Annotated in this window: 46 protein-coding genes and 2 tRNA genes (2 of these 48 only partly in view); 22 read left to right on the top strand and 26 right to left on the bottom strand. The window is 67.2% G+C overall.

Annotated features, from left to right (window positions below; all coding sequences use genetic code 11):
- Together OKW76_RS08130 and OKW76_RS08125 are read right to left on the bottom strand one after the other, a co-directional pair.
- Positions 1 to 2,042 carry the 5' portion of an EAL and GGDEF domain-containing protein gene (locus OKW76_RS08130; protein ID WP_265548431.1) on the bottom strand. 403 nt of this gene lie to the left of the window's left edge, so only the first 2,042 of its 2,445 coding nucleotides appear in the window; its start codon is at positions 2,040 to 2,042; its stop codon lies beyond the left edge, outside the window.
- A 374-nt stretch (positions 2,043 to 2,416) separates the two neighbouring features.
- The gene (locus OKW76_RS08125; protein WP_265548430.1) at positions 2,417 to 5,536 is read right to left on the bottom strand and encodes an arabinofuranosidase catalytic domain-containing protein; all 3,120 of its coding nucleotides are present in this window, start codon (positions 5,534 to 5,536) and stop codon (positions 2,417 to 2,419) included.
- Positions 5,537 to 6,000: 464 nt separating this feature from the next.
- Here OKW76_RS08125 and OKW76_RS08120 point away from each other — a divergent pair, with 464 nt between their 5' ends.
- From OKW76_RS08120 to OKW76_RS08095, 6 genes are read left to right on the top strand one after another with little or no spacing between them, the layout of a single operon-like run.
- Entirely contained in the window at positions 6,001 to 7,413 is a 1,413-nt protein-coding gene (locus OKW76_RS08120; protein WP_265548429.1) for a hypothetical protein, read from the top strand.
- A gap of 25 nt (positions 7,414 to 7,438) precedes the next feature.
- A complete protein-coding gene (locus tag OKW76_RS08115; RefSeq protein WP_265548428.1) occupies positions 7,439 to 8,725 on the top strand; it encodes a hypothetical protein in 1,287 nt (428 codons plus the stop codon).
- Between the two features lie 43 nt (positions 8,726 to 8,768).
- Complete coding sequence (locus OKW76_RS08110; RefSeq protein WP_265548427.1) at positions 8,769 to 9,815, top strand: hypothetical protein; 1,047 nt, start codon at positions 8,769 to 8,771, stop codon at positions 9,813 to 9,815.
- A gap of 10 nt (positions 9,816 to 9,825) precedes the next feature.
- Positions 9,826 to 13,863: a hypothetical protein gene (locus OKW76_RS08105; protein ID WP_265548426.1), complete on the top strand. Its 4,038-nt coding sequence runs from the start codon at positions 9,826 to 9,828 to the stop codon at positions 13,861 to 13,863.
- On the top strand, positions 13,860 to 14,912 hold the full coding sequence (locus OKW76_RS08100; protein WP_265548425.1) for a polyprenyl synthetase family protein: 1,053 nt from the start codon (positions 13,860 to 13,862) through the stop codon (positions 14,910 to 14,912). Before OKW76_RS08105 ends, OKW76_RS08100 begins: the two co-directional genes overlap by 4 nt.
- 16 nt (positions 14,913 to 14,928) lie before the next feature.
- Positions 14,929 to 15,780: a hypothetical protein gene (locus OKW76_RS08095; RefSeq protein WP_265548424.1), complete on the top strand. Its 852-nt coding sequence runs from the start codon at positions 14,929 to 14,931 to the stop codon at positions 15,778 to 15,780.
- Positions 15,781 to 15,897: 117 nt separating this feature from the next.
- Here OKW76_RS08095 and OKW76_RS08090 read toward each other — a convergent pair.
- Together OKW76_RS08090 and folK are read right to left on the bottom strand one after the other, a co-directional pair.
- Positions 15,898 to 15,973, bottom strand: a tRNA-Lys gene (locus OKW76_RS08090).
- Positions 15,974 to 15,989: 16 nt separating this feature from the next.
- Positions 15,990 to 16,484, bottom strand: coding sequence for a 2-amino-4-hydroxy-6-hydroxymethyldihydropteridine diphosphokinase (gene folK / locus OKW76_RS08085; RefSeq protein WP_265548423.1), 495 nt, complete (start codon positions 16,482 to 16,484; stop codon positions 15,990 to 15,992).
- Positions 16,485 to 16,507: 23 nt separating this feature from the next.
- Between folK and OKW76_RS08080 the strand changes: the two genes are divergently transcribed.
- Complete coding sequence (locus OKW76_RS08080) at positions 16,508 to 17,173, top strand: uracil-DNA glycosylase (RefSeq protein ID WP_265548422.1); 666 nt, start codon at positions 16,508 to 16,510, stop codon at positions 17,171 to 17,173.
- 15 nt (positions 17,174 to 17,188) lie between these two features.
- Here the strand turns inward: OKW76_RS08080 and OKW76_RS08075 are convergent, their stop codons facing one another.
- The 4 genes from OKW76_RS08075 to OKW76_RS08060 all read right to left on the bottom strand — a co-directional run bounded on the left by OKW76_RS08075 (position 17,189) and on the right by OKW76_RS08060 (position 21,214).
- On the bottom strand, positions 17,189 to 19,036 hold the full coding sequence (locus OKW76_RS08075; RefSeq protein ID WP_265548421.1) for a putative bifunctional diguanylate cyclase/phosphodiesterase: 1,848 nt from the start codon (positions 19,034 to 19,036) through the stop codon (positions 17,189 to 17,191).
- A 353-nt stretch (positions 19,037 to 19,389) separates the two neighbouring features.
- A tRNA-Pro gene (locus OKW76_RS08070) sits at positions 19,390 to 19,466 on the bottom strand.
- A gap of 426 nt (positions 19,467 to 19,892) precedes the next feature.
- A complete protein-coding gene (locus OKW76_RS08065; RefSeq protein WP_265548420.1) occupies positions 19,893 to 20,288 on the bottom strand; it encodes a hypothetical protein in 396 nt (131 codons plus the stop codon).
- Positions 20,273 to 21,214, bottom strand: a complete 942-nt coding sequence (locus OKW76_RS08060) for a CBS domain-containing protein (protein ID WP_265548419.1) — start codon at positions 21,212 to 21,214, stop codon at positions 20,273 to 20,275. Before OKW76_RS08060 ends, OKW76_RS08065 begins: the two co-directional genes overlap by 16 nt.
- A gap of 527 nt (positions 21,215 to 21,741) precedes the next feature.
- On the opposite strand from OKW76_RS08060, the gene yajC reads away from it, so the two are divergent.
- From yajC to OKW76_RS08040, 4 genes are all read left to right on the top strand, one after another.
- The gene (yajC, locus tag OKW76_RS08055; protein WP_265548418.1) at positions 21,742 to 22,071 is read left to right on the top strand and encodes a preprotein translocase subunit YajC; all 330 of its coding nucleotides are present in this window, start codon (positions 21,742 to 21,744) and stop codon (positions 22,069 to 22,071) included.
- Positions 22,071 to 23,669 (top strand): protein translocase subunit SecD, encoded by a 1,599-nt coding sequence (gene secD / locus OKW76_RS08050; protein WP_265548417.1) that lies wholly within the window; start codon positions 22,071 to 22,073, stop codon positions 23,667 to 23,669. Before yajC ends, secD begins: the two co-directional genes overlap by 1 nt.
- A 133-nt stretch (positions 23,670 to 23,802) precedes the next feature.
- On the top strand, positions 23,803 to 24,765 hold the full coding sequence (gene secF / locus OKW76_RS08045) for a protein translocase subunit SecF (RefSeq protein WP_265548416.1): 963 nt from the start codon (positions 23,803 to 23,805) through the stop codon (positions 24,763 to 24,765).
- Positions 24,766 to 24,768: 3 nt separating this feature from the next.
- Complete coding sequence (locus tag OKW76_RS08040; protein ID WP_265548415.1) at positions 24,769 to 25,143, top strand: Mth938-like domain-containing protein; 375 nt, start codon at positions 24,769 to 24,771, stop codon at positions 25,141 to 25,143.
- Between the two features lie 147 nt (positions 25,144 to 25,290).
- Here the strand turns inward: OKW76_RS08040 and OKW76_RS08035 are convergent, their stop codons facing one another.
- Positions 25,291 to 26,190: a DMT family transporter gene (locus tag OKW76_RS08035; RefSeq protein ID WP_265548414.1), complete on the bottom strand. Its 900-nt coding sequence runs from the start codon at positions 26,188 to 26,190 to the stop codon at positions 25,291 to 25,293.
- A gap of 199 nt (positions 26,191 to 26,389) precedes the next feature.
- Here OKW76_RS08035 and proS point away from each other — a divergent pair, with 199 nt between their 5' ends.
- Positions 26,390 to 27,922 (top strand): proline--tRNA ligase, encoded by a 1,533-nt coding sequence (gene proS, locus OKW76_RS08030; RefSeq protein WP_265548413.1) that lies wholly within the window; start codon positions 26,390 to 26,392, stop codon positions 27,920 to 27,922.
- Between the two features lie 138 nt (positions 27,923 to 28,060).
- Here proS and OKW76_RS08025 read toward each other — a convergent pair whose 3' ends face one another.
- Together OKW76_RS08025 and OKW76_RS08020 are read right to left on the bottom strand one after the other, a co-directional pair.
- Entirely contained in the window at positions 28,061 to 28,327 is a 267-nt protein-coding gene (locus OKW76_RS08025; RefSeq protein ID WP_265548412.1) for a hypothetical protein, read from the bottom strand.
- Between the two features lie 294 nt (positions 28,328 to 28,621).
- Positions 28,622 to 29,689 (bottom strand): NAD(P)-dependent alcohol dehydrogenase, encoded by a 1,068-nt coding sequence (locus tag OKW76_RS08020; protein WP_265548411.1) that lies wholly within the window; start codon positions 29,687 to 29,689, stop codon positions 28,622 to 28,624.
- 158 nt (positions 29,690 to 29,847) lie between these two features.
- On the opposite strand from OKW76_RS08020, the gene OKW76_RS08015 reads away from it, so the two are divergent.
- Both OKW76_RS08015 and OKW76_RS08010 read left to right on the top strand, forming a co-directional pair.
- Positions 29,848 to 32,253, top strand: coding sequence for a ribonuclease R family protein (locus OKW76_RS08015; protein WP_265548410.1), 2,406 nt, complete (start codon positions 29,848 to 29,850; stop codon positions 32,251 to 32,253).
- Positions 32,250 to 32,585, top strand: a complete 336-nt coding sequence (locus tag OKW76_RS08010; RefSeq protein ID WP_265548409.1) for a hypothetical protein — start codon at positions 32,250 to 32,252, stop codon at positions 32,583 to 32,585. The genes OKW76_RS08015 and OKW76_RS08010 overlap by 4 nt, the downstream gene beginning before the upstream one ends.
- Before the next feature lie 201 nt (positions 32,586 to 32,786).
- On the opposite strand, the gene OKW76_RS08005 is transcribed toward OKW76_RS08010, so the two are convergent.
- Positions 32,787 to 33,941, bottom strand: a complete 1,155-nt coding sequence (locus OKW76_RS08005) for a saccharopine dehydrogenase family protein (protein ID WP_265548408.1) — start codon at positions 33,939 to 33,941, stop codon at positions 32,787 to 32,789.
- Between the two features lie 116 nt (positions 33,942 to 34,057).
- Complete coding sequence (locus OKW76_RS08000) at positions 34,058 to 35,851, bottom strand: ABC transporter transmembrane domain-containing protein (RefSeq protein WP_265548407.1); 1,794 nt, start codon at positions 35,849 to 35,851, stop codon at positions 34,058 to 34,060.
- A 263-nt stretch (positions 35,852 to 36,114) separates the two neighbouring features.
- Between OKW76_RS08000 and OKW76_RS07995 the strand changes: the two genes are divergently transcribed.
- Positions 36,115 to 37,347, top strand: coding sequence for a polyhydroxyalkanoate depolymerase (locus OKW76_RS07995; protein ID WP_265552693.1), 1,233 nt, complete (start codon positions 36,115 to 36,117; stop codon positions 37,345 to 37,347).
- 156 nt (positions 37,348 to 37,503) lie between these two features.
- Here OKW76_RS07995 and OKW76_RS07990 read toward each other — a convergent pair whose 3' ends face one another.
- From OKW76_RS07990 to OKW76_RS07970, 5 genes are all read right to left on the bottom strand, one after another.
- A complete protein-coding gene (locus OKW76_RS07990; protein WP_265552691.1) occupies positions 37,504 to 37,986 on the bottom strand; it encodes a pyridoxamine 5'-phosphate oxidase family protein in 483 nt (160 codons plus the stop codon).
- A gap of 58 nt (positions 37,987 to 38,044) precedes the next feature.
- Entirely contained in the window at positions 38,045 to 39,430 is a 1,386-nt protein-coding gene (locus OKW76_RS07985) for an MFS transporter (RefSeq protein WP_322740119.1), read from the bottom strand.
- A gap of 24 nt (positions 39,431 to 39,454) precedes the next feature.
- Positions 39,455 to 40,627 (bottom strand): ATP-binding protein, encoded by a 1,173-nt coding sequence (locus OKW76_RS07980; RefSeq protein ID WP_265552689.1) that lies wholly within the window; start codon positions 40,625 to 40,627, stop codon positions 39,455 to 39,457.
- A gap of 62 nt (positions 40,628 to 40,689) precedes the next feature.
- On the bottom strand, positions 40,690 to 41,865 hold the full coding sequence (locus OKW76_RS07975) for an acetyl-CoA C-acyltransferase (protein ID WP_265552687.1): 1,176 nt from the start codon (positions 41,863 to 41,865) through the stop codon (positions 40,690 to 40,692).
- Between the two features lie 52 nt (positions 41,866 to 41,917).
- The gene (locus OKW76_RS07970; protein WP_265552685.1) at positions 41,918 to 42,370 is read right to left on the bottom strand and encodes a MaoC family dehydratase; all 453 of its coding nucleotides are present in this window, start codon (positions 42,368 to 42,370) and stop codon (positions 41,918 to 41,920) included.
- A 161-nt stretch (positions 42,371 to 42,531) separates the two neighbouring features.
- Here OKW76_RS07970 and putA point away from each other — a divergent pair, with 161 nt between their 5' ends.
- Complete coding sequence (gene putA / locus OKW76_RS07965; RefSeq protein WP_416221852.1) at positions 42,532 to 45,513, top strand: bifunctional proline dehydrogenase/L-glutamate gamma-semialdehyde dehydrogenase PutA; 2,982 nt, start codon at positions 42,532 to 42,534, stop codon at positions 45,511 to 45,513.
- A gap of 103 nt (positions 45,514 to 45,616) precedes the next feature.
- Here the strand turns inward: putA and OKW76_RS07960 are convergent, their stop codons facing one another.
- The 3 genes from OKW76_RS07960 to OKW76_RS07950 form a co-directional block, all read right to left on the bottom strand.
- The gene (locus OKW76_RS07960; protein ID WP_265552840.1) at positions 45,617 to 46,378 is read right to left on the bottom strand and encodes a transporter; all 762 of its coding nucleotides are present in this window, start codon (positions 46,376 to 46,378) and stop codon (positions 45,617 to 45,619) included.
- An 88-nt stretch (positions 46,379 to 46,466) separates the two neighbouring features.
- On the bottom strand, positions 46,467 to 47,669 hold the full coding sequence (locus OKW76_RS07955) for a mechanosensitive ion channel family protein (RefSeq protein WP_265552681.1): 1,203 nt from the start codon (positions 47,667 to 47,669) through the stop codon (positions 46,467 to 46,469).
- Between the two features lie 10 nt (positions 47,670 to 47,679).
- Positions 47,680 to 48,702, bottom strand: coding sequence for a DNA topoisomerase IB (locus tag OKW76_RS07950; protein ID WP_265552679.1), 1,023 nt, complete (start codon positions 48,700 to 48,702; stop codon positions 47,680 to 47,682).
- Between the two features lie 133 nt (positions 48,703 to 48,835).
- On the opposite strand from OKW76_RS07950, the gene OKW76_RS07945 reads away from it, so the two are divergent.
- The gene (locus tag OKW76_RS07945) at positions 48,836 to 49,396 is read left to right on the top strand and encodes a type 1 glutamine amidotransferase domain-containing protein (protein ID WP_265552677.1); all 561 of its coding nucleotides are present in this window, start codon (positions 48,836 to 48,838) and stop codon (positions 49,394 to 49,396) included.
- 57 nt (positions 49,397 to 49,453) lie between these two features.
- Here the strand turns inward: OKW76_RS07945 and OKW76_RS07940 are convergent, their stop codons facing one another.
- Both OKW76_RS07940 and OKW76_RS07935 read right to left on the bottom strand, forming a co-directional pair.
- Positions 49,454 to 50,560: an acyltransferase family protein gene (locus tag OKW76_RS07940; RefSeq protein WP_265552675.1), complete on the bottom strand. Its 1,107-nt coding sequence runs from the start codon at positions 50,558 to 50,560 to the stop codon at positions 49,454 to 49,456.
- The gene (locus tag OKW76_RS07935) at positions 50,553 to 50,708 is read right to left on the bottom strand and encodes a hypothetical protein (protein WP_256505140.1); all 156 of its coding nucleotides are present in this window, start codon (positions 50,706 to 50,708) and stop codon (positions 50,553 to 50,555) included. Before OKW76_RS07935 ends, OKW76_RS07940 begins: the two co-directional genes overlap by 8 nt.
- An 85-nt stretch (positions 50,709 to 50,793) precedes the next feature.
- Here OKW76_RS07935 and OKW76_RS07930 point away from each other — a divergent pair, with 85 nt between their 5' ends.
- Entirely contained in the window at positions 50,794 to 52,035 is a 1,242-nt protein-coding gene (locus OKW76_RS07930) for a TIGR04063 family PEP-CTERM/XrtA system glycosyltransferase (protein ID WP_265552672.1), read from the top strand.
- Complete coding sequence (locus OKW76_RS07925; RefSeq protein ID WP_265552670.1) at positions 52,032 to 52,808, top strand: hypothetical protein; 777 nt, start codon at positions 52,032 to 52,034, stop codon at positions 52,806 to 52,808. Before OKW76_RS07930 ends, OKW76_RS07925 begins: the two co-directional genes overlap by 4 nt.
- A 2-nt stretch (positions 52,809 to 52,810) precedes the next feature.
- Here the strand turns inward: OKW76_RS07925 and OKW76_RS07920 are convergent, their stop codons facing one another.
- Positions 52,811 to 53,119 carry a hypothetical protein gene (locus tag OKW76_RS07920; RefSeq protein ID WP_265552668.1) on the bottom strand — a complete coding sequence of 103 codons (309 nt, stop codon included), beginning with the start codon at positions 53,117 to 53,119 and terminating at the stop codon, positions 52,811 to 52,813.
- A complete protein-coding gene (locus tag OKW76_RS07915; RefSeq protein WP_265552667.1) occupies positions 53,119 to 53,298 on the bottom strand; it encodes a hypothetical protein in 180 nt (59 codons plus the stop codon). The genes OKW76_RS07920 and OKW76_RS07915 overlap by 1 nt, the downstream gene beginning before the upstream one ends.
- 91 nt (positions 53,299 to 53,389) lie before the next feature.
- On the opposite strand from OKW76_RS07915, the gene OKW76_RS07910 reads away from it, so the two are divergent.
- Positions 53,390 to 54,007: a S24 family peptidase gene (locus OKW76_RS07910; protein WP_265552665.1), complete on the top strand. Its 618-nt coding sequence runs from the start codon at positions 53,390 to 53,392 to the stop codon at positions 54,005 to 54,007.
- A gap of 18 nt (positions 54,008 to 54,025) precedes the next feature.
- On the opposite strand, the gene OKW76_RS07905 is transcribed toward OKW76_RS07910, so the two are convergent.
- Positions 54,026 to 54,223, bottom strand: a complete 198-nt coding sequence (locus tag OKW76_RS07905; protein WP_265552663.1) for a hypothetical protein — start codon at positions 54,221 to 54,223, stop codon at positions 54,026 to 54,028.
- 136 nt (positions 54,224 to 54,359) lie between these two features.
- Between OKW76_RS07905 and OKW76_RS07900 the strand changes: the two genes are divergently transcribed.
- Both OKW76_RS07900 and OKW76_RS07895 read left to right on the top strand, forming a co-directional pair.
- Positions 54,360 to 56,336 carry an autotransporter assembly complex protein TamA gene (locus OKW76_RS07900; protein ID WP_265552661.1) on the top strand — a complete coding sequence of 659 codons (1,977 nt, stop codon included), beginning with the start codon at positions 54,360 to 54,362 and terminating at the stop codon, positions 56,334 to 56,336.
- A protein-coding gene (locus tag OKW76_RS07895; RefSeq protein WP_322740118.1) for a translocation/assembly module TamB domain-containing protein crosses the window boundary here: on the top strand, positions 56,333 to 57,671 show its 5' end (the start). The gene runs 2,828 nt beyond the window's last position; only the first 1,339 of its 4,167 coding nucleotides appear in the window; the start codon lies at positions 56,333 to 56,335; its stop codon lies off the right edge, out of view. The genes OKW76_RS07900 and OKW76_RS07895 overlap by 4 nt, the downstream gene beginning before the upstream one ends.

Below are 57,671 nucleotides of genomic sequence, written 5' to 3'. Positions count from 1 at the left end.
GGAACGCCAAGCCGGTTGAACGGGCCGATCACGCGATCGACCAGTTTATCGTCGCGGAATTCTGCGGGCGCCAGGTTGATCGCCACGTGCCCGGGGCACAGCCCGCGATCGATCCAGCCGCGCAAATCATGCGCTACCCGATCGATCATCCGGTCGCTCAGCGCCGCGGCCAGCCGCAGGTCTTCAAAGGCGGCGGAAACCGTGTCGGGGCCCTGGACGCCCAGGGTATCGTGATGCCACCGCATCAACGCCTCGAACCCCGTGATCCGCCGCGTATCGAGCGCGACCTTGGGCTGGTAAAAGGGCACCGCGCGCGCTTCCTTGACGACCATCCGCGCGACGTGGAGCATCGAGGTGCGGCGCTGGATTCCCGCCCGCATCGCGGGTTCGAACACCGAAACCTCGCCGCGCCGGTTACTCTTGCCGACATACAGCGCGATATCGGCCGATTTGAGCAGTTCATCGGCGCAGGCGCCGTCCCTGGGATAGACCGAGACCCCCGCGGTCGCATGGATATCCCAGGCATGCCCGTCATATTCGATGGGGTGCCGAAGCGCTTCGAGCGCCGCCTCGATCAAGCCGGTCAGGTCGGATTGGGGAACCCCCGTCAAGAGCGCCGCGAACTCGTCGCCCCCCAGGCGGCCGACGACGGTCCCGCTGCCAAACGCTGCGTCGAGCCGCGCGGCGAACGCGCGGAGCAGCGCGTCGCCGGCGTCGTGCCCGATCGTGTCGTTGATTTCCTTCAAACGGTCGATGTCGAGCAGCACCAGCGCCACCTCCCGTCCCGGCTTCGACCGCGCGATCGCTTGCTCCAGCCGTTCGGTGAAGCGGAAACGGTTTGCAATGCCGGTCAGTGCGTCGTGGTTGGCGGCCCAGCGAATGCGGTCTTCGGCAGTGCGTTCGTCGGTAACGTCGCGGATCGTCACCACGATACGGGCGAGCTGACCCGATGCCGTCTGCATTCGCCAGCCTGCCGTGCGCATCCATCGCATCGCGTTGTCATCGGCACGCCGCACGCGAACGATGATTTCGGAACGCGCGTCGTTGTCGCCTGCCCACGCAGCATCGACCAGCGCGTCGAGCAGATGGCGATCTTCCGGCACCACCAGCGTCATCGCGGCGGCGACGCTGGGTTCGGTCTCGGGGGGCAAGCCAAGCATCGCCTTGAACTCGCTCGACCATTCGCGGCGGCCCGAGGCTACGTCATGATCCCAAATGCCCAGGTTCGCCGCCTGCGCCGCCAACCTGAAGCGTTCTTCGCTGTGGCGCAGTTCGTCCTGCGCCAGCCGGCGGTCGTGCACGTCCTCGAGCGTGCCATACCATTTCACTACCGCGCCCGCGGCGTCGACCCGCGCCGCAGCGCGTCCGCGAAACCAACGATAGGCGCCGCTGCTCGTTCGCAGGCGATATTCGATGTCGAGCGGCCGTGCATTGGCCACCGAAGCTGCCCATTGCGTTCGCGTCCGGGGAACGTCGTCGGGGTGGAGCGCCGCGATCCAGCTTTCGCCCATCGCATCGGTTTTCGCGATGCCGGTAATCCTGTGCCAGCGCGAACTGACGTCGAGCACCGCGCCGTCGGCGCCGGCGGTCCAGCTGATCTGCGGGTTCAGCTCGACGGTATGCCGGTAATGCTCCTCGTTCTCGCGCAGCTCTTCCTCGGCGTTGCGGCGTGCGGTGATGTCCGACGCGACCACGATGGTCGATTGCGGCTTGCCCGCGGCATCGGCCACGAACGAGACGTGGACGCTGCACCAAATCGCGGTCCCATCGGGCCGGATATAGCGTTTTTCGATTTCGAACGGCGTTACCCGCTCGAAATTCTCGGCGAATATCCGGCTGGATCGCGCGACGTCGTCGGGATGGGTGAACGCCGCGAATTCCAACCCGTCGAGCTGCTGCGCCGAACGCCCGACCAATTTGCAATAGGCTTCGTTCACGATCAATACGCGCCGATCGAGATCGCGGTGCAGGATGCCGACGCGGGCCCGGCTCAGCACCGCCTTCAAATCGGCGTGGGCGATCTGTTCGGCAAGCGGGGTCAACGCGGCGGCAAGCGCTTCACGGTGACGATCGGACAGCGCCTCGTCGGACTCGGCCGGGACATCTTGAGATGCCTTTCGGTTGGGAAGATACTGCACTTCGAAGTCCCAACAGCGGATGGTAAGCTTCGTACGTTCGATCCACCAGATAGCCCCCCAAAGCTTAAGGTCCGGTGAAGTGGGCATCGCTGCGGTTAGCCGCGCGAGCGACTCGGGGCGGCGGTTCGGCTAGCGCCGGTGCCTGCGTCGAGCTCGCGTGCTTCGAGGCGGCGCCTCCCCTCCCTGACAAGGGAGAGGAGGAGCGACCCGGTTGAGCCAGCCGGTTTGCGCTATTGCCGTGCGACTGCCCCCCGCGAGCATGCAAAGGCAGCTTCGCTTTACCGTCGAGCCGTCACCGGCCCCGCGCGCGTGTAGGCGTTTGCCGTACCGGGCGTGGGAAGCTCGGCGCGCACCGCGGCGCCGGCAGCGTGCGCGCGCTGCAGCGGGGTGCGCAAGGTGATGCCGCTGCCCGACACCTTGGTGCCAACGGCATAGGCGCGCGCGAGCGGGGCGGTGAGGGTGATGCGGCTGCCGTCGCGGCCATTCTGCCGCGCCTTCACCACCGCCTCCTCGGCATCGGCACCCTGGCTGAGCGTGATCGCCTGTCCCGCGCCGAACCCGGCGCCGTCGGCGATGTCGATCGCCGTGCCGCCCTGTTCGACCGCGGTGCGCACGACGGTCGCGCCCGAGGTGCCGACATTGGCGATGATGCCGGCTTCCTGCGTGCCTTCGGCTCCGATCGTGATGGCCTGGCCGGGCACGAACCCGGCAACGCTGGCGACGCCGATCGCTTTGGCCCCCGACGCCGCGCCCTGCGGCGCGGTCGTCGCGGGTTGCACGACGAAGTCGTTGCACAGGCTGTCGGTGTCGGCGCCGTCGGGGAAGCGGCCGACGCTGCGATCGGGCGCGCCGGGGGCCGACGCGGCGAGCGCGGTGGCCGGCGCGCTCGGGCCCGATCCCGCGCCGGGGATGACCGCGATGCAGCCGCCTTGGTGCTGGTCGCCCTCGAGCGTCGCGATTTCGGGCATCGTGACCGCGCCGCTCGCGCTAGAATTGCTCTGCTGCGATCCATAGACGATCGCATCGACCAGAATCTTGCCGCTCGGATCGGTCAGGCTGATCGCGCCGCCGCGGATCGAGAGGTCGCCGCCGAACCATTGCTGCGGCGCCGGACCGCGATAGCCCGCGGTCTGGACCTGCGGGTTGGCGACAGGAGCGCCGCGCGGGTGCGCCCGACCGAGCGGGCGATCGAGCGCGATCCCGCTGCCCAGCGCCTGCACCGCATCGCCGCTCTTGTGCGGATGCCGCGTCGCCGGGGAGAAGCTGATCCCGGTCCCTGGGCCGGCGACATCGACGCCCTCCATATTGTCGAACTTGAGCGGCGCGGTGAGCGTCACCCCGGTTCCGTCGGCACCGGGCGACCCGATCGCTGCGACCTTGACCCATTCGAGCCGCTGGCCGGTGCTGAGCGACAGCGTGTCGCCGACCGAGAGGTTCGATACGTCGGCTAGCTTGAGCGTGGTCGCGCCCTGCTTGACAGCGACCGCCAGCGTCGTCTGCGTCGCGGCGGTGCCGACGCGGGTGACCGTGACGACCTCGGGATTGCCGCCGGCGTCGATGCTCATCTTGTCGCCCACCGCGAATCCGGTCGCATCGGCGACGGGCAGGGTGGTCGAGCCGGCGGGAACGGTAAGCCAGGGGCCGGTCGATACCGGGATGAAGATCGTCGTCGGCACCGTTGCTGCGGTTCCGACGCTGGCGATCCGGCGGGTTTCGCCGGCGATCGCGATCTGCTGCCCGGTCGCGAAGCCTTCGGTGCTGCGCACGTTGATCGACCGCGCGCCCGCCGCGGCTGGCACCGCCAAGCCAGAAGGCGCCAGCCCCAGCAGATAATGCTTGCCCGCTGCCAGTTTGGTCCCCGCCGGGATGGTCGCCAGCGGTTCGGAGGCGAAGAAGGTGCGCGTGTTGGTGAGCTGCCAGTTCGAGATGTCGACCGCGCGATCCGACGCGTTGTAGAGCTCGACGAACTGGTCGGTCGCGTTGCCGCCGGTGGCGAAGCGCACCTCGTTCAGCTTGACGGGCTGCGCGCTTCGCACGCGTTGCAGATTGGTGTCGGCCTGGCGTCCGCCGGCGCCGCGCCAATCGGCCTTGGCGGTGAGGAAGCCCGCGCTGGCCGCTGCGGGCGAGGTTATTTCGAAGGTGGTTTGCACGCTGGCGCCGGGGGCGACGCGCGCGAAGCTGGCGGGGGTCGTCGGCGTCGCGGTCCAGCCGCTCGGCAGCGCGACGCTCAGCGCGACGTCGGCGGCGGGCGCGGGCGCGGTGTTGCGGAAGGTGGCGGTGAGCGTGGCACCGACGCCGGGGCGCAAGCTGGTCAGCCGCGTCTGGGTGAGCCGGGGCAGATCGTAGCGCGCGGCGACGACATTCGCCTGCACTGCGTCGGTGACCGCGTCGCTCGGATGGCCCGCGGTCATCACGCCTTCATAGAAGGTGCCCGCAGAGCCATTCCCGTTGTCGCCGCCATTTCCCATCTGGATCGCGCCCTTCTTGCGCATCGGGAAATAGGCGTTGTTCTCGCGCGAGCCCGGACGGACGCCTTCGTAGAAGGTGCTGAGCGCGCCGCTCTGGGCATCGCCGCCGCGCAGCTTCCAGAAGTTGCGTCCACCGCCGCCGAACACCCCGGTGACGAAGCGCCAATCGATCGACGGGTTGGCGGTGTTGACGCCGGCGTCATAGCCCGAGAACAGCCCCGCCTCCATGTCGGACATGATCCAGGGGCCCTTGCCCGATCCGCTGCCCCAGCCGCTCGAGGTGCCGAAATAGACGCTCTCCATCGTGCCGGTGCCGACCGCGAGCCCGTTGGTCGATGCGTTGCCATAGTTGAAGCAGCAGCCGTTGCTGTAATGGTCGCCCGCCACCACGACGTGGATTCCCGCGGCCTCGTCGTCGATCGGCAGGTCGCGCGCATTGTTGTTGCGAAAGCCCATGCCCGGCATGACGTAGACGCCATACGCCTTGCGGCCGCCGCCGATGGCGATCGGTGCCATGTCGGCGATCGGCAGCGCGTTGAAAGCACCCTTGGCGGGCCCCGGATATTTCGGCCCGGGCGGCGCCTGGTACAGGTCGTTGCCCTTGCCCGACTGGTCGTAGAGCTTGGTGATCACGCACAAGGTGCCGGCGCAGAACCGGTCCTGCGCGGCGGCATCGGCATAGCCATCGGGCAACACGCCGATGTCGAGCAGCGTGTCGTCCGACCGTCGCATGATCTGATAGAGCGGGCCGGCGTAGCGCGACAGCAGCACGCGCGTGGTGCTGTGCGCCGAGACGCACGGCGTGCCCGCGGCATTGTACAGGTCGCAGGGGCCCTGGGGGAGGTCGGCAACGGGGCGCGCCGGGGCGGTGGTCGCGGGGCCGCTGCTTGCGAGCGCCAAGGCGATCGCGAGCGCTGAGGTTTCGAGCATCTGTTCCCCTTCGGACGTGTAGAACATGGGGGCCTCGCCTATCGGTGCGGCCCGACCGCGACCGTATCGCCCGCCGCGCGGCTTGGCGACCGCCCAGCACATGGCGCTGCCAAGCCGGGACGGTCGCAAAGACTTTCCGACCCGGGCGACAGATCGACAATCGCTCAGGGTTCTGTTCCGCCTTCGAGGCGTCATTCTATAGTGCGCCAAAAACCAACAACTAGTTCAAAATGGCGACATATGATACTTGCCAAGACGAAGACCAATGGGAGCCCGCCGTCTTTCCACAACGGTTAATCAGGCATTATCACAACTATATGGCTTCAAATCTCTATTCACATAAGGGGTTGCGATTGGTATCCATTAACGTGCGACATTTGAATGCGCGCGTATCTAGTGGATAGGCGCGCTTCCATTAGTCTGGAGCGTTCTGGCAAGCGGCGGTGAATAGATAGGGGGCGGTGATGGCTGGAGGGGTTGCGGCGTTTTTGCTCAAGCAGGCGTGGAATCTTTTGTGGAAGCAAGGCACGCCTTATTATCTGCCCACGGTGCTGGTCGACGGTGCTTCGGGCGACGGGCATTTGGTTCCGCCGCTGGGTAATCGCCCGGTCCCCGATCTCGGCCCCTTCGGCCTGTTCGGCGATTCGACGTTCGGCGAGGTCAATCTGGGCCTGAGCGGTGCCAGCATCGGCGGGCTCGGCACCGCCGCGAACGGCGGGTTCACCTATGACGAAACCAGCCAGATCTTCACCGCGACCATCCGGTGGCAGGGGCTGTCGTACGCGGGCAGATACGCGGTGACGGGCAACGGGCTGCTCGGCTGTGCGGCGGCGGGCGCGAGCGGGCTGATGAAGATCATCCCCGGTCTGCAGGTTGGGGCGTCGGCGGTGGGCGACGGCGACGGCGACGCGCGGCTCCAGCAAGCGCGCGAGTATCGCGACCAGCTGGTCCAGACCCCTGCGGGCCTCGAGATGGTCGGCCAATATTACGACAACAACTGGGCGATGAACGAGGTCGTCCGCGGCCAGAACGTCTTCACCAGCTATATGAGCCAGAACCGCCCGATCTCGGCGGGGCTGGCCGACCAGACCGCGGCGGCGGCGGCGGCGCCCGACGATCCCACCAAGACCGTCGGCGACACCGCTTATTATGCGAGCTCGATGATCCGCCAGGTGATCTTCGAGCGCGCCTGCCAGAATGCGGGGGGCAATGGCGCGGACGATCCCTTCGCCGATGCCGCCAAGGCGACGCTGTCGTTCAAGGGCGTGGTGAACGCCAGCTACACCGGGCCGGTGACGGTGGGCAAGGTGATGACCGAGGTGTCGTCCGCCCCCGCCGGCGCGCTGCGCAGCCATTTGCTGGCGGCGTCGCGGCAGGAATCGACCGACATCGCCCCCGTCGGCGCCTTCCGCAACGAAGCGGCGCGACAAGTATATATCCAGGCGCACGAAGAGGCTCAGGCCTTCATCCGCGACTATGAGCAAAGCGACGGGCCCAACCGGCTCTTTTCCGAGCTGGCGGCGCTGGGCGGCGACATGCCGATCGGATCGGGAACCTTCTCCGATACCTTTCCGGTGCCCGACGTGGTGATCACCGGCACCGTCGCGGTCACCGGCGACCCGAACAACCCGCAGCTCACGGTGACGCTCACCAAGCTGACCGCGACCCTGCCGGACATCGCCATTGCGCTCAGCAGCGGTGGTAGCTGGCCCTATCCCAACCTCTACGACAAGGTCACCCAGGCGCTCGCCAATGCGGGCTTCGTCCACGATCTCATCCGCAGCAAGCTGGGCGACAAGCTCGGCGATCCCACCGTCCTGACCTATCTCAGCAATCGCATCAACGATGCGATCAACAAGGCCTTGGGAGACTTCTGACCGCATATTCTTTGGGGGTACCGTTATGAACGATGTTTGCCTGGGCATCAGCCAGGACCAGCTGAATCAGATACTTGCCAGCGTTTACGACAAGACCCACGCGCAACTCTTCAAGGGCAATGCCTCGCTCGATTTCCAGGGCACGACGGTAAACCTCACCTACGACATCGGCGCGCCGCCGCTGGTAAATCTGTCGGCCGGACTGCACCTCGAATCGGCCGCCCAAGCGGTGCTGACGGCGGCGGCAAGCCATCCCGAATTCGCCAACGCCAATGCCGAGTTCGTCCCCCAGGACCATGTAGAAACCGTCGCGGCGCTGCTCGTCGACGCCCCCGGCCTCACGATCACGCTCAACCCGATCGTGATCACCTTCAGTTCGGGGCCCGAAAGCGCGCCGATGACGGTGTCGTCGGTGACGCAGGCGACGCTCACCTCGTCGGGCGGCAAGATCGGCTTCAACGTGATTTCCACCGCGGTCACCTCGGGGGGAACGCCGTTCCAGCAATGGCTCACCACCAAGTTCATCCAGCCCAAGATGAACCAGATCATCCAGCAGGCGCTGGGCGGCGTATCGTTCGCGATCCCGTCGATCCCGGGCGTACCGGTCAGCCCGTTCAGCGTGGGTATCGTCGGCGGCAACCTGCTTGCGGTCGCCAACGTCAACGGCGGCCAACCGCCGGTGCCGACCCAGCCGGTGCCGGGGCTCGGCCAGCCCTTCTTCGTGTCGCTCGACAACGCCGCATTGCAGGCCGCCGCGCAGGCGGCGATCGGCAACGGCGTAGCGCTTAACGGCGGCGATTCGAGCGGCGGCAGCGGCTTCAGTGTCCACTACAACTACTCGTTCCGCGCGGTGAACCCGCAGGTCCAGGCGCAGGGCAACCAGATCGCGGCGACCTTTTCGGTGGCCGGGTCGGCCGGCGCGGGTGCCGAGGTGTTCTGGGTCGATATCGGGATCGGCGTCGACGTCGGCACCAGCCCCAATCCCACGCTGATCGCCAATGTCGTCCCGCGCGGCAACAGCGTGTCGATCGTCAGCGATCATGCGCAGGACTTCAACATCGACGTCAACCTGAGCGGGTCGGTGGGCAAGCTGGTCGGCTGGATGGTCAATTGGCTGCTCTCGTCGATCGCCAACGCGCTCAAGCCGCAGATCCTGGGCTATCTCGGCGGGATTAACTTCGCGACGCTCGACATTCCGGCGATCACCCAGCCGATCGGCGACACCTCGATCACGATCACGCCATGGCTGACCAACACCACCGGCGGCGGTGGCGGGGTCATCATCCTCGGCGGCAACCTGGCGGCATCATAGCGCGCGCGCAGGCGCGGTTTGCGGGCGACGGTCTTGGGGGGGCGTGCATGGCGACGATCCGATTTTTATCCTGGACATCCAGGTCTATGGGCCGAAGAAATACGGCCTGTCGGCCAACAATGCGAACCTCGCCTATCTGGTCGGCGCGATGATCGCGCACACCGGGGCGCAGGTGGTGCTGCTCCAGGAACTGATGACGTCGATCGCCGAAGCGGTGGCGTTCACCGCCGCCGAAACCTGTGCGGTCGCGACGGGCAAGCAATGGCGCTACATCGTCCTGCAGGCGCGGCCCGAGAAGGATCGCGAATCCTACGCGATCCTGTTCCAGAGCCAGGACGCGCAGTTCGCGCCGGTCGCCAACGGCTTTGGCATCGCCTCGGGCGATTTTCCGACCAAGGACCTTACCAAGGGCGGGCGGCGCCCCGCTTATGTCTATTTCCGCACCACCGACACCAACACCGTGTTCGTCGCGACCAGCTATCATGCGCCGCCCAGCGGCAACACCTCGCTGGGGGTCAAGCGGCTCGGCCAGATGCCCGAAATCTACAGCATCAATCCCGGTGGCACGGGGGTGCTCAACACCAATTCGCGGGTGATGGGCGGCGATTACAACATGCCGCTACCCCTCAACGCCGACCTCTATACCTGGCTCACCGATCCGGTGCCGGTGCCGCCGCCCCCTACCACGGCAGGGCAGGGCGCCGGCTCGGCCGCCGCGGTGGGTGACCCGACCATCCTCGCCACGTGGGCCGAAGTGACCAAGGCATGGGGCGACGATCCGCGCAATTGGCACAGCGATCCCGCCTGGTACGTCCAGAAGGACAATTGCCTCGACAACCTCTTCTGCCGCCCCGCGGCGACGCGGGGCGGGGTGGTCGATGCGCTGGGCATCCTGATGGATACCGGATCGGGCCCGAGCCGCTTCGCCCAGAAATTCATCACCCAGAAGGACGGTTCGGAGCAATTCCCGCACGCTTCGATGCTCGGCTATCCGATGAACAAATGGCTCCAAAGCGCGCCCTATGCCTACATCTTCTACCGCAACGCTGTCAGCGATCATCTGCCCGTCTGGGCGGACGTAACGATCTAGGAGGTCGACCGTGAGCCCGCAGGACATCGAAGCCATCCTTCAGCCGCACCTCGACGGCGGCACGCTCAAGCTGCCGGTCGATGCCTTCGGCGCGGGCGTCATCGCCAAAACGCTTGGGGCCTATCTACCGAGCGGCGCGACGCTCGACATCGTCGATGCCGAGCTCACGCCCGGCACCCAGGACGTCACCGTTCGGGGCAAGGGCAGCGTCGCGCCGTTCGCCGGCACCACCGTCACCGCGGTGTTCGACGGATCGGGGAGCGAGGTCCAGCTGCTGTTGACCGCCACCGCGCCGTCGGCCTGGCGGTTCGACACCGCCTTCGATCAGCTCGGCGGCTCGGTGCTCACCGAACTCGACTATTCGGACGTCACGCTGGTGCTATCGACCAGCGCGCCGGCGGCCAGCGCGCTCACGCTCGCGACCACCGCCAAATTCAACGGCGATATCGGCGTGATCGGCTGGCTGCTCGGCAATATTTTCAGCTTCGCGCTGAAGGGGCCGATCGCGATGAGCGGCAACGTGCCGGTGTTCACGCTGCAGGCCGACATCGCGCAGGTCAGTCTCGAACCGCTCGGCACGTTGGCCCCGGCGTTCCAGATCGCTTCATCGGCGATGACCTGGTACGATCATCAGGGCGCGGCGCAAACCGCGGCCAAGGTGACGCTCGGGCTGGCCGCCAATATGACGGTCAAGCGCAAGAAGGTTCCGATCTTCATCGATCTGTCGACACCCAAATCGGTGGTGGCGATCGAGGCCGATCTGAGCGCCGCCGCCAATCTCGCGCTTGCCGATCTGGGCAGCCTGGCGGGCGGTGCCGATCTCGCCTCCTATGTGCCGAGCGATAGCGGTTTTCCGGGAATCAACGCGGTCGCGGGCTTGAGCTTCCAGCTCAATCCCGCGCAGCAGAAGATCGTCTCGATCGCGGTGCAGGCGGCGGTATCGGGCGATTGGCCGATCATCCGCGGGGTGACGTTGACCGGCGGGCGGATGTCGTTCGCGGTGCTCGATCCGCTCGGCGCGCTCCAGGTCCTGGCATCGGTCGAGGCGACGGCCAGTTGGCCGGGCGGCACGCTGGGCGTGGGGGTGGCGATCGCCAAGACATCGTCGGGGCTCACCGGTACGCTGTATGCGGCGCTGCGCGAGGGCTCGGTCGTCCATATCAACGACGTGATCGACTATTTCCTGAGCGTCGACATCCCCGCGACGCTCGACCTCGATGGGCTCGATCTGGGGATCACCGTTCCCTCGCTCGACTGGTATTTCGATACGTCGCTGTCGGGCAACTGGACCCTGCCGCTCGGCTTCACCTCGGTCGCGCTCACCGGCGCATCGGCGCAGCTCGAGCATAATGGCGGCGCGACGACAGGGACGATATCGGCGACCGCTACCGTTGCCGACATCGATTTCGACGCGACCTGGAACCTCCACGAGCAATTCACGCTCACCGGCAAGTTCCCCGACATCAACCTGACCGAGCTCGGCAGCAAGCTGACCGGCACCAGCACGCCGAGTGGGCTGCCGGTGGTGACGATCACCCACGCGCAGGCCAGTTTGACGATCGCCAACGAGCAGCGCGCGCCGGTGACGCGCGCGGCGCAGTGGCTCGTGGCGAGCGACGGCGGCAAGATGTATGATTTCATGCTGTCCGCTACCGCGACGGCGAACGGCCATGACCTGGGCTCGGGCTTTTTCGAGGTTCGCCGCACCGCCAAGTCGACCGGCTTTGTCGTCGGTTTCGCGGTTCCCGAGGCGTGGTCGCCGGGCGACCTGTTCCCGCCGCTGGCCGACTTGTTCAGCGGGCTGAGCTTCCGCAACACAGGGTTGATCGTTTCGACGATCGCGGCTGACAAGCTGACGCTGCCCAACCTCACGATGCCGGTGCCGACGCCGCTCCCCGCCGGCGTCACCGCGTTCACGACGCTGCAGCTCAAGGGCGATGGGCTCGATCTGCTCAAGAAGCTCTTCACCGCCGACGTGACGCTCAACCTCGTCGCGCAGATCGACTCGACCACGCCGGCCAAGTCGCTGATCAAGGCCTCGCTGCCCTCGTTCGAGGTGAACAAGGATTTCACCTTCAAGGAACTGGCGGTGGTGCTCAAGCCCGGCGCGGCCGAGTTCGACCTCGTCGCCGCCGCCGCGCTCAAGATCGGCGGCGAAACGCTCGTCATCGCGGGGCAGGGCAGCATCAAGCTCGAGCCGCCCGCGGTCGCATTCGACCTGGCGGTGGAGAATTGGCCCAATCCGTTCGGCATCGCGGGGCTGACGGTCGCCAACGCCGGCGTGGCGGTCGTCATCGGCGGCACCGGCGTGACGATCGGCATGCTCGGCAGCTTCGTGATCGGCACCGCGCCGCGCCAGTTCACCTTCACGATCGGCGCGTCGATCATCGATTTCGAGGTGCCCGGCGCGCTGCTGTTCGGGCTCGACGCCAGCGATCAGGCGCTCAAGCTCACCGACCTCATCACCGAATTCACGACGCTCGACCTTTCGAGCGTGCCGGTCCTCAACGGGATCGCGTTCAAGACGATCGATCTCTACATCGTCGACGATCCCAACGGCTTCAAGATCGGCAATCAAAGCTTCCAGCCGGGCATCCAGGTGAAGGCCGACGTGCTGTTCTACGACTGGGAAGTGATCGTCGACGTCGCGGTCAATCAGGATCGCGGCGTATATGCGATGGGCAATGTGAATTTGCCGATTAAGCTGGGCGATGACCTGCTCGTGATCTCTGACTTCCAGGGGACCAAGGGGCCGTCGTTCCTGATCGATACCGCGGCATTTACCAGCGGCGTGGCGCTGGTGGCGCGCGATGCGCCGCGTTTCAGCACGCTCCACCGCGACTCATCCATCTCGACGCTCGCGCTGGCGCACGACCTGGCGACGCTTCCCGCCGTCGATCGGCGACCGTTGCTGGCGGGCGAGGCTGCGACCTATCTCGAACTGTCGGGCAATGTGAAGCTGCTGGGCGGTGCGATCCAGGACAAGGTCTATCTGAAGGCGAGCCGCGATACGCTCGACTTCGAATATGACTTTACCTTCCTGGGGATGACCGAGCAGCTGAGCTGCCACCTGAGCATGGCCAAGATGAGCCTTGCCGCATCGGCGAAGTTCGGCTTCTCGCTGAAGATCGACCTGCCGGCCTACAAGATCAACGGCCTTACGGTGATCCCCCCGATCCATATTCCGGGGGTTGCGGCGGGGCTGACGCTGGGGGCGGGGCTCGCGCTGAGCCCGGTTGGCGGTTCCTTCTCGATCGGGCTGTCGTTCAGCTATGCCGGGCAGAACTTCACCCCCAACTTCACCCTCACCCTAACCGACATAACCCACGCGATCGGCAATCTGTGGGATGCGATCGCGACCTGGCTGAAGAACAACGTCAAATTGCTATACGCCAACATCCTGTCGTCGCTGGAAAATTTCGCTGCCGCGATCGCTTCGGGTTTGATCGCGTTCGGCAACGATCTAGTCGCTGCGGCCAAGGCGATGATGGCCGCGTTCGACGCCTCGATCGAGCAAATCGGGCAGGTGTTCAAGCAGCTCGGCAAGACGTTCGAGGATGCGTGCAACGCGATCGCCGAAGCGTTCGGCAAGACCGCAGCCGCGGTTGCGAAGGCGCTCGATGACATATGGGCCGCTGCGAAGGGCTGCGCGATGCAAGGCGCCGCGCCGCTGATGCACGCGACGTCGCTCGGCGAAGAGGGAGACCGTCAGCGCGACGATGGTTTGCGGCTCGCCGTGGCGTATGAGCTGCGCTGGCGCCAGGCGCTGTTCGACATGGCGGCGTTGCCTGGCGGACGCGAATTATTGTTCCACTATTATCTCCACCAGCACGAGATCGTCCGGCTGATCACGATCGAAGGCCGCAACCGCGTTTTGCCTGCCACCAAGGACGCCGATCACCCGCTCCGCGAGCTCGGTGATCGGCTTGCGGCGATTCGGCCCAACGCGTCGCCGGAGTTGGCCAAGTCGATCGAGACGATGCTCGCCATTGCCGAGCCATATGTCGATCGCGACTATGCGCTCGCGCTCGAACTGCTCGCAGCGTGAGCGCGAGCGATCCGCTGAGCGACGCTTGGTCGCTGCTGGGGGGCGAGCGCGCGCGCTTCGACGCGGGGCTGCTCGACGCGCTGTACCCCCAGCGCCGCTACCTGACCGAGATCGAGCGCGCGACCTATTGCGGGGGCAAGAAGCTGCGCCCGTTGCTGTTGCTGCTGTCGGCGCGCATGTGCAGCGCACAGGAAGATGGGCCGTTGCCCGCCAAGGCGATCCAGGCCGCGGTCTCGCTCGAGATGCTGCACACCGCCACGCTGATCCACGACGACATCATCGACGAGGCGGCGCAGCGCCGCGGGGCGCCGTCGACGGCTGCCGCGCGCGGGACCAAGACCGCGATCCTCATCGGCGATCTGCAGTTCGTCCAGGCGATCCGCGTGTTTGCCGCGAGCGTCGAAACCCAGCGCGACATGCAGTTGGTCAATCACGTGCTCGATGTCGGATTCAAGCTGTGCTGCGGCGAACTCGACGAGCTCGACATCGATTCGACGCGTTCGATCGACGAACTGCGGATGCGGTATTTCCGCACGATCGACCGCAAGACCGCGACGCTTTTCGGCTTTGCGTGTGAGGCGGGTGCGACGCTCGCCGATGCAGGGCAGCGCATGATCTATGCGCTCAGCCAGTTCGGCTGGAACGTCGGGCGCGCATTCCAGATCATGGATGACGTGCTCGATTTCCTGCATCCCGAGTCGTTGGCGGGGAAGGGAGCGCATGCCGATTTGCTGGCGCAGCGGATGACGCTGCCGATCATCTTAGCGCTGCCCGAGTTCGAGCCCGATCATGTCTTGCACCGCGTGGTGCGCGGCGAAAGCACCGATGTCGAATCGATCGCCGCGGCGGCGCGTGCGGTCACCGATTCGGCCGGGTTGATGCGCGCCTATGCCCTCGCGCGCTCCTATACCATACTCGCCATCGGCCAGCTCAACCTCGTGCCCGCCGGTCCGCATCGCGATGCCGCGGAGGCGATCGCCTATCATGTGGTCGATCGTCCTTTCCTGGCCTCTTCAAACCAGCCCGCCGCCGATCGCGCCGTGGCTTGATCGAGGAACCCAATTGATGACCGCATCGCCTGATCCGATTCTCCAGTTCTTCCTCTCGACCTTCTACAAGAAGACGACCGATCCCACTTCGGACTATTATCTTCCCAAGCTGGTGCAGCAGCAGAGCAACCCGGTCGTCGAGCCCTATGTGATCGACGGCGGCTGGCCCGATCTGAAGGTCGGGCCGCAGGCGGTGACCGGGGCGCAGATGATTTGCGCCGGCACGTCGCCGCCCAGCAAGACCAGCTTCGGCATCCCGGCGGACGGCGCGATACCGATCCTCAACCTGGCATCTATCAGCGGCGTGAGCTTTCCGCAGGCGATACCGTTCCAGCTGGTGGGCATATCGAACATGCTTGCCGACCCACCGTTGGTCACCGATGGCGACAATATCTCGGCGAGCGCAACGCTCGGCACGATCGGGAGCTGGCCGATCAAGTCGTTTCAAATTCAGGGTAATTTCTCGATCGACCAGCGTTGCTGCCAGAGCGACGACGGCACGACCTGTCTGATCGGTACGCAATATGCACCGCATGGCGAGGGAACCTTCATCGCCACCTTCGCGAAAGCCAAGGCGACCGCGCAGGCGAGCGCAACGGTTTCGCCCGACGGGTCGACGCTGGTGGTGACGGTAAACCAGCTGAGCTTCGCCGCCGATCCTGCCGACCTGTCGGTCGCCGTCGTCATCTATTCGATCGGCGATCCGACGTGGCGCGATACCTACAGCAAGACCGCGCAGCAGATATTCGAGGACAAGGGCACCAAACAGTCGATGATCGGCCAGATCTCCGACACGCTTAATTCGCCCAATATCCGTTCGAGCTTCCAGGCGGTGATCAACAATGCCCTGCGAGGGTTGTTCGGCTGAGGACGCCGGCGGTTCAGCAGCCGCGCATGGGTGATCGTCCGGACGGCGATTCGTGGCCGATTACCGGTGCCCGGTTGGGGCTGTGGCAATGCCAGGTGGTGCCGATGGGGCGAAGCTTGGTGGGCCCGTCGGGGCTCGAACCCGAGACCTACAGATTAAAAGTCCGTTGCTCTACCAACTGAGCTACGGGCCCGACCAAGACGGCGCACCTAGGGTCGCGCGCGCTTGCGGTCAACCGGGCGTACGCGCGCGAGCCTGGCGGCGAGCTGCGCCAGCGTCAGTCCGGTAACGGGATCGCGCCAGCGGGGGGCGATCGCCGCGGCGGGGGACAGGACGAAGTCGCGGGCGCGGAACGCGACGTGCGGGATCGCCAGCGACCGCGCGGTGAAGATGCCGCCTGCCCAAAGGATGATGTCGAGATCGAGCACGCGGGCGCCCCAGCGCTGGCCCGGCCGCCTGCCGAACCCCGCCTCGATCGCCTTGAGCGCACCCAGCATCGCGGGGGGTGGCAGATTGCTCCGCACCAGCACCGCGCCATTGGCGAAGCGGCGGCGAGAGGGGCCGATCGGCGCGGTCTCGACGATCGGTGCGGCGGCGATCACGCCGGGCAACGCCGCCATCGCCGCCGCGAGCGTCGCGCGCGGACCGCCGTGGCGGCTCCGCCGGTTCGAGCCGAGCGCGATCAGATAAGTTGCTTCCTGCACCGCCATGCGCCTATCGCGCCCCGATGTTTGCGCCAAGCCCACTCCCCAATTCCGAACCGCCGCACGATTGCCCGCGCTGCCCCCGTCTCGTCGCCTTTCGCGAGGCGCTGCGGATCGAATATCCCGGCTGGTGGAACGCGCCGGTCAACGCGTTCGGGGATCCCGACGCGTGGCTCGGGATCATCGGCCTGGCGCCGGGCAAGCACGGTGCCAACCGCACCGGCCGCCCCTTCACCGGCGACCATGCCGGGATGCTGTTGTTCGAAACGCTCGCCAAGTTCGGGATGGCGTCGGGCATCTATGAGGCGCGGCCCGACGATACGCTGCGGCTGGAGGGCGTGTGCATCATCAACGCGGTCAAATGCCTGCCGCCCGAGAACAAGCCTACCCCTGAGGAAATCCGCACCTGCCGCCCGTTCCTGGAAGGGCAGATCGCCGACCTCGGCCCGCCGCGCGTCTTCGTCGCGCTCGGCCAGATCGCGCATCAGTCGGCGGTGAAGGTGCTGGGGGGCAAGCTGCCCAAGGCCAAGTTCGGGCATCTGGCCGAGCATCGCATGCCCGGCGGGCAGGTGCTGATCGATAGCTATCACTGTTCGCGCTACAACCAGAATACCGGGCGGCTGACCCCGGCGATGTTCGAAGCGGTGTTCGCGCGGGCGCTGGCGGTGCGGCGCGAGCTGGCCGCGTAGCGCATCCGCCGCGGCTTACTGGCGGCGTCTGAAGGGCGAGATGTTGGTCGCGGACTGCGCGGCGCCAAGGGCCGCCGGATCCTGCGATTGATGGAGCAGCAGGTCGGTCGTCGCGTCGCGATCGACCGCGCGCGAGAACAGATAGCCTTGCCCCAGATTGCAGCCGATCGCCGCCAGCTGCGCGGCCTGGGCTTCGGTCTCGATGCCTTCGGCAACGACGCGGATGTTGAGCTTCCCCGCGATCTGCACCAGCCCCTCGACGATCGCGATGCTGTTGTCGTCGGGGGAGAGGCGGTCGACGAAGCTCTTGTCGATCTTGAGGATGTCGACCGGCACCGTCAGCAAATGCGTCAGCGAGGCATAGCCGGTGCCGAAATCGTCGAGTGCGACCTTCATCCCCTTGGCGCGCAGCCCCTCGATCGATGCCTGCACCAATTGGTCGTCGTCGCCCATATAGACCGCTTCGGTCACTTCGAGGATCACGTGCTTGAGCGGTACGCGCTGGCGTTCGAAGGTATGCGCCAATATCTTGTCGAGCGCACCCTCGCGGATGTCGGCCGATGATATGTTGATGCCGACATGCTGAAAGGGGATACCCATGTCGAGCCAGCGCCGCACGTCCCGGGCGACGATCTCCATCATCCGCGCGGTGAGCGCGGTCGCGACATGCGCGTCCTTGGTGGCCTCGTGAAATGCAGCGGCAGCCACCACCCGGTCGCCCATCCGCATCCGGCATAGCGCCTCAACCCCGACGATTTCGCGGGTGTCCAGGCGGATGACCGGTTGGTAGAAGGCGTCGATCCGATCGTCGCGCAACGCGGCGTCGACATCGCGGATATCGCCGAGCCGACGGGTCATCGTCGAGCCGAGCCCAGGCCAATAGCGCACGAACCCGCCGCGCCCGGTTTCCTTGGCATGGTACATCGCGAAATCGGCATGCTGGCGCACGCGTTCGGGCGCCCGGTCACCCGCCGACAGCACCGCGCCGCCGATCGTGGCGCGCGGCACGATGATCTGCGGGCCGCAGATCGCGGGTTCGGCGATCGTGGCCAGGATCCGCTCAGCGGTGCGATCGAGGTCGCGGAGCGCGCTCTTGGTCTGCAGGATGATCGCGAATTCGTCGCCGCCGATCCGGAACACGCGCTCGGGCGCCACCGCGTCGGCGATCCGATCGCCCGCGGCGCGCAACAGGCAGTCGCCGACATCGTGGCCGAAGGTGTCGTTGACGATCTTGAGGTTGTCGAGGTCGATCATCAGCATCGCCCAGTCGCCCGGCACCGCGCAATCGAGCGTCGAAAGCGTCGCTTCGAACGCCGCGCGGTTGGCGAGGCCGGTGAGCTCGTCGGTGAAGGCGCGGCGACGATGCTCGGCCACGCGGCGTTCGCGATCGAGCGCGATCAGGCACAGATGCGTGCAGTTGCGCACGAGCTCACGCTCGCCCTTGGTCGGCCCACGATGTTCGCGGAAGTAAAAGGCGAAGGTGCCGACCGGATGGCCGCCGCGTTCGAGGATCGGGCTCGACCAGCAGGCGAGCAGCCCCAGCGGCTCGGCGAACTGCTTGTAGGATGCCCAGCGGCGATCGTTCGCGATGTCGGTAACGGCAATCTCATGCCCCAGAAACGCCGAGGCGCCGCACGAGCCTACATCGGGCCCGATCGCTACCCCTTCGGCGAGCGCCGCGAAATCGGCGGGCAGGCTCGGCGCGGCGAGCGGGTGCATGATCCCTGCAGCGTCGACGGTGATGATCGAACAGAGTGTCCCCGGCGATGCCTTTTCAGCTTCGATGCATAGACGTGCGGCGGTTTCCTCGAGCGGTTCGCCGGTCGCTATCATTTCGAGGATGATATTCTGTAACTCTAACATACACTTATACGATGGTACCAGCGACCGGGGCGGGGGAGTCAAATACATGTAGCGACAAGATACGAGCCAAATTCTGGAACGGACGAACGTCAAAGCAATTGACTGACAAGCTTATTGCATGGGTAGCACGACAGGATTGCTGCGTCGGCGACCCCCCGCCCTCGCGTCAATAGTCCATGCTGTTCCCGATCGCATGATGCGCCTTTCGGGTTAATGAATAGGCTAACATCGTCGCAATGATTGCACCGGCAACGGTCAGGTCGGCGATGTGGTTGTGCTGGTGGCCGATACCTGAAGCATCGGCGGCGGGCTATGTGCCGCAAGGGGGGTGATCCACCGCTCCCCGGAAGTTTTGGTCGGGGCGACAGGATTCGAACCTGCGACCCCCACACCCCCAGTGTGATGCGCTACCAGGCTGCGCTACGCCCCGACCGAAGGCGGGCGTCTAGGCCGAAGCGGAGCAGCGCGCAAGAGGGCAGCGTCGATGATCGGCGATTCACCCTGCCACCGCGGCGCGCCGATGGTTCCGCCCTTTGGCCATATTTCTTTGTCGAGTACGCACCCGTACGGACTGGAACAGGTATCGGCGGCAATGGTTACTGCGCCGATAAGACTTACATCCGAGGAATTCCCATTGGCGCGACTGCATCGCCTGGCAAGGCTTTGCGACCACGCGCACCGGACATCGCTGGCCGACCCGCATGGAGTGCAGCCGCACCCCGAGCCCGAAGACAAGATGTCGGCGCCAGCCGCCGCCGCGCGCCCTTCGGGATTTTGCGCGGTGGCCGCGAAGCGTGGTGCGAAAGGCCGTAGTTCGACACGATAAGCGCTTCCCGGTGCGGTAGGCGCCCGCGACTCATGATGCGCGTATTTCGCGCAGGAAATGATCGGTCTGGCCGGTGAGCGCTTCGGCGCCCGAAACCAGGCGCGCCGCGAGGCTCTCCATCGCCAGCGCAGCTGCGCGCGCAGTGTCGGCGGCCGAGGCGATGTCGCCAGCGTCGACCTTGGTCGCGGCGGCGGCGGCGACTGCTTCGCGCACATGGCGCGTGATCCGGTGGGTCGCCTCGTGCTGGTCATCGATTGCCAGCATGATGTGCCCCGATCGGTCGGCGATCGCTGCGATCGCGTCGTCGATGCGCGCATAGGTGCAAGCCACAGCATTCACCGAACCGCCGATTTCGACGATATGCTGGGTGACGGTGTCGGCGGCGCGCGCGGTCTGGTCCGACAGCGATTTCACTTCGTTGGCCACCACCGCAAAGCCGCGACCGGCTTCGCCCGCGCGCGCGCCGCCTCGATCGTCGCGTTGAGCGCGAGCAGCTTCACCTGGCGCGAGATCGTCGCGATGATGTGCGCGACCTGGTCGATCGATTGCGCCGAGCGTTGCAGCTCGATTGTCCGCGCGCGCCCTTCGCCCACGAGCTCGACCGCGTCGGCGGCGAGCGACCGCGCCTCGCGCGTGCTGCCGACGATCTGCGTCAGCGCGTCGGCGAGATGGCGCCCCTCCTCGGCGATGCCGCCCAGATTGTCGGCGCTTTGGGTGGCGGCAGCGGCGACCGCGGCGGCGCTTTCGCCGGTGTTGGCCGATCGGATGCTCGTCGCCACCGCGTTGGTGCGGATCGCCGCGGCGAGCTCGCTGAGGTCGCGGGCGAGTCCGGCGACGTCGCTTTCGAAGCGCTGGCCGGCCGCCTCGATCTGCTGCGCGCGCGCCAGCCGGCGGCGGGTGCGATCGCGCTCGTCGATCGCCGCGAGGTCGACCAGCCGGCGATTGGCGAGCACCGCGTGCAACCGCCCGTTGCGCGTGAGCACCATCCCCTCGCTGCCCTGCGCGGCGCGATAGGCGGCGATGAGCTCGGCGATCGGCAACGAGGATTCGGCGACCGGCACCGGCTTGAGATAGTCCGACAGGCTGCCGCCATAGGCCGGGTTGCGCAGCAGCGCATGGCCGTAAGGATTGAGCAGCAGCCGCCGGATATCCTTTTCGAACAACGCGCCGACCGGGCGCTGCTCGTCATCGACCACGGGCAGCAGCCGCGCATCGGGGTTTCGCTGGAGTAGGTCGATCGCGTGATCGAGCCGGGCGCCGCGATGCACGCTGGGCGGCGCACATTCGTCGGGCCGCAACCAGCGGTCGGCGCTGTTGGCGGCCTCGGCGACCGATAAAGACAAGGGTTTCATGGGCTAACGGCTAGGCGAACCTGCTTAATGCTGGGTTAGCATCTGATGACGGTTTGATGACCTGCGACGAACCGTTGCGGAATCGTCATGATGGGGGTTGTTTGGGTCGGTTGCGGCAACCCTGGGGCATAATCGCAGGCTTGTTGCCATCCTCCCCCTCCGACGACCGCTGCGCGGCCGCCACCTCCCCCTGGCGGGGGAGGATAGACCGCCACCCAAATCCTCCCCCGCCAGAGGGAGGTGGCAGCCGAAGGCTGACGGAGGGGGCGGGTGCGGCGGTTCGGAAGGCTACAAAAGCTACACTACGTACCCCCCATTTTGCCTTCCCCCGGGCGCGAAAGACGAGATCGGTCGATCGGGGCGCGAAGCTGGGCATTGTCGGAACGTATCAAAGCCGAGGCTTGTAGGACAGCGCCGCGAGCCGCGCCGACAGGGCAGGCGGTTGCGCGCGCCTTGCGTGCATGATAGCGCGCGCCGCTTGTACGGGGGCGTTTTGTCCCTCCTTCCAGACAGGCTGATCCGCGCCCATGTTCGTCACTCCCGCTTTCGCCCAGACCGCAGGCGATCCCGGCATCGCCGGCCAGATCGTCGGCATCGCGCCGCTGCTGCTGATCTTCGTGGCGTTCTACTTCCTGATGATCCGTCCGCAGCAAAAGCGGATGAAGGCGCTCCAGGCGATGGTCGAGGGTACCAAGCGCGGCGACACCGTCGTCACCGCAGGCGGGCTGGTCGGCAAGGTGACCAAGGTCGAGGACCGGCATCTCGAGGTCGAGATCGCGCCGAATGTCCGCGTCCGCGTGGTGAAGGCGACGATCGCCGAAGTGACGCCGCTCGGCGGCAAGCCCGCGAACGACTGATGCTCGATTTTCCCCGCTGGAAGGTCTGGGCAGTCTGGCTGACGATCGCGGTCTGTGCGCTGCTCGCGGTGCCGACCTTCCTGCCCGCAAACGTCAAGGCGGGGCTGCCCGCCTGGGTGACCGCGCCGCGGATCAATCTGGGGCTCGATCTGGCGGGCGGCAGCTACATCCTGCTCGAAGCCGATACCAATGACGTCGCCGCACAGCGGCTCGAGACGATGCGCGACACCGTGCAGACCGAGATGCGTCGCGGCACCCCGCGCGTCGCGATCGGCGATATCTCGGTGCGTGACGGCCGGCTGAGCTTCATGGTCCGCGACGTTTCGCAGGTCGATGCCGCGCGCGAGCGGCTGTTGCCGCTGACCAGCGGCGTCGGCGTCACCGGCCAGCGCGACTGGAATATCGAAGTCCGCGATTCGACGCGCTTTGTGATGACGCCGACCCAGGCGGGGATCGAGCAGGCGATCGAACAGGCGATGGGTGACGCGACCGAAGTCGTTCGCCGGCGTATCGACGAACTCGGCACGCGCGAGCCGACGATCATCCGTTCGGGCACCAACCGCATCGTGGTGCAGGTTCCCGGCCTGTCCGACCCGCAGCAGCTGAAAGCGCTGCTGGGGCGTACCGCACGGCTCGAATTCAAGCTGGTCGACGTCAACGCCACCGACCCGCAGGCACTCGCCAAGGGGCAGGCGCCGATTGGCAGCCAGGTCCTGCCCTATCCCTCGGCGGGTGCGCCGATCGCGGTGAAGCGTTCGACGATCATCTCGGGTGACCAGATCGCCGATGCGCGCCAGGAATATGATCCGCAGACCGGCGCGCCGATGGTGGCGATCCGCTTCGACGCACAGGGTGGCCGCCGCTTTGCGCAGGTGACCCAGCAGAATGTCGGCAAGCCCTTCGCGATCGTGGTCGACGACCAGGTGATCTCGGCGCCCAATATCAACGAACAGATACTGGGCGGATCGGCGACGATCTCGGGCGGGTTCACCGTCGAGAGCGCCAACGAACTCGCGATCGCGCTGCGGTCGGGCAAACTGCCCGTCGCGCTGCGGGTGGTCGAGGAGCGAACCGTGTCGGCCGAGCTCGGCCAGGATTCGATCGAGAGCGGCGTGCTCGCCGGGATCGTCGCCGCGGTCGCGCTGATGGTTTTCATGGTCGTCACCTATATGCGCTTCGGCATCTACACCTCGCTGTCGCTGCTGGTGAACGCGGTGCTGATCATGGGCATCATGGCGTTGTTCAACGCGACGCTGACGCTGCCCGGCATCGCGGGCTTCGTGCTGACGATCGGCGCCGCGGTCGACGCCAACGTGCTGATCAACGAGCGTATCCGCGAGGAGCTGCGGCGCCCGCGCGCGGCGATCCAGGCGGTCGAGTTCGGCTACAAGGAAGCATCGACCGCGATCTTCGATGCGAACATCACCAACGTCATCTCGGCGGCGATCATGTTCGCGTTCGGGTCGGGACCGATCCGTGGTTTCGCGGTGGTGCTGGCGATCGGCATCGTGACGTCGGTGTTCACCGGCGTGACCTTCACCCGGCTGCTCGCTGCCGATTATCTGAAGCGCAACCGTCCCAAGACGTTGAACCTTTGATGATCGCCGCGATCTTCTCCCCGTTCGCCCTGAGCTTGTCGAAGGGCGCCCCGCGCCCCCGGCTCGCGGGGCGGGCTTCGACAAGCTCAGCCCGAACGGGGCGGGGCGCGTCGCTTCGTTACGAAGGCCTGCCATGCGCCCGCTGAAACTCGTTCCCGATCACACCAACATCGCGTTCCTGAAGTATCGCGTGGTCGCGATGGCGCTGTCGGGGCTGTTGCTGGTCGCCAGCATCGCGCTGTGCTTCGTCAACGGCTTCAACCTGGGAATCGATTTCGTCGGCGGCCAGATGGTCCGCGTGAGCTTCCAGCAGCCGGTCGAGCTCGATACGCTGCGCCAGCAGATGCAGGGCTTCGGGATCGAGGACGCGACGATCCAGACCTTCGGGTCGGACCGCGAAGTGTCGATCCGCACCCCGCTGCCCGACGACACCGAAGCCGCCGACGCCGCCGCGACGCGGCTGCGCAACGGCATCCAGCAGGCCTATCCGACGTCGCAGATCGGCGCCGTTGAAAGCGTTTCGGGCAAGGTTTCGGGTGAATTGTTCGAAACCGGCGCGATCGCGCTGGCGCTCGCGATGCTGGCGATCTCGCTGTACATCTGGTTCCGCTTCGAATGGCAGTTCGGCGTCGGCGCGCTGTTCGCGCTGTTCCACGACGTGGTGCTGACGCTGGGGTTCTTCGCGCTGACCCAGCTCGAATTCGACCTCAACATCGTCGCGGCGATCCTGACGATCATCGGCTATTCGCTCAACGACACGATCGTCGTCTACGACCGTATCCGCGAGAATATGCGCAAGCATCGCCGGATGGAAACCGCCGACCTGCTCGACCTGTCGATCAACGAGACGCTGTCGCGCACCGTCGTCACCAGCCTGTCGCTGGGGATCACGCTGGGTATCCTGCTGCTGCTCGGCCCCGACGTGATCTTCGGCTTCACCGCGGCGATGCTGTTGGGAATCGTGATCGGCACCTTCTCGTCGGTCTATGTCTCGGCGGCGATCCTGTTGTGGCTCAAGCTCAAGCCCGACAGCTTCCTGCCCAAGGATGTCGGGCCGCAAGGCGCCGAGCGGGTGCGGTCGAAAGAGCTTCCTTAAGCCATGCGGATGGATCGCGATCGCACGGGCGAGGGGCCGATCATCACCGGCATCGTCGGCCGCGGCTTTCGCGTCGACGAGGGCGTGTATGAGGGGCTGATCGTCACCCCCGAACGCGCCGATGGCTGGACCCCACCGGCGGTCGATGTGCTGGCGGTCGATGACCTGGCTGGCGTGCTCGCGCTCGATCCGCTGCCCGAGTTCGTGATCCTGGGGACCGGCAGCCGGATGCTGCGCCCGCCGCTTGCGCTGGTGAAGGCGCTCGATGCGCGCGGGATCGGGATCGAGCCAATGGACAGCCGCGCGGCGGCGCGCGCCTGGGGGGTGCTGCGCGCCGAACTGCGCTGGGTCGCCGCGGCGCTGTACCCGCTCGACTGAGGGCGTCGGGATTTGGGGTGGAAAGCCCACCCAACCGCCGTTCGTGCTGAGCCTGTCGAAGCACCGTCCTTTCTTAACGACCGGTTCGCATGAGAAGGGCAGCGCTTCGACAAGCTCAGCACGAACGGATTAGGGAAGCGTCCCGGCCTACGCGGCCGCGGCGGCCTCGATCCGCGCTGCTTTCGCCAGCCGCTGCTCGCGCCAGACGATGTAGAGCCCGCTGGCGATGACGATCGGCGCGCCGATCCAGGTCCAGGGGGTCGGCAGCGCGCCGAACAGCAGCCAACCGAGGATCGTCGCCCAGATCAGGCTCGAATAATCCATCGGCAGCACGACGGCGACCGGCGCGGCGCGTAGCGCGCCGGTGAGCGCGAGCTGGGCGATGCCGCCGGCAAGCCCGGTCCCCGCCATCAGCCCCCAGGTGAGCGGATCGTGCATGCGGGTGAAGAAGGGCAGCGCAATCCCCATCGGCACCAGCGACGAGGCGGCGAACCAGAACACCGTCGTCGTCGCGCGCTCGGTCGCGCCCAATTGGCGGATGAGGATGGCGACGCTGGCGGTCAGCACCGCGCCCGACAGCGCGACGGCGGCGCCAGCGAGCGGCACATGGCTGCTGCCGGGCTGGAGCACGATCAACACCCCGACAAAGCCGATCGTCACCGCCGCCCAGCGATGCCGCCCGACCGGCTCGGCGAGCACCAAAGCCGACAGGATCGTCGCGAAGATCGGCACCGAAAAGCCGAAGGTGGTGGCCTCGGCCAGTGGCAGCATCGTGGCCGTCGCGAAGTTCAGGCACATGCCCGACAGCCCGACGATCATCCGCCAGAAATGCGCGCGCGGCTTGTCGGTGCGCAGCGACGCGAGCCCGGGGCCCGCCATCACCACCGCGACCACCACCGGCAGCATCGCCGCCTGCCGCCAGAACACGATCTCGACCAGGTGCGCGCCGCGCTGCTCGGCGATCTTGCCGAGCGCGAACATCACCGACAGCGACAGCGCCGCGAGCAGGCGAAGCGAAATGCCGGTGAAGATGCGGTTGGCGGGCATGGGCGTGCGGGTAGGGGGCGGAGCGCGGCGGGGCAAGCGGTTGGCGAAAGGGGGCGGGGCAACCAATCCTCCCCCGCCAGGGGGAGGTGGCAGCCCGCAGGGCTGACGGAGGGGGCGGCGTACTGCCGGTCGCTCGTGCCCGCGCCCGTCGCGGGGGAGGAGCTTGTTCCGGCTCGTCGCCACGGCTATCGCCCGACGCATGATCAAGCATGCTCTTCCCGTCACGCGCGCGCAGGATTTCGCGCGTTGGTATCAGACCGTCATTGCCGAGGCCGACATGGCCGAGGAATCGGGGGTGCGCGGCTGCATGGTCATCCGGCCGTGGGGATATGGCATCTGGGAGCGGATCCAGCGCTTGCTCGACGATCGCATCAAGGCGACGGGCCACGAGAACTGCTATTTCCCGCTGTTCATTCCGCTGTCCTATTTCGAGAAGGAAGCCGAGCATGTCGAGGGCTTCGCCAAGGAAATGGCGGTGGTCACGCATCACCGGCTGAAATCGGTCGATGGCAAGTTGGTGGTCGATCCCGACGCCAAGCTTGAGGAGCCTTTGGTCGTCCGCCCCACCTCGGAAACGGTGATCGGCGCTGCGTTCAGCCGCTGGATCCAGTCGTGGCGCGACTTGCCGGTGCTGATCAATCAATGGGCCAATGTCGTGCGCTGGGAAATGCGGACGCGGATGTTCCTGCGGACCAGCGAGTTCCTGTGGCAGGAAGGCCATACCGCGCACGCGACCGAGGCCGAGGCGCGCGAAGAGACGCTCAAGATGCTCGAAGTCTATCGCGCGTTCGCCGAGGATTGCCTCGCGCTGCCGGTGGTGGCGGGCGAGAAGCCCGAGAATGAGCGCTTCCCCGGCGCGGTGGCGACCTACAGCATCGAGGCGATGATGCAGGACGGCAAGGCGTTGCAGGCGGGGACGTCGCACTTCCTGGGCACGACCTTTTCGGCGGCGCAGAATATCCGTTTCCAGAACGCCGATGGCGGGCATGAGCTGGCGCAGACGACGAGCTGGGGCGTGTCGACGCGGATGGTCGGCGGGGTCATCATGGTCCATGGCGACGATGACGGGCTGCGCGTGCCGCCGATGATCGCGCCGTGGCAGATCGTGATCGTGCCGATGCTGCGCGACGCGCCCGAGGATGCCGAGGTGCTGACCTATGCCAAGGCGCTGCAGGCCGACCTCGCCAAGCTTTCGGCGCTGGGCGAGCCGGTGCGCGCGCTGGTCGATGCCAAGCCCGCCAAGGCGCAGGTGAAGCGCTGGGGCTGGGTGAAGAAGGGCGCGCCGATCATCATCGAGGTCGGCGGGCGCGACGTCGCGGGCGGCAACGCCGCGGTGATTCGCCGCGACCGGCTGTATCAGGAAAGCGGCAAGCTGGCGTCGGCGATCATGCCGCGCGACGAGCTGGTGGCCGGAGCCGCAGCGATGCTCGAGGATATTCAGACGTCGCTCCATGCCGAGGCGCGCGCACGGCTCGAGGCGGGCATCCGCCGCGGGGTCACCGAGTTTGCGCAGATCGAGGCGCATTTCGCCGAGGGCGAGCGCTATCCCGGCTGGGTCGAGGTCGAATGGGCCAAGCCGACCGGCGCGGAATTGGACGCGGTGGTCGAGCGGCTGAAGAAGCTGAAGCTGACGGTGCGCAACGTGCCCGGCGACGCGGCGGCGGCCGACGGGGTGTGTATCTTTACCGGCAAGCCGGCGGTCGAGCGGATCCTGGTCGCGCGCGCGTATTGAGGTTTCTCCCCTCCCTGGAAGGGAGGGGCAGGGGGTGGGTGGAGTGCTCGTGATACGGTGCCGCGGCGTGCTCGAGAGCCGTATCCCCCGGACCCGACCCACCCCCGACCCCTCCCTTTCAGGGAGGGGAGTATGTACCTACCGGCGGAACCGCCCGGCCAACGCCGAAGCGAGCGCGCACGGAATCGCCAATATCGTGAGGAACAGCAGCCCCACCGCCCATAGCGCGCCGCTGCCGTTGTTGAGCCACATCACCGGCGCTTGCGCGAAGGTAACGACGCCCCCCGCGAGCCACGCGCGCTTGCCCAGAAACCGACCCGCGATGGCGGAGAGCGCTACCGAAGCCGGGTAGGCGAGGGTCCAATAGGCGTGGGCGTCCCAGGGTTCGGGAGCGCCGGTCAGCATGCTGACGAGCTGCCAATAGGCGCTGGCCAGAATCGCGATGCCTGCGAGTTTGAGCGCTAGGCTTGGGATAAGGGCATCCTTCGGCATTTCGAGCGAACTACCGTTCCCCTAAACCGTTCGCACTGAGCTTGTCGAAGTGCCGTTCTTTCTTTCGCCGGGGGGAGAAGAAGAACAGTGCCTCGACAAGCTCAGCACGAGCGGGGGTGGGTACGGATACGGATATCCGCCGCGCTAGAGTATTGTGAGCACGCTACCCACCCCCGGCCCCTCCCTAAAAGGGAGGGGGGAAGGCTCTTACGCCGCTTGCTTCAGCGTATCGATGTCGATGACGAAGCGGTATTTCACGTCGCTCTTCACCATCCGCTCATAGGCTTCGTTGACGTCGCCGATCGCGATCGTTTCGATGTCCGAGACGATGCCGTGCTGCTGGCAGAAATCGAGCATTTCCTGCGTCTCGGCGATGCCGCCGATCAGCGAGCCGGCGAGGGCACGGCGGCGGAAGACGAGGTTGCCGACTTCGAGCGCCGAATGCGGATGCTCGGGCACGCCGACCAGCGTCATCGTGCCGTCGCGCTTGAGCAGGGCCAGGAACATGTTGAGGTCGTGGCTGGCGGCGACGGTGTTGAGGATGAAATCGAAGCTGCCGGCATGTTCCGCCATCGCGGCTTCGTCCTTCGACACGATCAGGTCGGTCGCGCCGAGCCGCTTGGCGTCGTCGCGCTTGTTCGGGCTGGTCGAGAAGACATAGACGTCGGCACCCATCGCGGCGGCGATCTTGACGCCCATATGGCCAAGGCCGCCAAGCCCAACGATGCCGACCTTCTGGCCCGGCCCGACGCCCCAATGCTTGAGCGGCGAATAAGTGGTGATGCCGGCGCACAGCAACGGCGCGACCGCCGCGAGATCGGCGGCGTCGTGGGTGATCTTGAGCACGAAGCCCTGCTTGACGACGATATGGTCCGAATAGCCGCCGAAAGTGTGGCCGCCCATCACCGGATCGGGGCCGTTATAGGTGCCGACGAAGCCCGTCGTCTCGCAATATTGCTCCTCGCCATCCTTGCACGACGCGCATTCGCCGCAGCTGTCGACCATGCAGCCGACGCCGACGATGTCGCCGACCGCGAACTTGCTGACGTCGCTGCCGACAGCGGTGACGCGCCCGACGATCTCGTGGCCTGGGACGCACGGATATTGCGTGCCGGCCCATTCGCCGCGCGCGGTGTGCAGGTCCGAATGGCAGACGCCGCAATGCAGGATGTCGATCGCGACGTCATCGGCCTGCGGATCGCGGCGTTCGAAGCTGAAGGGGGCGAGCGGCGCGTCGGCGCTCTGCGCGGCATAGCCTTGCGTAGTGGTTGGCATGCGGAATCCTTTATGGGGGAAAAATGCTGAACGCTATTTGGGGATGCTGCACCGCGGCATCAACCGACGCGGGTGGCTTTGTGCTTCAATCGGCGCTGGTGAGGGGGCGGCCGGGGTTTTTTGATGCGCTTGGCGCGGCAACGCCCTATCTCTGGCGCATGCGAACACGCCCCGGGCTTCCCAGCCGCCAGCAGATCCTCGATTTCATCGCCAATTCGGACACCGCGGTCGGCAAACGCGAGATCGCCAAGGCGTTCGGCCTGTCGGCGCAGGACAAGATCGCGCTGAAAGCCTTGCTCAAGGACATGGCCGATGAAGGGATCATCGACAGTGCGCCGGGCCGGTCGTTCCACAAAATGGGCGGCGTGCCCAAGGTGACGGTGCTGCGCATCGTCGATGCCGATGGCGATACCGTGTGGGCGGTGCCCGAACGCTGGGAGGCCGAAGGTATTCCGGCACCACGGCTTCGCGTGCGCGAACGCGGCGGCAAGCAGGCGGCTTTGGGGCCGGGCGACCGCATCCTGGCGCGCACCGAGGAAGCCGGCAATGGCTGGATCGCGCATCCGATGAAGACGCTGGCGCGCGGCGAGGAAATGGTGCTGGGCGTGCTGCGCGAAGAGGGCGGGCGACTGTTCCTGCAAGGGGTGGAGAAAAAGGAGCGGCGCGACTTCCCCGTGGTCGATCGCGGCGATGCCGAGCCGGGCGATCTGGTGCTGGCCGAAAAGACTGGGCGGCCTCCGCGCATCGTGGTGAAGGTGGTCGAGCGGCTGGGCGATCCGTTCGCGCCGCGCAGCTTTTCGATGATCGCGATCCACCGGCATGGGATTCCGAACGTGTTTTCGGAGGAATTGCTCGCTGAAGCAGAGCGGATGGCGAAGATTCCGTTGGGGGATGACCGCGAAGATTTGCGGCACCTGCCGATCGTGGCGATCGACCCTGCCGATGCGCGCGACCATGACGATGCCGTCTGGGCCGCGCCCGACGACGATCCCTCGAACCAGGGCGGCTGGCGCGCGATCGTGGCGATCGCCGATGTGTCCTTTTATGTCCGCCCCGGATCGAAGCTCGACCGCGAGGCGCGCAAGCGCGGCAATTCGGTGTATTTCCCCGATCGGGTGGTGCCGATGCTGCCTGAAGTGCTGTCGGCGGACGTGTGTTCGCTGAAGGAAGGCGTCGATCGCGCGGCGCTGGCGTGCCATTTGCGGGTGGGCAAGGATGGCGAGCTGAAGGACTGGCGGTTCAGCCGAGCGGTGGTGCGGATCGCGGCGAATATCGCGTATGAGGATGCACAGGCGGCGGTGGATGCCGCGACTGCCCCCCTCCCGCTTGCGAGTTTGGGGTCGTCAGCGCCCCGCGCTGTCGAGGATGTGCCGGGGGCACATCCGACCCCAAACTGGGCCGGGGGTGGGAAGGATGTCTCACCGAGCGCTTCGTTAGAAGAAAGTCCCACCCCCGACCCCTCCCGCGAGCGGGAGGGGGACATGGTCGCCCCCGAACTCGTCCGGTCCACCCTGCTGCCGCTGTGGGATTGTTGGCGGGCGCTGTATGCCGCGCGTGAGAAGCGGCAGCCGCTCGACCTCGATTTGCCCGAGCGGCGGATCGTGCTCGATGAAAAGGGGCGGATCCTGTCGGTCGCCCCGCGCGAGCGGCTCGATTCGATGCGGCTGATCGAGGATTATATGATCGCCGCCAATGTCGCGGCGGCCAAGGCGCTCGAGAAGAAAAAGGCACCGGTGATGTACCGGATCCACGAGCCGCCCGCGCGCGAGAAGCTGGTCGCGCTCAAGGATTATCTCAAGACGTTCGAATTGTCGTTCGCGCTGGGCCAGGTGATCCAGCCGCGCACCTTCAACCAGGTGATCGCCAATCTGGGCGAGGCCGATTTCCGCGAAGAGGTGATGCAGCAGGTGCTGCGGACGCAGACCCAGGCCTATTACGGCCCGCAAAATGCCGGGCATTTCGGGCTGGCGCTAGGCAGCTATGCGCATTTCACTTCGCCGATCCGGCGCTATGCCGATCTGCTGGTCCATCGCTCGCTGGTCGATGCGTATAAATTGGGCGAGGGCGGGCTGTCGGCCGAGGATGCCGGCGCGATGGAGCGGGTGGGCGAGATGATTTCGGGGCTCGAACGCCGCGCGATGGAGGCCGAGCGCGAAACCGTCGATCGCTATGTCGCGGCATATCTCTCCGAGCATGTCGGCGAAGTGATGGAAGCGCGGATCACCGGCGTGAAGAATTTCGGCTTCTTCGCGACGGTCGACGGCGTCGGCGGTGACGGGCTGGTGCCCGCGCGCGATCTGGGGCGCGAATATTTCCGCTATGACGAAGCGAGTCAGCGGCTGGTGGGCGAGGAAACCGGCGAGTTTTATGCGCTGGGGATGCGGTTGCCGCTGCGGCTGGCCGAGGCCAATCCGGTGTCGGGGGCGCTTCGCTTCGAACTGGTCGACGGCAAGGGTTCGGCAAGCGGCGCGCAGGAAACCGACGGCAAACGGGCTGCCCCGCGCGTGATCCGCCATCGCGGGCGGCCAGCGAACATCCGCCACCAGGGGAAGAAGCGGCGATGAACAGGGCCAATGGCAGCGGCACCGATGTCGGCGCGGCGATCGTCAGCGCGACTTCGGTGTCGCGGCGGCGGGTCGAGTCGCATTTCCTGGCGCTGCACGCGATCAGTGCCGAGGACGCGATCGAATATGCCCCGCCCGGCCCCGCCGAACGCCGCGAGTTCGAAGCGTTGCAGGCGCGCGGGGTGATCCGCACCGCGGCGCCGGGGAACTACTGGTTCGATCTGTCGCGGCTCGACGCGCAGGAGGCGGCGCGGCGGCGCAAATGGGTGCCGATCGTGCTGTCGGTGGCGGTGGGGGCGGCGATCTTTGCGTTGATCTATTACCGGGGGTGACTCCCCTCAAAATCCTCCCCCTTCAGGGGGAGGTGGCAGCCCGAAGGGCTGACGGAGGGGGCCTCGCCGCAAACGCAGCGCCCGTATCCGCCCCCTCCACCCCCGCTTCGCGGCGGTCCCCAGCATCGGGTTGACCATGCCCCGCATGGTCAAGGATAGTCCGGGGGACGATCCGACCCGATGCTCCCTGGCGGGGGAGGACTAGTTGGTGACGAACGTCAGTCCGGCCTTCGCCTCCAGCCTTGCGCGCAGCGGTGCCGCCATCAGCGCGGTCGGGGTGGTGATCCCGCCAGCGCCCGGCTGTTCGATCAGGCACAATGCCGTCTCGGCGATCATCTTGCTGGTCGATCCATAGCCTGGATCGCGATCGCCGGTGACCACGGCTTCGACTCGCTCGCCGCCGGGCATCTCGCCGATGAAGAGAATGTCGTAATAGCCCGCCTCGCGCTCTTCCTTGGTCGGGCCTTCGCCGGGGGCGGGGCCTTTGTCGCCGCCGATCGGGTTCATCCTGGCGATCGCCTCGGCGGCTGCCTTGCCGATGTCGCCCAGACCCGGCGCGATCATCATCTCGTCATAGACGAAGTCGGTGCCATAGGCATGGCCCAGCAGCGCGTTGGTGCGGTGGACATTCTTGGTGTTGATCGCCGCCATCACGAACGGCGCGACCCAGGCGCCGACCGCGGCGTCATATTCGGGCAGCATCCCCTTTGGCTGGGCTGGGCCGTCGAAGCCGGGGGCGAGCGCGAAGGGATCGATCATCAGCTTTAGGATGCTCATGTCGCGCGCGGCTGCGGCCATCGTCGCCTTGGCGCTGGCGAAGGTGCCGCCGCTGAACGTCCCTTGCATCTTGCGGATTCGGCATTTGACGCGCGGGGCGGCGTGGCCGAACTTGGCCTGTGCCGCCTGTTGCAGCGTCCAGACGCCAAGGTCGAACGGGATCGAATCAAAGCCGCAGGAAAACAGGATGCGCGCGCCCGAAGCCTTGGCAGCGGCGTCATATTTGTCGATCATCTGGCGCATCCAGGCAGGCTCGCCGCACAGGTCGGCATAGCCGGTGCCGGTGGCGGCGCAGGCGGCGAGCAATGCTTCGCCATGCGTCTGATACGGGCCGACGGTGGTGATGATGACCTGCGCGCGTTCGCACATCGCCTTGAGCGCCGATGGGTCGTCGGCATTGGCGGTGATCAGCGGCACGTCGGCGGCGGCACCAATTTCGGCGCGGACCTGTTCGAGCTTGGTGAGCGAACGCCCCGCCATCGCCCATTTGCGGTCGGGATAATGGGTGGCGAGATATTCGGCGACCAGCCTGCCGGTATAGCCGGTGGCACCATAGACGATGATGTCGAATTCGCGCATTTCGAGCTCCCCTCCCGCTTGCGGGAGGGGCCGGGGGAGGGCCTGTCGTCGCAAACGGCGCTATTTTGCCGGGAACATGCCCTCCCCTAGCCCCTCCCGCAAGCGGGAGGGGGATATTAAGCCGCTTCGCTGAATTGCAGGCTGGCGAGCCTTGCGTACAGGCCGCCGCGCGCGATCAGCTCGGCGTGGCTGCCCATTTCGACGATCCGGCCTTCGTCCATCACCACGATCCGCTGCGCGGCGCGTACCGTTGCCAGGCGGTGCGCGATCACCAACGTCGTGCGGTCGCGCATCAGCCGTTCGAGCGCGTCCTGTACCAGCCGCTCGCTTTCGGCATCGAGCGCCGACGTCGCCTCGTCGAGCAGCAGGATCGGCGCATCGCGCAGCAGCGCGCGGGCGATTGCGAGCCGCTGGCGCTGGCCGCCCGACAGGCGCGCACCGCCTTCGCCGAGGAAGGTGTCCAGCCCCTCCGGCAGCGCGCGCAGGAAATCGGCGGCGTTGGCGTCGGCGGCGGCGCGCCACAATTCCTCGTCGCTCGCCTCCCATTTGCCGTAGCGCAGATTGTCGCGCGCCGAGGCGGCGAAGATCACCGTCTCCTGCGGCACCATCGCGATCCGCCCGCGCACATCGGCGGGGTCGGCGGTGGCGATCGGCACGCCGTCAACCAGCACCTTGCCCTGGTCGGGGTCGTAGAAACGCTGGACCAACTGGAACAATGTCGATTTGCCCGCGCCCGATGGCCCGATCACCGCAACGGTTTCGCCGCTTTCGACCGACAAAGTGAAGTCCGCGAGCGCGGCGACTTCGGGGCGGGTGGGGTAGCGGAAGGTGACGTGATCGAACGCCACCCGCCCTACCGACGGGTTTGGCAACGCCACCGGGTTGGCCGGGGCGGCGATGTCGGGCTGTTCGGTCAGCAATTCGGCAAGCCGCGCCGCCGCGCCCGAGGCGCGCAGCAGGTCGCCATAGACTTCGATCAGCGCGCCGAACGATCCGGTGACGAGCCCCGCGGTGATGACGAAGGCGGTGATCGATCCGCCGGTGGTGCGGCCCGATGCGACATCGCTCACCGCTTCCCAGATGATCAGCGTCACCGCGCCGAACAACAGCCCGATGACGAGCGCGGTCATCAGCGCGCGCGTGGCGAAGCGCGCCTTGGCGGTGTCGAAGCTGCGGTCGACCGCGGTCTTGAAGCGATCGGCCTCGCGCGATTCCTGGCCGAACGCCTGGACGATCTTCATCGCGCCCAAGGTTTCGGACGCGATCGTGCCGATGTCGGCGACGCGGTCCTGGCTCGACCGCGACAAGCGCCGCACGCGCGCGCCCAAGGCCATGATCGGCAGAATGACGATCGGGATACCGACGACGAGGTACAAGGCGATCTTGGGGCTGAGCGCGAACAGATAGGCGAGGCCGCCAAAGCCGACGAGGACGTTGCGTAGCGCCACCGACACCGTCGATCCGACGATCTGTTCGACGATCGCAGTATCGGCGGTGAGGCGCGAGGCGATTTCGGAGGGGCGGTTTTCCTCGAACCATTTGGGCGCGAGCCGCAGCAGGTTGCGATGCACCGCGTTTCGCATGTCGGCGACGGTGCGCTCGGCGAGCCACGAGACGAAATAGAAACGCCCCGCGGTCGCCAGCGCGAGGATGCCGACGACCATCAGCAGCCGGTGGAAATAGGGCGCGATCGACGCCGGATCGGTGCCGCCGGCAAAGCCGTTGTCGACCACCAGCTGGAAGGTGCGCGGCACATAGAGCGTCGCGGTCGCGGCGACGATCAGCGCGACCACCGCGCCCGCCAGCTGCAGCGGATAGGCCCTGGTGAAGCGCCAGACGATCAGCAAGCTGCTGAGTTTCTTTGCCGGGGGCTTGGGCGGAGAAGCGAGCGTCGCGGCGGAGGTGGCCATGACAGAGGCGTAGCGCGAAGTTGGCGCGGGGGGAACTGCCGAGTGCTCCACATTTCGTCACCCCAGCGAAGGCTGGGGTCTTCTGCGGCGAGGCGAGCGACTTGCAACTGAAAGGCCCCAGCTTTCGCTGGGGCGACGGACATGCGGTAGGGCTCCTCCTGCGGGCGGACCCCACCCCCACTTTTGTCGTACATTGCGCCGCGGCAACCCCGCGCTATAGTGCGCGACCCATTGCCGCCCGATCCACGGCCAGGAGATACCGAATGCTCTACAACGCCTATGAAATGCAGCGATCGATGCTGGCAAGCGCAAGCGCGATGGCGAATTTCGGGGCGGGGCTGCTCAACAATCCGGCAAACCCGTTCGCCTATTTCGGCGGCGGGCCGATGTTGGCATCGGCGCTCGAGGTGTTCGCGCATGTCTCGGCACCGCGCGGCAAGCCGGTGTTCGGGCTGACGCACACCGAAATCGACGGCAAGCAGGTCGCGGTCCGCGAGGAAATCGTCGCGCGCCGCCCGTTCGGCCAGCTCAAGCATTTCGTCCGCGAAGGCATCACGGGCGGCCCCAAATTGCTGATCGTCGCACCGATGTCGGGGCATTATGCTACGCTGTTGCGCGGCACGGTCGAGCGGATGCTGCCGAGCGCCGACATCTACATCACCGATTGGCGCGACGCCAAGCAGGTGCCGGTGTCCGACGGGCGCTTCGACCTCGACGACTATATCGATTATGTCATCGACTGGCTGGCCGAGATCGGCGGGGAAGGCGACCCGCGCGCGCATGTGCTGGCGGTGTGCCAGCCTTCGGTGCCGGTCTATGCCGCGGTCGCGGTGATGAGCGCCGACCAGCATCCCAACCGCCCGCTGACGCTGTCGCTGATGGGCGGCCCGATCGACACGCGCGAGGCGCCGACCGCGGTCAATACGCTGGCGACCGAGCGGCCGCATATGTGGTTCGAAAAGAACGTCATCGCGACGGTGCCGATGCAATATGCCGGCGCCGGCCGGCGGGTGTATCCGGGCTTCCTCCAGCTCGCCGGGTTCATGACGATGAACCTCGGCAACCACATGGTTTCGCATTGGGAAATGTTCAAACATCTGGTGAAGGGCGACGACGACAGCGCCGATGCGACGATGGCGTTCTACGACGAATATCGATCGGTCTGCGACATGACCGCCGAATTCTATCTACAGACGATTTCGGTGGTGTTTCAGGATCATTCGCTGCCGATGGGGACGATGACGCATCGCGGCAAGCTGGTCGATCCGGCGGCGATCACCGATGTCGCGCTGCTGGCGATCGAGGGCGAGCGCGACGATATTTCGGGGCTGGGCCAGACCAAGGCGGCGCTGACGCTGGCGACCAAGCTGCCCGAGAAACACAAGCGGTACCACATGGCCGAGGAGGTCGGCCATTACGGCATCTTCAACGGATCGAAGTGGCGGACGCGGATCGCGCCGGTGCTCGAGGAATGGATCGCGACGCACCAGGGGTAGGGCCGCTTTATCCTCTCCCGCTTGCGGGAGAGGAGCGAGACTTGGGGGCGCACTTGCGGCCCCTAGTCGCAGCGGTGAGGGCTTTTTTACTCGTAGAACAAGAAGGCCCTCACCCAACCCTCTCCCGCAGGCGGGAGAGGGCTTAGAAGAAGAAGCTTACAGCGCCACCTCGGCGTGGCTGCCTGCTTCGCTCGGCTTGATCGTCTGGCCGGTGATCATCTTGAGCTTGCCCGACAGCGACTGGTCGCCCTCCCAGATTTCGGCGTCCTTCAGCTCGAAGCGCAGCATCATGATATTGGGGTCCTGCTTCCCGCCCTCGAACCAGGCCTCGGTCTGCTTCGACCAATATTTGTCGAAGATCTCGGGGCGCGTCTCGGTGGTGAGCGTGCCGTGGATGCAGGCGAACACGTCATGCCCCTTCGCCACGAACTGCGCCATCGCCTCGCTGCCGCCGGCGATGCGGTTGTCCTTGTTGCAGTAGAACCAGAATTCGCCGTTGGCGTCGGGGTCGAGCTGCGCGGTCATCGGCTCGCTATGCTGGTGGCTGCCGACCAGGCCGATCATCACGAACGGGCTCTTGGCCATTTCCTTCCACATCCGGTCGCGGATCGCGGTGTCGTCTTCCTGCTTGGCCTGCATATCGGGTCTCCATCGATTGGTTTCCCTGGCACAACGAGCGGGGGCCCAAGGGTTTCCGTCAGGTGGTGCGCAACCGCACGACGCTGCACAGCCCGGCGAGCAGCGCGAAGGCGGCGGCGATCACGAACGGCGCGGGGCCGATGCCGATTCCCGCCGCCAGCGCGATGCCGACGATCGATGCGCCGAGCGTCTGCCCGAGCAACCGCGCGGTCGACAGCAGTCCGCCCGCCGCCGCCGCACGATCGCGCGGTGCCTCGCCGATGATCAGCCGCGAATTGGGGGCGAGGAACAGCCCGAAGCCCGCCGCCGCGATCGACAACCGCCACGCGATCGCGGGCCACCCCGCGTCGGTGGGTAGGAAGCCGATCAGCAGCAGCCCGGCAGTCGCCAGCGTCATGCCGGCGATCCCCAGCAGCGACGGCTTCACCCGGTCGGAGAGCCACCCCGCGAGCGGTGCGACCACCAGCAGGGTGAGCGGAAAGGGGAGGATCAACAGCCCGACCTCGGCCGGGCTGAACCCCATGCCGCGTTCGAAGCGGAAGGGCAGCGCCACCACCATTGCGCTGGTGGCGACGAAGGCGGCGATCGCGCCGAGCACCGACAGGCCGATGACGCGGATCGCCAGCAAGTCGATCGGCACGGTGGGGCGGGTGCGCGCGCGTTCGCGGCGATAGAGCAGGATAGCGCTGACCAGCCCGACGATGGCCGCGCCGATGCCGAGCGGCGAGAGCGTGCCGTGGACCGCCAGTTCGAGCCCGCCGATCAACAACCCGACGGTAAGCGCGCTCCATACGCCGCCCGCCAGGTCGAACCGCTCCTTGCGCGGCACGGGGGCGGGGAGCGCGCGGCCGAGCAACATCGACACCAAAGCGAAGGGCACCGCGGCGCAGAACACCCAGCGCCAGTCGAGCTGCGCGACGATGAACCCGCCCAATGTCGGCGCGAGCGCGTTCGACGAGGCGACGATGACGCTGTTGATGCCCAGCCCGCTCCCCAGGCTGCGCGCCGGATAGATGTCGCGCAGCATCGCCGCCGACACGCTGAGCGCCATGCCCGCACCGATCGCCTGGCCGCCGCGCACCAGCAGCAATTGCGCGAAGCTGTCGACCAGCAGCGACGCCGCCGAGGCGAGCAGGAAGACGAGCTGGCCGAGCTGGTACAGCCGCCGGTGCCCCACGCGGTCGCCCAGCCCGGCAAAGGGCAGCAGCCCCATCACCAGCACCAGTTGGTAGAGCGTCACGACCGCGACGACGCTGCCCTCGCCGACGCCGAGCTCGCGCGCGATCGTCGGCAGCGCGACATTGGCGATCGACCCGTCGATGACGAACAGCGCGGTGCCGAACGAGATCGCCGCGATCGCGGTGACGCGGCGCGGCATCGGCAGGCCGGCGCCCGAGGCAGGCGCGGCGATGACATCGGGCTGGAGGATGATCGACCCTTTCACATGCCGCGGTGCGGCCGCCCGGCGTTATTCGGGCATTACCCGGCGCATATAGGCATCGAATAGCGGGACGGTGAAGGCGGTGTCGCCATGCGAGGGGCTGAACAACATCCCCTTGGCGATCAGGCTGTTGCGCGTCGGCGCGAGGCTGCTGACCGGCGCGTCCATCGCCTGGGCGACATCGCCCGACCGGTGCGGCCCCGGCCCCAGCCGCGCCATCGCGCGCAGATAGCGTTTTTCCTTGGGGGTAAGCCGGTCGAAGCGGACGCGGAAGAAGCTTGCGTCGAGTTCGGCGAGCGCGAGGATCCGCGCGGCGGCGACATCGTCGGAACTGATCGGCGAGGCTTCGGCAACATCCCAGCTATGCTTGCCCCATTCCTGGATGAAATAGGGATAGCCTTCGGTATCGGCGACGATCGCGTCGATCGCTGCATCGTCGATCGCCTCCTCTTCGCGCTCGATCGGCAGGCGAATCGCTGCCGCCGCCGCCTCGGGATCGAGCGCGCCGATCGCGACGAATTCGAACAGGCGCTCGGCGTAGGATTTGGCATCGCCCATCTGGCCCAGCAATTGCGGCAGCCCCGCGGCGATGAGCGTGACCGGCAACTGGCGCTGCGCGGCGCGGTGGATCGCGGCGATGAGCGCGGCGAGCTCGCGTTCGGGGACATATTGGAGCTCGTCGATCGCGAGCACGACCGCGGTCTCGCGCTCGCGCGCGGCTTCGCCCACCGCGATCATCAGGTCGGCGAGATCGGCATCGAGGTCGCCCGAATCGGCAAGACCCGGCTCGGGTTCGACGTCGATCGCGACTTCGATATCGTCGTAGCGGACCTTCAATTTGGCAAAGCCCGCCAGCGCCCGCAGCGCCCGGGTGACCCCGGCGGTGGCGCGCTTGATCCGGTCGAGCCGCAACAGGCTGGCACGAAGCGCGGGGACGAGGATCCCCGGCAGCGATCGGCCTTCGGGTGCTTCGAGCGCCACGACGATCATGCCGTCGTCCTCGGCGCGGTTCCATATCGTCGTCAGCAACACCGTCTTGCCGACGCCGCGCAGTCCATAGAGGATCACGCTTCGCGCCGCTCGCCCAGCGCGCACCCGATCGAGCGCGACCGATGCGCGTTCGATCAAATCGGCTCGACCGGCAAGCTCGGGAGGCGGCGAGCCGGCGCCGGGGGCAAACGGGTTGCGACGGCGATCCATAGCGAGCTTATCCTATATTACAAAAAATCTGTAAACCGTGATAAGCTCGCTATGTATTTAGCTCACAGCACCTCGAACAGCCCCGCCGCGCCCATGCCGCCGCCGACGCACATCGTCACCACGACATATTTCGCGCCGCGGCGCTTGCCCTCGATCAGCGCATGGCCGGTCATCCGCGCGCCCGACATGCCATAGGGATGGCCGATCGAGATCGCGCCGCCATTGACGTTGAGCAGATCATACGGAATGCCAAGCTTGTCGGCGCTGTAGAGCACCTGCACCGCGAACGCTTCGTTCAGCTCCCACAGGCCGATATCCTCGACCTTCAGGTTGAAGCGTTCGAGCAACTTGGGCACCGCGAACACCGGGCCGATGCCCATTTCGTCGGGCTCGGTTCCCGCCACCGCCATGCCGATATAGCGGCCGAGCGGCTGCAAGCCCCGCTTCGACGCGACGCTTTCCTCCATCAGGACACAGGCCGAGGAACCGTCCGAAAGCTGGCTGGCATTGCCCGCGGTGATCGATCCGCCGGGGATCACCGGCTGCAGCGCGGCCAGCCCCTCGGCATTGGTTTCGGGGCGGTTGCCCTCGTCCTTGGCGAGCCTCACTTCCTTCTGGCTGACTTCTTTGGTCGCCTTATCGACCACGTTCATCGTCGCGGTGACGGGGACGATCTCGGCATCGAAGCGCCCGGCTTCCTGCGCGGCGGCGGTGCGGCGCTGTGATTCAAGGCCATAGGCGTCCTGGCGCTCGCGGCTGATGCCATAGCGGTTGGCGACGGTTTCGGCGGTTTGCAGCATCGGCATATAGACGTTGGCGTGCATCGCCAGCAGTTCGGGATCGGCGGCGACGCGCATCTGCGGCGTCTGCACCAGGCTGATCGATTCGACGCCGCCGCCGACGGTGACGTCCATATTGTCGACGATGATCTGCTTGGCGGCGGTGGCGATCGCCATCAGCCCCGAGGCGCATTGGCGATCGATCGACATGCCCGAGACGGTCACCGGCAGGCCGGCGCGCAGCGCGACCTGGCGCGCGATGTTGCCGCCCTGATGGCCTTGCTGGAGCGCCGCGCCCCACACGACGTCGTCGACATGGCCGCCCTCGATCCCGGCGCGTTCGATCGCGGCTTCGAGCGATTTGGCGCCCAGCGTGGGGGCGGGAAGATTGTTGAACGCGCCGCGATAGGCGCGGCCGATCGGGGTGCGGGCGGTGGAAACGATGACGGCAGAGCGCATGGTGGTTCCTTCTGTTTCCCCCCTCCCGCTGGCGGGAGGGGGCTTTTGGGACTTAGACGAATATCTGGCTGATCCATTCGGCGATCATCGCGGGCTTTTCCTCGCCTTCGATCTCGACGGTGAAAGCATTGGTCTGTTGCCACTGGCCGGGGCGTTTTTCGGCCAGGTCGAGCAATTTGAAGCGCCCGCGCACCCGGCTTCCCGAGCGCACGGGGGTGAGGAACCGCACTTTGTTGCCGCCATAATTGACGCCCATTTTGACATTGGCGATTTCGGGCAGCGCGGTCCTGGCCGACAGCATCGGCATCAGCGACAAGGTGAGGAAGCCGTGCGCGATCGTGCCGCCGAACGGCGTCATCGCCGCGCGGGCGGGATCGACATGGATGAACTGGTGATCGCCGGTCGCGTCGGCAAATTTGTCGATCATCGCCTGGGTCACCTCGACCCAGTCGGACACCGCTTCGCTGCCGATTTGCCCGGCCCGTTCCTGCATGGTGATCGGCATTCGCTCTCCCACGCTAGGCGGTCTCGCATTTTTGCAGCATAGCGCGCCGCAACCTTTAACGGGCTTGGGGCAGGGGCCGCAAGCCTTGGCTGACCGGAACCACGAAAATGCAGAGCGCCGTACCGTCACTTCAGCGTAACTCTTTGGCAAATCTGCACCGGATGGCCGAACCCGATGTTCTAAAGCCGCTTTTGGAGCGCGCCCGGCTCACCCCCGATTCGCGCGCGCGGGTGCTCGATCATTCGGCGGGGCTGATCGCCGACCTGCGCGCAGCGCAGAACAAGGGGTGGGTGAACCAGTTTCTGCAGGAATATCGGCTCAATTCGTCCGAGGGCGTCGCGCTGTTGAGCCTGGCCGAGGCGTTTTTGCGCGTGCCCGATCCCGAAACCGCCGATTTGCTGATCGCCGACAAACTGGGCGATGCCGATTGGCGCACCCATGCCGGCAAATCGAACTCGGCCTTGGTCAATTCGGCGACCTGGGGACTGGTGGTGGGCCGCGTGCTGGTGCGCGAGGAGGGCAATGCGCTCCAGCGGCTGATCAGCCGCGCGGGTGAGCCGTTCGTTCGCCAAGCGGTGGGCGCGGCGATGAAGATGATGGGCGAGGTCTTCGTGATGGGCCGCACCATCGACGAGGCGATGAAGCGGATGCGCCGGCCCGAGAACAAGGGCTTCACCGCCAGCTTCGACATGCTGGGCGAGGCGGCGCGGACCAAGGCCGATGCCGAGCGCTATTTCGCCGCCTATTTCGACGCGATCCGCGCGGTGGGGCGCGATCCCAAGGCGGGGCATTCGATTTCGGTCAAGCTGTCGGCGCTTCACGCCCGCTACGAGGTCGCGCAATGGGATAGCTGCGTGCCCGAGCTCAGCGACATGCTGGCGCAGCTCGCGTCCGAAGCCGCGGCGCAGAACATCGCGCTGACGGTCGATGCCGAGGAGAGCGAGCGGCTGGAGATGAGCCTCGAGATCATCGGCGCGGTCGCGCAGCGGCCCGAGCTTCGCGGCTGGGACGGCTATGGCATGGCGGTGCAATCCTATGGCAAGCGCGCGCGCAGCGTGATCGGCTGGGCCGATGGGCTCGATCGCCCGATGAACGTCCGGCTGGTCAAGGGCGCCTATTGGGACAGCGAAATCAAGCGCACCCAGGTCGAGGGGCTGGCCGATTATCCGCTGTTCACGCGCAAGGCGGCGACCGACGTGTCGTACCTCGCCTGCGCCCGCGACATGCTCGATGCGACCAATATCCGCCCGGCCTTTGCAAGCCACAATGCGCTGACCGTCGCAACGATCCTCGAATGGGCGGGCAACAGCCGCGACTTCGAATTCCAGCGGCTGCACGGCATGGGCGAGGGGCTGTACGAACGGCTGGTGCGCGAGCACGGCCATCATTGCCGGATCTATGCGCCGGTGGGCGGGCATCGCGATTTGCTGGCGTATCTGGTGCGCCGATTGCTGGAGAATGGCGCGAATTCGTCGTTCGTGCATCAGCTTGCCGATGCAGGCCTTAGCGATGCCGAATTGATGGCCGATCCGGTCGAGAAGATCGCTGCGGTCGGGGGGACCAGGCATCCGAGCATTCCGCTGCCCAAGGATCTGATGGGGGCGTGGGGCAATAGCGAGGGGATCGACCTGGCCGAGCGCGAGGTGTTGCGCGAGACGGCTAGGGCGATCGCTTCTGCCCCCCTCCCGCTGATCGCGACCCCTTCCCCGTTCGTGTCGAGCGAAGTCGAGACACCTTCGCGGAGCGCTGACCAGGGTTTCTCGACTTCGCTCGAAACGAACGGGGTTAGTGCCGCCATCACCCGCGCCCACGCCGCCTTCCCCACCTGGTCCGCCACCCCGGTCGAAACCCGCGCCGCGATACTCGAACGCTATGCCGACCTGCTCGAAGCCAACCGCACCGAACTCATGGCCTATGCCGTGCGCGAGGCGTTCAAGACGATTCCCGATGCGCTGGGCGAAATCCGCGAGGCCGCCGATTTCTGCCGTTACTATGCGATGCAGGCACGTGGCATCCTCGCGCCGCGGATACTCCCCGGGCCGACCGGCGAGCGCAACGAACTGCGGATGATGGGGCGCGGGGTGTGGGCGACGATCGCGCCGTGGAACTTCCCGCTGGCGATCTTCACCGGCCAGAACGCCGCCGCGTTGGTCGCGGGCAATAGCGTGGTGGCCAAGCCAGCGCCGCAGACGCCGGGAATCGCCGCGCGCGCGGTCGAGCTGGCGCATGAAGCCGGGGTGCCACGCGATGCGCTGGTGCTGGTGACCGGCGGGGCCGAGGCGGGAGCGGCGCTGACCGGCGATACCCGGATCGCCGGCGTCGCCTTCACCGGATCGACCGCCACCGCCAAGGCGATCGCGCGCAGCCTGCTCGAGGACGACAACCGCCCGATCGTCCCGCTGATCGCCGAAACCGGCGGGATCAACGCGATGATCGTCGATTCGACCGCCTTGCCCGAACAGGTGGTGGCCGATGTCATCGCCTCGGCCTTCCGTTCGGCGGGGCAGCGTTGCTCGGCGCTGCGGCTGTTGATCGTGCAGGAGGAAGTCGCCGAGACGATCCTGACGATGCTGCGCGGGGCGATGGAGTTGCTGGTGGTCGGCGATCCGGGCGATCCGCGCACCGATGTCGGCCCGGTGATCGACGATGCCGCCTATGCCAAGCTGATGGCCTATCGCGAGAGCGTGAAGGGTCGCTGGATCAAGACCGTCCCGGTGCCCGCGACCGGTCGCTTCGTGCCGCCGACCGCGATCCGCCTCAATGACCTGGATGACTTGAATCAGGAATGGTTCGGGCCGCTGCTCCACGTCGCGACGTGGCGCGCGGGTGAACTGCATGCGACGATCGAGCGGGTCAACGCCAAGCGGTTCGGGCTGACGATGGGGCTGCACAGCCGGATCGCGCGATCGGCCGAAATCGCCGAAGCGACCGCGAAGGTCGGCAACCTGTATATCAACCGGTCGATGATCGGCGCGGTGGTGGGATCGCAGCCGTTCGGCGGCGAGGGGCTGTCGGGCACCGGGCCAAAGGCCGGCGGGCCGAATTATCTGCCGCGCTTCTGCGTCGAGCGCGCGGTGTCGGTGGATACCACCAGCGCGGGGGGGAATGCGTCGCTGCTGAGTTTGGAGGAGGGGGCGGGGTAGGCGACGCGCTTAATCCGTCATTCCCGCGAAAGCGGGAATCCAGGAGCCGCCAGGGCCGCCCATCGGGATTCCCGCTTTCGCGGGAATGACGAGGGGGCGGTGGCTAGAACCGGCGCGCTACGCCCAGATATAGCTGGAAATCGGGTGAATCGCGGTTGAGCCCCACCGCGCCGCCGGCGTCGATCTGCACATCGTCACCCGGCTGCCACGCCAGTGCCGCGGCGCCGAGCATCTCGGTCCGCCGCCCGTCCGGATCATTGTCGCGCAATGCCGACCCTTCGAGCGTCAGCGACACCGCATCGCTCACCGCAAGCTCGATCCCGATCACGCTGCCATAGGCCAAATGCCGTCCGCTGCGATCCTCGTCGACCGCGGCGTCGATCCGCGGGGTGAGTTCGAACGACACTCCGCCGCCGAGCTCGCCAGTGACCGGCACCAACAATCCAGCGCCCCAATCGCCCGCGCCGATCGCCTCGCCGCCGACGGGCAAGGTCGCAAAGGGCTGGACCGCGACCGACCAGCCGCTGCCATCGGGGTTCGCCAGGCTGCGCTTATAGGCGAGGCTGACGTCGCCGAGCCCGCTCTGGGTCACGACATCGACGGTGATCGCGTCGCGCTCGCGAACGCGCCCGAACGCGGTCCAGCCGAGCTGGACCTCGCTGTCGCCGTCGAGCCCGAGCCGCACCAGCGAGTCGGCGGCGATCAGCGTGTCGGTCCGCAGGTCGCCGTCATCCTCGCGCTCGAAGCTGGCGAGTCCGGTTTCGGCGAGCACCCGCCCGGCATCGACGATGCACGCCGGCGTCCCCAGCCCCGGGCGCGAGGGGCAAAGCTCGCGCGCCTCCTGCGCATCGGCGGCGATCGGCATGGCGATCAAAAGGGCGGCGATCGGGCGGTACATTCCCGCGCGGTACGCCGATCGTCACCGCAACGAAAGCGGCAATGCTTTGCGCGGCTTAGCCGGCGGCGGGCGCGTCGCTGCGATCGACTTCGCGTACCGGCTGCACCTGCGCATAAGGCATGATCATCGTCCCGTCGGGGGCCGCGGTGAAGGTCGTCTGCGTCGGATAGGCGATCTCGATCTTCTCGGCGTTCAGCCGCTTGAGGATCGCGATGCCGATCGCGGTGCGGCCATCGTAGAAGGCGGGGAAGTCGGCGCCGGGCGAATCGAACTCGACCTCGAAATCGAGGCTCGACGCGCCGAAGCCCAGGAAGCCGGCGCGGACGAACACGCGGTCATGCGCCTCGACGATTTCCTGCAGGATGCCCGGGATGCGCGCGCAGACTTCGGGCGATGTCTGGTACACCACCCCGATCGCAAAGCGCGCGCGGCGATGGTCGCGCCGGGTGTTGTTCTGGATTTCCTTGTCGAGCAATTGCTTGTTCGAGATGATCCGCTCTTCGCCCTGGAACGAGCGGATTCGCGTCGATTTCAGGCCGATCGCCTCGATATTGCCGCTGGTCTGGTCGTAATTGATGCTGTCGCCGCGGCGAAACGGCTTGTCGAAGATGATCGACAGCGCGGCGAACAGATCGGCGAAGATGCCCTGCGCCGCCAGACCGATCGCGATGCCGCCGACACCAAGGCCCGCGACCAGACCGGTGACGTTGACCCCCAGATTGTCGAGCACGACGATCAGCGCGATCGCGAACAGCGCGAAGGTCACCAGCAGCCGGATGATCCCCATCGCGCTGCCCAGGGCTTCGGACGAATGCCGCTCGGACGTGGTGCGCGCCTCGACCAGCCCGAGGATGACTTCGCGTGCCCAGATCGCCGCTTGGAACACCGCCGCGATCGTGAAGAAGAAGTTGACGGTGCCGTTCACCGCGACCGGCGCATCGGCATAGCCGACGACCAGCTTGGCGGCGATCATCACCATGAAGAAGGTGCTGGTCTTGGCGATCGCGCGTCCCAGCACGCCGCTCCACCCGGTCACCACCGGCTGGCGGTCGCAATAGCGCTTGCCCCAACCCTTGAGCGCGGCGAGCGCAAGCACGATCAGCGTCGCCACGCCGATCGCGATCAGGATCTGCAGCCAATGCCCCTGCAGCCAGTCGAGCCCGTCGACCAGCAGGCGCCGGCCCTGTTGCTGGACCAGTTCGGGGGTGAGCGTGACGGTGTCGGCGGTGTTCGAGACGGCGGCGGTGGTGTTGGTCATTCGGCTTTCTTCAGGCGGCCTTGGCGGGCGAGGGCTCGGCTTGGTCGAGCGCGGCCAGGAATGCTATCAGCCCGCGTTCGGCGCGCGACAAGTGGCGGGTCGATCGCGGTAGGCGGAGCGCGGCGCGCATCTCGATCTGCGCCGCCTTGTCCTTGGCGAGCTCGACCAAGGCGGGGTGGACATAGCTTTTGCGCGCGATCGCGGGGGTGTTGCCGAGTGCTTCGGTGACGGGTTCGAGCATCGCCTTCAGTCCGATCGGCGCCTCGGCGAGCGCCAGCGTCTCGAACGCGATCGCACTGGCGCCCCAGGTGCGGAAATGCTTGGCGGTGAATTCGCCGGCCATCGCTTCGCGGATATAGGCGTTGACGTCGCTCGACGTGACCGGATGCGTCTCGCCCGCCTGGTCGACCCAGCGGAACAAATGCTGGCCGGGCAGGTCCTGGCAGCGCTTCACGAAGCGGATCAGCGAACCGTCGGTGATTGTCATCAGCCGCATCTTGCCCGATTTGGCGCGATATTGCAGCCGCAGCGTCTTGCCGGTCAGCTTGGCGTGGTGCTTGCGCAGCGTCGTCGCGCCGAAGCTCTTATTCGCCTTGGCATAGCCTTCGTTGCCGATGCGGACATGGCCGTGGTCGAGCAGCCGCACTACCGCCGCCACCGCACGCGCGCGGCTCAATTTGGGCGAGCGCAGGTCGCGCTCGACGCGCTTGCGCAGCTTGGGCAGCGCGAGCCCGAAGGCGGGGCAGCGCGCATATTTGGCGGCTTCCTGCGTTTCGCGGAATTCGAGGTGATAGCGATATTGCTTGCGGCCCTTCTCGTCCCAGCCGACCGCCTGGATATGGCCGTGCGGGCTGGGGCAATACCAGGCGTCGCGATAGGCGGGCGGCAGGCCGATCGCGTTGAGCCGGTCGATCTCGTCGCGGTCCTTGATCCGCTCGCCCGCGGGGTTCCAATAGCCCCAGCCACCCCGCACCTTCTTGCGCGTGATGCCGGCTTCGCTGTCGTCGTGATAGATGATCGTCGAGTCCGGCATCGGTTCCTCGTTTGGGTGGCATCAGGAATGCGCGGCGCGCAGCTTCGTTCCGCAACCGTCGCGAACGCTGGAACAAGCGCCTTGGCCGACGGTTGGCGGCAGGAACGATTTCCACTTTCGATGGAGCTATCCCATGGCCGACCTGAACAATATCCGCGTGCTGATGCTCGCCACCGACGGCTTCGAACATTCGGAGCTGTTCGACCCCCGCCAGGCGCTGCTCGATGCCGGCGTCCAGGTGACGCTGGCGTCGATCAAGACCGACCCGATCCAGGGCGTCAAGAACGACAGCGAGCCGACCGAGACGATCACCCCCGACATGACGCTCGACGACGTCGATACCGAGGATTTCGACGCGCTGGTCCTGCCGGGCGGGCTCGCCAACCCCGACACGATGCGGCTGCAGGAACGCGCGATCGAGATCGTCGAAGAGTTCATGGACGACGACAAGATCGTCGCGGCGATCTGCCACGCCCCGTGGCTGCTGGTCGAGGCCGATGTCGTCGATGGCCGCCGCGTGACGAGCTGGCCGTCGGTGCGCACCGATCTCGAAAATGCCGGCGCCGATGTGGTCGACGAGGAAGTGGTGGTCGACGGCAATCTGATCACCAGCCGCAATCCGGGCGACATTCCGGCGTTCAACAAGGCGCTGATTGAGGCGCTCGAGAAGGTCGGCACCGAAGCGGTGCATTGATCTGTCGATAACGCCGTCATGCCAGCGAAGGCTGGCATCTCCCGCGATGGTGCGCCGCTATCGCGGGAGGCCCCAGCTTTCGCTGGGGCGACGGAATTTCGGTGCGGCGGCATTGAGCCACCGCTGCGCGGGCCGCTCTACCCAGCCATAGAGCGCTGCCGACGCCGCCAGCACCAGCGCCAGATACAGCGCGATCAGCGGCCAGCCGACCGGACCGGGCGCGGCGACGAAGGCAAGCTTGAACGCCTTCCACAGCAGGAAATGGCACAGATAGGTCGCGTAGCTGAGCTCGCCGAGCCAGTGCAGCGGTGCGGCCTCGAGCGGGTTTCGCGCGCCCGAGGTCAACGCCAGCGCCAGCAGGGCAGCGGCGAAGCAGACAGGAACCAGTAATGTCTCGGGTGCCCAGCCCGCTGCCACCGCGGCCAACGCCGCGAGCGCCAGCCCGGCGGCGACGCGCGCCACTAGTGCCGATCCGCGCCAACGTAGCCACAAGGCGCACACGATCGTTCCCATGCTGAACTCGATCAGGCAGCGCAGCAGGCCGAAGCGCGGAATGTCGGCGTTGAGCGAGTCGCTGCCGGCCGCCGCGAACACCGCGTGCAGCGCCGCCAGCAGTACCGCGATCATTCCCAGCAGCGTCCAGCTCGGCAGCCGGCGCCAGTCGATCGCGAAGGCCAGCAGCGGGAAGAGCAGGTACGCTGCGGTCTCGACCGAGATCGACCAGGCGGGGTCGTTCCACGCCAGCGCGCGGGTGAACCCCCAATTCTGCACCAGCAGATAATGCAGCGGGAGTTCGGCAAAGGGAAAGTCGACTGGATCGTGCCGCCCCGTCGCCGCGAGCAGCAGCGCGAGCGCGACCCCGCCGCTCAGCACCACCGCATGCAGCGGCCAGATCCTGGCGAATCGTCGCTGGAGAAAACCCGGTACCACGCGCAAGCCCCCGCTGCGAAGCCGCTCGGCATAGCTCAGCCACAGCACGAAGCCCGACAGCAGGAAGAAGAAATCGACCGCGAGATAGCCATGCGCGACGATCGCGAGCGGCCAGCCGCCGAGCCCCGCCACCGATTCGCGGATATGGTAGAAGACGACGAACCACGCGGCGATCCCGCGCACGCTGGTGAGCGCGCGCAACTCCCCGCGCGGCGCGCCGGGTGCGTCACCCATCGTCGCGCTTGCGACCCGGCCGCAGCCGCGCGGCGAACCCCTTGGGCGCCTCGCCGCCCTCGCGATCGAGGTCGGGGCGGCGCAGCAACAGCCAGGCGGTGAGCAGCATCAACCCATGCGTCAGCCCGAGCGAGAAATTGTCGATCATATGCTCGCTCCGTGTCGCGCCGATGCCCCTTGCTACCCCCATGCGGTTGACGCGGCGTTAAACACTCGCGTGGCACAGCATCGGCATGCGCATCCTGCACATCTTCGATCACAGCCTGCCGATCCACAGCGGCTACACCTATCGCAGCCGCGCGATCCTCAAGGCGCAGGTCGCGCGCGGCTGGGCGGTCGAGGGGGTTACCGGGCCGCGCCAGGGGGTTTCCGACTCGGGCGTCGAGACGTTCGACGGGCTTACCTTCCACCGCACGCCGGCGCACCGCCCGGCGCGCGCACCGGTGGGCGAATGGCGCGAGATGCGCGCGCTCGCCGAGCGGATCGACTCGGTGGTCGACAGCTTCCGCCCCGACGTCCTCCACGCGCATTCGCCGGTGCTCAATGCGCTGGCGATGCTCAAGGTGGCGCGCGCGCGCAAGCTGCCCTGCCTGTACGAAATCCGCGCCTTCTGGGAGGATGCCGCGGTCGGCAACGGCACCGGGCGCGAGGGTTCGGCGCGCTACCGGCTGACCCGCGCCGCCGAAAGCTTCGCGGTCCGCCGCGTCGATCGCGTCGCGGTGATCTGCGAGGGGCTGCGCGGTGACCTGATCGCGCGCGGGGTCGATGGGAACCGGATCATGGTGTCACCCAACGGCGTCGACATGGGGATGTTCGGCACCCCGTTGCCGCGCGATTCGGCGCTGGCGGCGGCACGCGGGCTCAACGGCGCCGATGTCGTCGGCTATGTCGGCAGCTTCTATGATTATGAAGGGCTGGATGACCTGATCGCGGCGATGCCCGCATTGGTCGCGGCGCGGCCCAATGCGCGGCTGCTGATGGTCGGCGGCGGGCCGGTCGACGCCGCGCTCCGCGCCGCCGCGGCGGCATCGCCGGTCGCGGCGCATATCGATTTCGTCGGCCCGGTGCCGCATGCCGAGGTCGAGCGCTATTACAGCGTCATCGATGTCCTGGCCTATCCGCGCAAGCGAATGCGGTTGACCGATCTGGTCACCCCGCTCAAGCCGCTCGAGGCGATGGCGCAGGGCAAGCTCGTCGCCGCCTCGAATGTCGGCGGGCATCGCGAACTGATCACCGACGGCGTCACCGGCACCTTGTTCGCCCCCGACGACCCTTCGGCGATCGCGTCGGCGCTGGCCGATCTGTTCGCCAATCGCGCGGGATGGGACGAACGCCGCGCCACCGCGCGCGCCTTCGTCGAGCGCGAGCGTAACTGGTCGTCAAATGTTTCCCGGTATCAACCGGTCTACCAAGAGCTTATCGCAGCAGCACGAACGGACACATCATGGTCGCGCTTACCCAACGTCAACGCATGAACCTGCCGCTTGCCCCCCTCGCTGCAGCGATCGTCGGCCTTGCCGCCGCGGCTGCGGTCGCGATCGTGCCGACCTGGCGGATCGAGGCGTTGATCCTCGATAGCGGGCTGCCCTCGCTGCTGCCCGCCGCCGAGCCGCCCTTGGGCAGCACCGCGCGGCTGGCGCTGATGGTGCTCGCCGCCGCGATCGCCGCCGTGGCGACCTGGGCCGCGGCGCTGCGCGTGCTGGTGCCGACCCGCGTGGTACGCACCGCGCCGGTGCTGCGCCGCGCCGATGCGCATCCCGACGCGCCCGCGCGCGAACCGGTAATGGCGGCGCGCGACCTCGGCACGCCTTTCCTCGACGTGACCGCCAAGAAGGACGATTTGGTCGCCACGCCGGTGCCGCACGTCGAAGCCGACCTGCCGCGCGACCTCGACGTACCGCTCGCGGCGTTCGATCCCGCGGCGATCCCGCCGGTTCCCGCGACCCCCAGCGCGACGGTGACGCCGCTGCATCGCAAGCCGATGCTGGTGCCCGAGCCCGCGCGGATCGAAACCTTCGACCTCACCCCCGTCACGCGCCCCGAGCCGTTCCCGTTCCCGCTGCGATCGGCACCCGATCCCGAACCGATCGCCGCGCCCGAAACCGACGCGACGATCCATTCGCTGCTCGACCGGCTCGAGCGCGGCATCGTCCGCCGCCGTTCGGGGCCGGCGATGAACGAGCGTCCCGACGCCGAAGGGCTCGAGGACGCGCTCTCGACGCTGCGCAAGTTCGCCGCGCGCGGCTAAGCCTAGTCGACCTCGACGGTCAGTATCTCAATCGTCGCGGTGAAGCGCGAATCGGCGGTATTGCGGCTGATCAGCCGGACATCGGCGACCAGATGCTCGCGCAAGGTCCAGTCGGCTTCGGGCAATGCCGCCAGCCAGTCGCGCGCGGGCGCACCGTCGTTGCCCGCCAGCACCAGCCGATGCCGCGCGCCGACGAAGGTGGCGCTCGCCCAGCGGACGCAATCGCTCTCGACGATCGTTCCCCCGAACGCCGCCATTTGCGCCGCCAGCGCGCGTTCGAGCAACGTCGCTGCGTCGGGACCGCGCGCCATCAGCCGCGCTCGCGGTCGGCGAGGAACGCTTCGATCCGAGCACACATTTGCGGTCCCGGCTCGCGCCCGTTGCGCAGGTCGCCCACCAGCCGCGGGTCGTTCGCGACCCGCCGGCCGAACAGCGTGGGCGGCATCGCGCTGTGGCGCAAAAACCGTTCGATACGGGGTAGCATGCTCATCCATCGTTGCTCCTTCCGGCGAATTAATGTTCCTTATCTGTTCCGGCATTTCCAACTTGTCTAGGAAATTTCCTACGGGTATGGATCGTCGATGGAATCGCACGAGCAGCGGGCGGCATTGGCGCGGATCGCGGGCGAGCGCGGGGTAAGCCTCGCGCGGCTGTCGCGCGTGCTCGGGCGCAACGCGGCCTATGTGCAGCAATATGTCGCGCGCGGATCGCCGCGGCTGCTGCCCGAGCGCGAGCGCGGATTGCTCGCCGATTTCCTGGGGGTCGCAGAGGCGGCGCTGGGTGGGCCTGCCGAGCTCCACGCGGTGCCGCGGTTCGACATCGCCGCCTCGGCGGGGCCGGGCGGGGTGGCCGAGATCGACGTGCCCGAACGCCCCGCGCGGATCGATCCGCAATTGCTCGCGCGGCTCGGCGTCCGCGCGCAGGCAGCGTCGATGATCCGGGTCGCGGGCGATTCGATGGCGCCGACGCTGCTCGACGGCGACGAGATATTGGTCGACGCCGATGCGCGGCTGGGTGCGCGCGCGGGGGTTTACGTGCTTCGGCGCGATGGGGTGGTGATGGTCAAACGGCTGCGGCGCGCGGGCGGCGGGATCGATATCCTCAGCGACAATCCGGCAGCGCCGAGCTGGTTCGGGATCGATCCGGCGACGATCGCGGTGATCGGCCGCGTCGCCTGGGTCAGCCGCTGCCTGGCCTGAGCCGGGTGCGCGCGGCGATCAGCGCGCGCGGTCGCGCCACCAGATCAGCAGCCCGATCGCGACGCCGATGCCGAGGCCGATCAGCAGCCCGATCGAGGGCTGGCCATAGAGCGCGCCGACCACCGCACCGACGATCAGCGACAGGGCAAGCGGGGCGCCGCCGGCGACGGGCTTGCGCGCGGGTGGCTTGCTGGCAGGGGGGCGGGGATCGGTCATCGCCGCGCCTTGCCATGTCGCGCGGGGGGACGCCAGCGGTCGCTTGCCCATGCAGGGGCTGCGGCTTGCGGCACGCCGCCCATTTGGTCGGGCGGAATGATTGTCGCGAGGCGGCGTTACCGGCTAGGGCGGTGGCATGTCGCTCGTTCCCCGCCGGCGTTGCTGGCGCGCTGCCGTCGCCGGCCTGCTCGTTCTGTCGCCCGCGGTATCGCGCGCGCAGACCGCAGCCACGCCCGACGCCGCCGCGCCCGCGAGCGCGCAGGACGACGACCTGCTCGACCCCGATGCGCCGCTGATGCCGATGCCCGAGCTCGGCATCGCCTGGCCCGATCTCGCGCTCGCCCCCGGCGAGACCGCCACCGCCGAAGCCGCGATCGACGACGGCACCGGCGAGGCGCGCTATCGCTACCAGGTCGAGGGGATGGACGCGGTCTGGACCGAGCTGATGCGCCAGCGCTTCGACGAGGGATCGATCCTGCGCGCCAATCGCGACAAGCCCGCCAACGCCGCGCAGATCGACCGGCGCGCGCGCGCCGATTCGACGCTGCTCGGCGAGGTGCTGCGCGCCGAGGGCTATTATGACGCGCGGATCGACACCCGCGTCGAACCCGCCGCGGGCGAGTTGCTGGTGACGCTCGAGGTGGTGCCGGGGCCGGTCTATCGGCTCGAGCGGGTCGATGTCGCCGGGCTGGCCGCTGCCGGCGCCAAGCAGGACGAATTGCGCCAGAGCTTCGACATCGACGCGAATGATCCGGTCAACGCCGATGCGATCGCCGCTGCCGAGACCGCGCTGCGCACCCGCGTCGGGCGCGAGGGCTTTCCCTTTGCCGAGGTCGGCGAACCGCGCGTCGTGGTCGATCACGCGACGCAGACCGCGACGCTGTCAATGGATGTCCAGCCCGGCGAATTGCTGCGCTTCGGACGCGTGATGATGCGCGACGATCGCGTGTTCGATGCCGAGCATGTGCTCGACATCGCGCGCTTCGAACCCGGCGACGTCTATGATTCGAACTCGGTCGAGGATCTGCGGCGCGCGATCATCCAGACCGGGATCGTCTCGGCGGTGCGAATAGAGGAAGTGAAGGGGCAGGCGCCGGGCACCGTCGATCTCGACATGCGGATCGTCCCCGGCCCGCCGCGCACGATCGCGGGTGAGCTCGGCTATGGCACCGGCGAAGGCGCGCGTGCCGAGGTTAGCTGGACCCACCGCAACCTGTTCCCCCCCGAAGGCGGCCTCACGCTGCGCGGGGTGCTCGGCACCCGCGAGCAATTGGGCAGCGTGGTGTTTCGCCGTAACAATTTCCACGGGCGCGATCGCGTGCTGACGCTGCAAATGGTCGCCGCGCATCTCGAACGCGACGCCTTTGTCGCCGATACCTTCCAGCTCTCGGGCAGCCTCGAGCGCCAGACCAACATCTTCTTCCAAAAGGCGTGGACCTGGTCGCTCGGCGCCGAATTGCTCGCGTCGAACGAGCGCGACGTGATCCTCGCCACCGGCGAACCGCGCGAGCGGATCTATTTCATCGGCGCGCTGCCGACGAGCCTGGCCTATGACGGCAGCGACGATCTGCTCAACCCGACGCGCGGCTTTCGCCTGTCGGGGCGGCTGTCGCCCGAGGTGTCGTTCAGCGGCGCGACCTTCGGCTATGCGCGCACCCAGCTCGACGCCAGCGCCTATCACCCGTTCAACGACCGCGTCGTCGTCGCGGGGCGTGTCCGGCTCGGCACGATCGTCGGCGCGCCGCGCGATGCGGTCGCCCCCTCGCGGCGCTTCTATGCCGGCGGCGGCGCGTCGGTGCGCGGCTATGGCTTCCAGGACATCGGCCCGCGCGACCAGAACAACGATCCGATTGGCGGGCGCAGCCTGACCGAATTCTCCATCGAGGCGCGGGTGAAGGCGTTCGGCGCGTTCGGGATCGTCCCCTTCCTCGACGGCGGCAACATCTACACCTCGCCGCTGCCCAAATTCACCGATTTCCGGTACGGCGCGGGGATTGGGGTTCGCTATTATTCGAACTTCGGGCCGATCCGCATCGATGTCGGCACCCCGCTCAACCCGCAGCCCGGCGACCCGCGCGTCGCGGTGTACGTGTCGTTGGGGCAGGCGTTTTGACCGAGGTCGTCTCGGCCGACATCGACCCGGCGCCCGCGGTGCGCAAGCGGCGCTGGCCGCGCGTGCTGCTCGCGATGGTCGCGGGTTTGCTGGCGCTGGTGGCGGGCGCGGTGCTGCTGCTCGATACCCAGGTCGGGCACCGCTTCGTCGCCGATCAGGTCGCCGCGCTCAAGCCCGCCAACGGGCTTCGCTATCGGATTGGCCGGATCGAAGGCTCGATCTATGGCCGCGCGACGCTCATCGACGTGCGGATCTATGACGCACGCGGGCTGGTGTTTGCGGCGCCGCGCGCGCAGCTCGACTGGCGCCCGCTGGCGTGGAGCGCCAACCGGCTCGACATCCGCCGCCTGACCGTCCCGCGCGCGACGCTCGCCAAATTGCCCAACCTGTTGCCGACCGGGCGGCAGGGGCCGATCCTGCCGGGCTTCGACATCGCGATCGGCTGGCTGGCGATCGACCGGCTCGAGATCGCGCCCGCCATCACCGGCCAGCGCCGGATCGGCGGGCTCGTCGGCCGCGCCGATGTGCGCGACCGCCGCGCATTGGTCGATCTGGCGGCATTGGTCGAGGGCAGCGACTTCCTGCGCATCAAGCTCGACGCGACCCCCGATCGCGACCGCTTCGACCTGGCGGCGCGCGGGCGCGGGCGCGGCGACGGCGTGCTCGCGCGGCTGGCCGGGGTGAACCGCCCGCTGGCGTTCGCGGTCGAGGGGGATGGCCGCTGGGCGCGCTGGCAGGGATCGGCGGCGGCGAAGGTCGGCGGGGTGTCGATCGCCGATCTGCGGCTGGGGGTCGAAAGCGGTCGCTACACGCTGGGCGGCGAAGTCGCGCCGGCATCATTGCTGAGCGGGCGGCTGCAGCGGCTGACCTCGCCGCGCGTCCGGCTGAACGGCGCCGCCACCTTCGCCAACCGACGGATCGAAGGCACGCTCAGCGCGCGGTCGGCGGCGCTCGCGATCGAAGCCAGCGGCGGCATCGACCTGGCCGAGAACCGCTATCGCAACCTGCGCACCTCGGTGCGCGTCCTCCAGCCGAGCGCCCTGGTCGGCAACATGACCGGGCGCGACATCGCGCTGCGCGTGATCCTCGACGGCGGTTTCTCGACCGCGCGCTTCGACTATCGGCTGACCACGCCGCAGGTCGCGTTCGACCGCACCGGCTTCGAACAGGTGCGGATCGCGGGGCAGGGGCGGCTGTCGGCATCGCCGGTCACCGTTCCGATCCGCCTCACCGCCGCGCGCGTGACCGGGGTCGGCAATGTCGCGGGCGGCATCCTGCGCAACCTGTCGGTGGCGGGCGCGCTCAAGGTGACCGCGGCGAACATCACCGGCGACC

This window comes from Sphingomonas sp. S1-29, assembly GCF_026167545.1.
Classification (GTDB): Bacteria; Pseudomonadota; Alphaproteobacteria; order Sphingomonadales; family Sphingomonadaceae; genus Sphingomonas.
Note: the sequence above shows the minus strand (reverse complement) of the source record. Positions and strands in the feature narration are given on the sequence as shown.

Excerpts from the sequence above, each read along its gene's own strand:
- OKW76_RS07900 (WP_265552661.1), top strand. The coding sequence starts at position 54,360 with ATGTCGCTCGTTCCCCGCCGGCGTTGCTGGCGCGCTGCCGTCGCCGGC.
- OKW76_RS08015 (WP_265548410.1), top strand. The coding sequence starts at position 29,848 with ATGCGAACACGCCCCGGGCTTCCCAGCCGCCAGCAGATCCTCGATTTC.
- OKW76_RS08005 (WP_265548408.1), bottom strand. The coding sequence starts at position 33,941 with ATGCGCGAATTCGACATCATCGTCTATGGTGCCACCGGCTATACCGGC.
- OKW76_RS07970 (WP_265552685.1), bottom strand. The coding sequence starts at position 42,370 with ATGCCGATCACCATGCAGGAACGGGCCGGGCAAATCGGCAGCGAAGCG.
- OKW76_RS07960 (WP_265552840.1), bottom strand. The coding sequence starts at position 46,378 with ATGCCGATCGCCGCCGATGCGCAGGAGGCGCGCGAGCTTTGCCCCTCG.
- OKW76_RS08010 (WP_265548409.1), top strand. The coding sequence starts at position 32,250 with ATGAACAGGGCCAATGGCAGCGGCACCGATGTCGGCGCGGCGATCGTC.
- OKW76_RS07990 (WP_265552691.1), bottom strand. The coding sequence starts at position 37,986 with ATGCAGGCCAAGCAGGAAGACGACACCGCGATCCGCGACCGGATGTGG.
- OKW76_RS07975 (WP_265552687.1), bottom strand. The coding sequence starts at position 41,865 with ATGCGCTCTGCCGTCATCGTTTCCACCGCCCGCACCCCGATCGGCCGC.
- OKW76_RS08120 (WP_265548429.1), top strand. The coding sequence starts at position 6,001 with ATGGCTGGAGGGGTTGCGGCGTTTTTGCTCAAGCAGGCGTGGAATCTT.
- OKW76_RS07910 (WP_265552665.1), top strand. The coding sequence starts at position 53,390 with ATGGAATCGCACGAGCAGCGGGCGGCATTGGCGCGGATCGCGGGCGAG.
- yajC (WP_265548418.1), top strand. The coding sequence starts at position 21,742 with ATGTTCGTCACTCCCGCTTTCGCCCAGACCGCAGGCGATCCCGGCATC.
- secF (WP_265548416.1), top strand. The coding sequence starts at position 23,803 with ATGCGCCCGCTGAAACTCGTTCCCGATCACACCAACATCGCGTTCCTG.
- OKW76_RS08060 (WP_265548419.1), bottom strand. The coding sequence starts at position 21,214 with ATGAAACCCTTGTCTTTATCGGTCGCCGAGGCCGCCAACAGCGCCGAC.
- OKW76_RS08095 (WP_265548424.1), top strand. The coding sequence starts at position 14,929 with ATGACCGCATCGCCTGATCCGATTCTCCAGTTCTTCCTCTCGACCTTC.
- OKW76_RS08035 (WP_265548414.1), bottom strand. The coding sequence starts at position 26,190 with ATGCCCGCCAACCGCATCTTCACCGGCATTTCGCTTCGCCTGCTCGCG.
- OKW76_RS07905 (WP_265552663.1), bottom strand. The coding sequence starts at position 54,223 with ATGACCGATCCCCGCCCCCCTGCCAGCAAGCCACCCGCGCGCAAGCCC.
- putA (WP_416221852.1), top strand. The coding sequence starts at position 42,532 with ATGGCCGAACCCGATGTTCTAAAGCCGCTTTTGGAGCGCGCCCGGCTC.
- OKW76_RS08115 (WP_265548428.1), top strand. The coding sequence starts at position 7,439 with ATGAACGATGTTTGCCTGGGCATCAGCCAGGACCAGCTGAATCAGATA.
- OKW76_RS08040 (WP_265548415.1), top strand. The coding sequence starts at position 24,769 with ATGCGGATGGATCGCGATCGCACGGGCGAGGGGCCGATCATCACCGGC.
- OKW76_RS07995 (WP_265552693.1), top strand. The coding sequence starts at position 36,115 with ATGCTCTACAACGCCTATGAAATGCAGCGATCGATGCTGGCAAGCGCA.
- OKW76_RS07930 (WP_265552672.1), top strand. The coding sequence starts at position 50,794 with ATGCGCATCCTGCACATCTTCGATCACAGCCTGCCGATCCACAGCGGC.
- OKW76_RS08025 (WP_265548412.1), bottom strand. The coding sequence starts at position 28,327 with ATGCTGACCGGCGCTCCCGAACCCTGGGACGCCCACGCCTATTGGACC.
- OKW76_RS07940 (WP_265552675.1), bottom strand. The coding sequence starts at position 50,560 with ATGGGTGACGCACCCGGCGCGCCGCGCGGGGAGTTGCGCGCGCTCACC.
- OKW76_RS08125 (WP_265548430.1), bottom strand. The coding sequence starts at position 5,536 with ATGCTCGAAACCTCAGCGCTCGCGATCGCCTTGGCGCTCGCAAGCAGC.
- OKW76_RS08080 (WP_265548422.1), top strand. The coding sequence starts at position 16,508 with ATGTTTGCGCCAAGCCCACTCCCCAATTCCGAACCGCCGCACGATTGC.
- secD (WP_265548417.1), top strand. The coding sequence starts at position 22,071 with ATGCTCGATTTTCCCCGCTGGAAGGTCTGGGCAGTCTGGCTGACGATC.
- OKW76_RS07945 (WP_265552677.1), top strand. The coding sequence starts at position 48,836 with ATGGCCGACCTGAACAATATCCGCGTGCTGATGCTCGCCACCGACGGC.
- OKW76_RS07950 (WP_265552679.1), bottom strand. The coding sequence starts at position 48,702 with ATGCCGGACTCGACGATCATCTATCACGACGACAGCGAAGCCGGCATC.
- proS (WP_265548413.1), top strand. The coding sequence starts at position 26,390 with ATGATCAAGCATGCTCTTCCCGTCACGCGCGCGCAGGATTTCGCGCGT.
- OKW76_RS08075 (WP_265548421.1), bottom strand. The coding sequence starts at position 19,036 with ATGTTAGAGTTACAGAATATCATCCTCGAAATGATAGCGACCGGCGAA.
- OKW76_RS07980 (WP_265552689.1), bottom strand. The coding sequence starts at position 40,627 with ATGGATCGCCGTCGCAACCCGTTTGCCCCCGGCGCCGGCTCGCCGCCT.
- OKW76_RS07915 (WP_265552667.1), bottom strand. The coding sequence starts at position 53,298 with ATGAGCATGCTACCCCGTATCGAACGGTTTTTGCGCCACAGCGCGATG.
- OKW76_RS07920 (WP_265552668.1), bottom strand. The coding sequence starts at position 53,119 with ATGGCGCGCGGTCCCGACGCAGCGACGTTGCTCGAACGCGCGCTGGCG.
- OKW76_RS08020 (WP_265548411.1), bottom strand. The coding sequence starts at position 29,689 with ATGCCAACCACTACGCAAGGCTATGCCGCGCAGAGCGCCGACGCGCCG.
- OKW76_RS07955 (WP_265552681.1), bottom strand. The coding sequence starts at position 47,669 with ATGACCAACACCACCGCCGCCGTCTCGAACACCGCCGACACCGTCACG.
- OKW76_RS07925 (WP_265552670.1), top strand. The coding sequence starts at position 52,032 with ATGAACCTGCCGCTTGCCCCCCTCGCTGCAGCGATCGTCGGCCTTGCC.
- OKW76_RS08000 (WP_265548407.1), bottom strand. The coding sequence starts at position 35,851 with ATGGCCACCTCCGCCGCGACGCTCGCTTCTCCGCCCAAGCCCCCGGCA.
- OKW76_RS07935 (WP_256505140.1), bottom strand. The coding sequence starts at position 50,708 with ATGATCGACAATTTCTCGCTCGGGCTGACGCATGGGTTGATGCTGCTC.